The following is a 57671-nucleotide window of genomic DNA, read 5'->3' on the forward strand; positions in this document are numbered from 1 at the left end:
TGTCCCGGCTTTCGTCACCTTCATCGCCAACAAGCTCTCGAACAGCGCCACCGCGTTCTACCAGCGCGAGTTTGGCGTCAACGTCACGGAATGGCGGATCATGTCGCTGCTGGCGATCGAGCCCGGCATTCCCGCCTCGCGGATCTGCCACGTCATCGGTTTTGACAAGGGGCCGGTGAGCCGGACGCTCGCGGGGCTGGAGAAGCGCGGGCTGGTCTCGATTCGAACCGACCCGAATGACGGCCGCACCCATTCCATCGCGCTCACGGCCAGAGGCCGCGCCACCCATGACAAGGTGATCGTCGCGGCGTTCGATCGCGAGCGGCGGCTGTTGTCCTGCCTGAGCAAGGACGAGCGCGAGGTGCTGATCGATCTGCTGCGCCGGCTGCACGAAAATCTCGGCGCAGTGACCGGCAGCAGCACCAGTTGACGCGCGCGTGAAGCGCGCGGCATCGCCGCCTTCAGGCATACGCCGGCATTTGCCCGCGGCACCCTCTCTGCCGAGCATCGTTTCCTCCAGGATCAGGCGCAGCGGTTCCCCCGCCGTCATCCTTGTCTGGAACGGTTCGCACAAATTAGTTGCTTAAGCAACAAAAGAATCATGCAGGATATTGCGGCAGAATGGCTGGCGTATTTCGCGAGCTGCTCGACCCATCCCCGTCATTGCAAGCGCAGCGAAGCAATCCAGAGCCCCACCGGGGAAAGATTCTGGATTGCTTCGCTGCGCTCGCAATGACGATGTGGACAGAGCGTGGCCTCACTCCGACTTGATCTGCCAGTGGCTACAGACCGATCCACTCACCCGACGCATCATCATGCACGCGCGCCACCGCATCGGCACGCCGCGTCAGCACGGCGCGCTGGTTGATGTAACCCTTGTCGGTGATCTCTCCTCCGTCAACCGACGGCGGCTCGGCGAGCAGCAGCGCGCGCGTCGCGTGGCCGGAGGAGTTGGTGCCCTGCTGCTTCAGCTTCGCCAGGCCCTGCGCGATCGCAGCCCTGACCCTCTCATCGCCAAGCACATCGTTGACGCCTGCCGTCTCGGGCAAGCCGGCATGGGCACGGCACGCGGCCATGTTCGGGAAGACCAGGAAGCGCACCTCGTCGCCGCCATGGCCGACGACGACGATATCCTGCGCCAGCGGCGCGAGTGCCGCGATGCCGGCGACGCGCAGCGTGCCGACGCTGACCCAGGTGCCGGAATTGAGCTTGAAGTCTTCCGCAACACGACCATCGAAGAACAACCCGCGCTCCGGCCTGTTCGCATCGGCAAGCTTCACGGCATCGCCAATGAGATAAAAGCCCTCGTCGTCGAAAGCCTGCTTCGTCAGCTCCGGCGCCTTCCAGTAACCCGGCGTGACATTGGGGCCGCGCACGCGCACCTCCAGCTTGTCGCCCGACGTGACGAGCTTCAGCTCGGTTCCGGGAATGGGCACGCCGATATTGCCCGAGCGCTCTGCGAGGAAATGACAGTCGGTCGCGAGCGGTGACGTCTCGGTCGAGCCCCAGGCCGACACCATCGGCAGCGGACGACCAACCGTCGCCACCGAAAGCTGCTCGAGCGCGTCCCAGAGGTTCTGCGGCAATGCGGCGCCGGCATAGAAGGCGAATTTCACCTCGCCGAAGAAGCGGCGGCGCAGCTCCTCGTCGCCGCGCAGCGCTGCGATCAGCATGTCGAAGCCGCGCGGCACGTTGAAATAGACCGTCGGCATCACGCTTTTCAGATTGGCGAGTGACGTTGCGAAGAGACCGGGCGCGGGCTTGCCGCCGTCGATATAGAGCGACCCGCCGTTGCGCAGCACGAGATTGAAATTGTGGTTGGCGCCAAAGGTATGGCTCCAAGGCAGCCAGTCGAGGATCACGAGATCGCCGCGGCCCGGTTCGAGAAACGTCCAGGTTTGCGCCTTGGCCTGCTGGCTCGAGGTCAGCATGCGCTGCGTATTGATGACGGCTTTCGGCGTGCCGGTCGAGCCCGAGGTGAACAGGAATTTTGCGATCGTGTCCGGCGCCACCGCGGCGAAGGCTTTTGCGACGTTGCCCGTTTCGGGCGTCGCCGCAATGTCACGGAAGGCCAGCGCATCAGCATCGCCGGCATTTCCGCTGATGATCTGCGCGCTGTGCAGCGGCTTGATCGCGGCCAGCGCCGCGGCAAACGGCTTCGTCGCGGAGACATAGATCGCGCCGGGCTCCAGCAGCGCAATCATGCTCTTGAGCTTGTCGAAATCTTTCGACATCAGCGAATAGGCCGGCGAGATCGCGGCCGAGGGCACGCCGACATGCTGGGCCGCAAGGGCGAGTAGCGCATGGTCGATGCTGTTGTCGGAGAGGATGACGACGGGACGCTCGGCGCTGAGCTCTTGCGCCAAGATCCAGCTCGCTGCTGCGCGCACCCGCCGCAGGGCACCCGCGTAGGTCATGGTGGCCCAGGGCGTGTCGGCGCTGTCGCGCTCGGCGAGGAAGATCGCATCAGGCGTCTGCCGCGCCCATTGCTCCAGCCAGTCGCCGATGCAGCGCGCGCTGTCGCGCAAGGGGTCTGGCGAGCGCAGCACGATGCTGCCGTCGGCGCGATGCTCGGCGACGGTCTTGGGCGTTGCGAACAGGCTCGAAGCGTCACCGCGTGCGGCGGTTGTCATGGTTTCCTCCTCGCCCGTATCAGGGATCGGCTACAGCCTCGTTCCGGGCCGCTTTGACCATATTGTTTGGCACGACAATTGTTGTCGTCAACAACAATCTTCCACAGAGGCCTTCGAAGCGCTAAGGTTGCTCGGCAGGAGAGATCACGTGACAGCCAGCGCAGCCCGAACTGAGCCCCGCCCCTCCCCACGCAAACGTGCCGGCAACGGCGCGGCGCGGCCGAACGACGCGGACGAGATCGGCCTCGACGCGCTGGTCGGGCACGCCGGTTATGCGGTGCGGCGCTTCCAGATCTGGATCTTTCAGGACTTCATCAAGACGCTCGGCGAGGTCGATATCAAGCCGACGCAGTATTCCGTGCTGACGGTCATCGGCGCCAATCCGGGCCTGTCCCAGATGGCGGTGGCGAAGCGGCTCGGCATCGAGCGCGCCCGGCTGGTGCATCTGCTCGACAGCCTCGAACAGCGCAAGCTGGTGAAGCGGATCAAGTCGAAGGCGGACCGCCGCGCCCACGCGCTGCACCTCACCGCACCGGGGGAGACGGCGCTTGCCAAATTCAAGCGCCTCGCCGCCGAGCACGAGCGGCATGTCGTGGAGAAGATCGGCAAGGAGAACCGAGAGCGGCTGCTCCAGATCCTTGCCGGCTTCACCTGATCGAGACTGCCCAACATTTACGCAAATGCCCGTATCAGGGCGCTGGCACGACGGCCCATCAATCCTCGAAATATCCAACAAGCCACTGATCCCTCGACAATATCCGGGGCATTGCGCCTGCCCGGATTGTGTACACAATGGCACATCGCTTGCTTCAATCCGGGTAAGACCTGTTGCCGGAGTTTTGTCACCATGGGGGCTGAGCAGCCTGAAACGATCGCCGCGATTGTGGCCGCGCATCGCGCGGGCACGATCACGCCTGCGCAGACCGTCGCGCGAACCTATCAGCGCATCCGCGATCACAACGATCCCGCAATCTTCATCAGCCTGCGCGACGAGAAGGACGCGATCGCGGAGGCCGAGAAGCTTGCCGCAAGGGATGCCACCAGCCTGCCGCTCTACGGCGTGCCGATCGCGGTGAAGGACAATATCGACGCGCTGGGATTTCCGACCACCGCGGCCTGCCCGGCCTTCTCGTATACGCCGACGCATGATTCGACCGCGGTGGAGCGCCTGCGCGCGGCCGGCGCGATCATCATCGGCAAGACCAATCTCGACCAGTTCGCAACCGGCCTCGTCGGCGTGCGCTCGCCTTATGGCATCCCCAAAAATTCGATCCGCGAGGATCTCATTCCTGGAGGCTCGAGCTCTGGCTCGGCGGTCGCGGTGGGTGCCGGACTCGTGCCGCTGTCGCTGGGCACGGACACCGCCGGCAGCGGCCGGGTGCCGGCGATGCTCAACAACATCGTCGGGCTGAAGCCGAGCCTCGGCATGATCTCGACTGCTGGCCTGGTGGCGGCATGCCGCACGCTCGACTGCATCTCGGTATTCGCTTTGACCGTCGACGACGCCGCCCTCGCACTCTCCGTGATGGCGGGTCCAGACCAGGCCGACCCGTTCTCGCGCGACCGGCCGCTCGGCGCGATCACGCAGTTCCCCGCGAATTTGCGCCTCGGCGTACCGCGCAACGGACAACTGATCTTCTTCGGCGACAGGAAGGCAGAAGCCACTTACGGCGATGCGCTGAAGCGCTGGACCGCGCTCGGCGCTAAGCTGGTCGAGTTCGACCTCGAGCCGTTCTACGAGACGGCGCGGCTGCTCTATGAGGGGCCGTGGGTCGCCGAGCGTTATCTCGTGATCAAGGATCTGCTGGCATCCGCGCCTGATTCGATTCATCCGGTGACGCGCGAGATCACCGTCGCCGGCGCGCGGCTGACCGCTGCGGAAACCTTCTCTGCGCTCTACCGTTTGCAGGGCCTGCGCAAGATCGCCGAGCGCACCTTCGCCAATATCGACGCGCTGGTGCTGCCGACCGCGCCGACCGCGTATACGACCGCGCAGGTGCTGGCCAATCCGATCGAGCTCAACAGCCGGCTAGGCACCTACACCAATTTCGTCAATCTGCTCGACCTCTGTGGCCTCGCGGTACCGGCGTCGATGCGCACCGACGGCATTCCGTTCGGTATCACGCTGCTCGCGCCTGCGGGGCGCGATGCGCTGCTTGCGAGCATCGGCCGTGCATTCCATGCGGATACGAAACTGACCGTCGGCGCGAAGGGTGTGGCGCAGGCCCCGTTGGCGCCGCTTGCCGCAAGCAGCAGCGACGAGATTCCGATCGCAGTGGTCGGCGCTCACCTGTCCGGCATGGCGCTGAACGGCGAATTGAAGGCGCTCAACGGAAAGCTAATCGAAGCGACCAGGACCGCGCCCGACTACAAGCTCTACGCCCTCAAGACCACGCCCCCGAAGCCGGGCATGCTGCGCGTCGAGGCTGGCACGGGCGCGTCGATCGAGCTGGAGATCTGGTCGCTGTCGTCATCCGCGTTCGGCAGGTTCGTGAATGCAATTCCAGCGCCGATGGCAATCGGCACAATCAGGCTTGCGGACGACCGCAGCGTGAAGGGGTTTCTCGTCGAGCCGGAGGTGCTGGGCGAGGCGCGCGATATAACGGCGTATGGTGGCTGGCGGAAGTTCATGGCGGAAGCAGCGAAGACGTAGGTCTCGTAGGGTGGGCAAAGCGCAGCGTGCCCACCATCACCGCGCGTTGAGAAAGACGGTGGGCACGGCGCTTTGCGCCTTTGCCCACCCTACGGTACCGCGTTTGCCGCCCTACACCGACACCGCGTAAATCTCATACTCGCCGCGCACCAGCTCGATATGCGCGCGCATGGCGGCGGCGGCGCCCTGCTTGTCGCCGCGCATGATCGCGACGACGACGCGGTCGTGCTCGGCTTGCGACTTTGCCAATCGGCCGAGATTGCGGAACTGGGCGCGGCGGAACGGTTGCACGCGGACGCGCGTCGCCAGCGTGATCTCGGCGATGTAGCCATTCTGCGATCCCGCATAGATCGCGTTGTGGAAGCGCTCGTTGACCTCGTGGAAGCGATCGGGATTGCCGGCGTAGCTGAGCACGCGCAGCTCTTCGTGGATGGCTTCGAGACCGTGGCGCTCGGCAGCCGACATGCGCTCGGCGGCAAGGCCGGCGCAGAGCGCCTCGAGCTCCGCCATTGCCTCGAACATGCTTTTCAGCCGCTCGACCGAAGGCTGCGCCACCACCGCGCCGCGATGGGCGCGCGATTCGACGAGGCCGCTCGCCACCAGCTGGCGCAACGCCTCGCGGACCGGTGTGCGCGAGACGCTGAAGCGCCGCGCGATGTCGGTTTCATCAAGCGGCGCGCCGGGCGCCAGGGTTCCACGCACGATCTCGTCGGCGAGTTGAAGCCGCAGTTCCTCGGCGCGCGTGATCTTGTGCACGCTGGGCTGCGCCCGGTCGACGCGCGGCACCACCGGCTCGGCCGGCAATGTTCCGGGCGGAAGATCGTCAAGCGTCATACGATCAGGTCTCTTTCGACTCGTCGATGATGCTGACATGGGCGGCGGCGACGCGCCAGCCCTCCGGGAAGCGAATCCAGGTCTGCATCTGCCGGCCGACCTTGCCGGGAGCCGTGTCGCGGTAGAACAGAGTGGAGGCGACGGCCGTGTCACGGCCATAGCTGGTGATCACGGTTTTCGCGGTGCGGCGGTTCAGGCCGACCGGCGAGCGGCCAGCGCGGAAGCCGGAGATCGCCTCATAGCCGTAGAGGTTCTCGCCGATGCCGTAGCGCAGCGTGCGGGGATCGTTGCGGAAGAGCTCGCCGAGCACGGCGACGTCGTTGGTGATCAGGGCCTGCTCATAGCGCTCGAACGCGGCCTTCACTTCCGCGATCACCTCGGGGAGATCGATCTCCATTCTAAATTCCTCTCAAAGTCCCCTTGGCGACGGCGCGGATACCACGCCCATCTGCTCCAATGCGTGCGCGACGCGCAGCGCGATATCCTCGCGCCAGGGCGCGGCGATGATCTGGACGCCGATCGGCAGCGGCTCGAGCGGCACAGGCACGGCGACGACCGGCAACCCGATGAACGAGATCGGCTGGGTGTGGATGCCGATATTGGCGCGAACCGGCAACTCGACGCCGTCGAGCGTGAAATTCACCTGGCCAAGCTTCGGCGCGGTACAGGGCGTGGCCGGCGCAATCAGCACGTCGACGGATTTGAAGATCTCGGCGAGCTGCGCGCGATACCAGCGGCGGAATTTCTGCGCGCGGTCGACCAGCGGCGCCGGCACCATGGCGCCGGCGATCAGCCGGTCGCGCACGGCGGGATCGAAATCGTTCGGGCGCTTGCGCAGGCGATCGAGATGCAGCGAGGCGCCTTCGGTGGTGGTGATGACATAGGCGGCCGCGCGGGCGCGCGAGGCTTCAGGCACGTCAACGATCTTCGTCACCCCGAGCGCCTTGGCGACGCGGCTGACGGCTTCGACGGCCTCGGGAAACACGTTCTTCTGAAAGTGCCCGCCGGCAATCGCGATGCGCAGGTCCGAAATCGGATTGGCGAGCAGCGGCACCGTCGGTTCGAGGCCACGCGTGGTGCAGGCAGCATCATCCGCATCGGGTCCCTGCATCGCGTCATAGGCGAGCGCGAGGTCGGCGGCGGAGCGCGCGAACGGACCGAGATGATCGAGGCTCGCGACGAATGGGAACGAGCGCGCCCGCGACAGCCGGCCATAGGTCGGCTTCAAACCAAAGATGCCGCAGAAGGAGGACGGCACGCGGATCGAACCATTGGTGTCCGAGCCGAGCGCGATCGGCACCAGCGCGCCGCCAACTGCGCTCCCCGAACCACCGGACGAGCCGCCGGTCATCCGGGTCGTGTCATGCGGATTGCGCGAGGGACCGTCATGGACGTTCTCGCCGGTGAAGTCGTAGGCGTATTCGCCCATGTTGAGCGCGCCGACGAGCACGGCGCCGGCGGCTTCCATCCGCTCGATCAGCGTGGCATCGCGTTTCGCTGGCGCAAGGTCGCGGTTGATCTTCGAGCCGGCGCGTGTCGGCAGGCCTGCGACGTCAAACAGGTTCTTCACCGCGAAGGGAACGCCGGCAAGTGGGCCAACCTCCTTGCCCGCCGCGATGTCGGCGTCGATCGCACGCGCCTTCGCACGGGCGCGATCGGCGGTGAGGTCGGTGAAGGAATTGAGGACGCCATCGTGCTGCTTGATGCGCGCAAGCGCAGCTTCGGTGGCATCGCGTGCCGACATCTTGCCGCCGGCCACAGCCTTGGCGATGTCCGCAGCCGTCATCTCTGGCTTGGTGGTCATGGCGGGGTCAGACCGTGAAGATCGGCGCGGGCTCGGTCTCGTCCGGCAGCGCGAATTCGTCGACCAGTCGGCCAAGCCGGAGCGAGACTTCGAGATTGGCGCGCACCGCCGGCCTCCAGGCCTCCTCGACCGGCAGCGCCAGCGCTTTCGATACGGCGTCGATATACTCGTCCAGCGGCTCGGCCATCACGCTCCCAAACAATCTCTCAGTGCACTCTTAGTGGACCTGCAACGGCGGATGCGGGATCGCCGTCAGCAGCTCCTTGGTATAGTCGTCCTGCGGATCGCTGAGGACCTTTTCGGAAGGGCCCTCTTCGACGATTCGACCTGTCCGCATGACAATGACACGATCGCACAACAAGCGCACTACGTTCAAATCATGCGAGACGAACAGATAACTCATACCTAAGCGCGCTTTCAGGTCCTGAAGCAGATTGAGGACCACGGCCTGCACCGAGACGTCCAGCGCCGCGGTCGGCTCGTCCAGGATGACGAGTTTTGGATGCAGCGCGATGGCGCGCGCGATGCCGACGCGGGCCTTCTGGCCGCCGGAGAGCTGGTGCGGAAACCGATCCAGCAGATTGTGCGGCAGCCCGACCATGGTGGCGAGCTCCTCGCAGCGCGCTCGCAGTGCATCGCGGCCCCTGATGTCGCCGAGCTGCATGATGGGGTCGGCGATGGCGCGGGCGGCGGTGAAACGCGGGTTGAGGCTGTCGGTCGGGTCCTGGAACACCATCTGGATGCGGCTGCGCTGCGGCAGCCGGGCAAACGACGCCGGCTGGATGGCGCCGATGTCCTCGCCGTCGAACTGGATCAGGCCCGAGGTCTGGTCGAGCAGCCGCATCACCATCATCGACGTCGTCGATTTGCCGCAGCCGGACTCGCCGACCAGGCCGACGCTCTCGCCATGGCCGATGGAGAGGCTGATGCCGTCGACGGCGCGGAAGACGTCCGGCTCCACCGGCGGCTTGCGGCCGAACAGTTTTCCGAGCGTGGCGGTGGCGCCCTGGCGGGGATACTCTTTCACGAGCTTTTCGATGAGCAGGAGGGGCTTGGAGGTCTCACCTTGCGAAGGCTGATGGATGGCCGGGTCAGGCCCGGCCATGACGGCTGCGGATGAGGACGCGCCCTCCTCCTCGGCCAACAAATCCCGCAAGGACACGCCGAGCCGCGGCGTCGCGCGCATCAGCTTCTTGGTGTAGGGGTGCTGCGGGTTGGCGAAGATGTCGGCGGCTTTCGCGGTCTCGACCACGCGGCCCTTTTCCATCACCACGACGCGGTCGCAATAGGCTGCGGCCAAACCCAGATCATGCGTGATCAGGATGGTCGACATCGCACGCCGCTTGGTCAGCTCGACGATCAGGTCCATCACCGCCTTCTGGGTGGTAACGTCGAGGCCGGTGGTCGGCTCGTCCGCAATCAGGAGCTGCGGATTGCAGGCGAGCGCGAGCGCGATGACGACGCGCTGGCACATGCCGCCTGACAGCTCGAACGGATAGGCGTGGTAGCGCTCGCGCGGGCGGGCGATCTTGACCTGCTCCAGCGCCTCGATCGCCTTTTCTCCGTGGTCCGAAACCATCGCCTGCTGCACATGAGTACGCAGCACGTCCTCGATCTGGTCGCCGACTTTCCGGATCGGGTTGAGCGCGGCGCGCGGGTTCTGGAAGATCATCGAGACTTCGCGCCCGCGCAGGTCGCGCATCTGGCCTTCGGATGCCGCCTTCACGTCGATGCCCGAGAACATCACCGAGCCCTCGGCGATCCGCCCCGCCCGGTCGAGGATGCGCATCACCGCATAGGACGTCACCGACTTGCCGGAGCCGGACTCGCCGACGATGGCGAGCGTCTCGCCCTTGGCGACGGAAATGTTGACGTGCTGGACGGCTTTGACGATGCCGCGGCGGGTGGTGAATTCGACCGTGAGGTCCTGGACGTCGAGCAGGGGCTGGGCGGTCATGCGGACCTCCCGATCAAAAATGTCGAAAACAACCCCATGCACAGTAGAATGGGGTTGGAATCATTGGTGAATTTCGGCGGGAAATTTGCGTGTGAGGCGGGCACCGGCCTCTCATTCCCTCCCCCCTTGCTGGGGAGGGGCAGGGAGAGGGCTAGCCACGAGCTCAGACCTCGCCCGGGGCTACCCCTCTCCCATAGCCGAAGCTTCGCTTCGGCGTTGACTAAGAGGACGGCCGCCGAAGGCGGCCTGTGCCTCCCCCGCAAGGGGGGAGGGAGCGCATCGGCGTGCTTGGAAACAATCATCACGTCCTCCGCTGCGGGTCGACGATGTCGCGGAGGCCGTCGCCGAGGAGGTTGAAGCAGAACACGGCGATCATCAGAGCAAGGCCGGGGAATAGCGCGATCCACCATTCGCCCGACACCATGAAGCCCGCGCCTTCGGCGACCATGATGCCCCATTCGGCGGTCGGCGGGCGGACGCCGAGGCCGATGAAGGACAGCCCCGCGGCATTGAGGATGGCGTAGCCCATGGTCAGCGACATCTGCACGATCATGATCGGCATGATGTTCGGCAAGATGTGCACCAGCAGGATGCGGAATTCGCCGTTGCCCGACAGACGCGCGGCCTGCACGAAGCCGGCATTGCGGCGGACATTGGCCTCGGCGCGCGCGACGCGGGCATAGAGCGGAAAGTTCACGATGGCCGTGGCCAGAATGATGTTCTGCACGGTGTTGCCGAGGGCGGCGACGATGCCCATCGCCAGCACGAACAGCGGAAACGCCATGATGGTATCGGCGATACGGCCGACGATGCGATCGGTCCAGCCGCCGAAATAGCCGGCCGCGATGCCGGCGAGGCCGCCCATCAGGAACACCAGCACGACGGAGGCGACCGCGATGAACGTATCGAGCCGTGTCGCCACGACGACGCGGCTGAAGATGTCGCGGCCGAGCTGATCGGTGCCGAACCAATGCGCCATCGACGGCGGCTTCAGCGCCGCGGCGGTATCGGAAGCGAGTGGATCATACGGCACCACGTAGGGGCCGAAGATCGCCGCGATAAGGATCACGATCAGCAGCGCGAAGGCGAAACCCGTGACCTTGTTCTCGCCGAGAACGTAGCGGGTCTGTTCGAGGATCGCGACCAGCCCTGATGTCCGCGCGGGACCGACGGGTTCAACAGCAGGCGCAACGGAGCTCATGATCTAGCCCTCCAACCTGACACGCGGATCGATCACGCCGTAGAGAATGTCGATCACGAGATTGAGCAGCACGTACATGACCGCCATGGTCAGCACAAAACCTTGCACGGGCGCGAAGTCCGACGAGATCAGCGCCTCCACCGCGTAGGAGCCGATGCCGGGCCAGGCGAACACTTTTTCCACCAGCACGTTGGCCCCTAACAGAAACGAGAACACCATGCTGAGCGTGGTGATCACGGGGAGCATCGCATTGCGGAACGCGTAGGTGACGATGACCGTTGTCGGCGACAGGCCGCTGGCGCGTGCCGTGCGCACGAACTCCGACGACAATACCGCCAGCATCGAGGCGCGCGTCATGCGCGCGATCGGCGCCAGCGAGAAGATCGCAAGCGTCGTCGCCGGCAGGATGAGCTGGCTCAGCGCCGAGCGGAACGCCTCGAAGTCGCGCGCGATCAGGGTGTCGATCAGATAGAAGCCGGTCACCGTCGGCGGCGCGCTGTAGAACACATCGAGGCGGCCGAGCGGCGCGGGTGACCAGCCTAGCCTGAAGTAGAAGACATAGACCAGCACCAGGCCGGTGAAGAACACGGGTAACGACACGCCGGCCGTCGTCGTGACACGGCAGAGATGGTCGACCCATGATCCCGGCCGCGTCGCCGCCAGCACGCCGAGCGGGATCGCAATCACGACCGAAACGATGAGGCCGAGCAGCGTGAGCTCGGCGGAAGCCGGCAGGCGGTTGCGGATCTCGGCCGCGACCGGCTGCCCCGTGGTGAGCGAGTTGCCGAAATCGCCATGGGCGAGGTCGTTGGTGTAGCGGAAAAACTGCTCGATCAGCGGCCTGTCGAGCCCGAGCTTCTTGCGGATCTGCTCAACGGCTTCCTTGGTCGCGGCGGGACCGGCGAAGTATGCGGCGGGATCACCGGGCAACGCGCGCGTCAGCAGGAAGGTGACGATGACGACCCCGATCAGCGAGGGAATCGCGAACATCAGGCGCTTGCCGATCATGGTCAGCATGGGAGCGCTCTCCTTCTGCTTGGCAATTGTGAGCAGGCTGGCTCCGCTGCGTTCCCTCCCCCCTTGCGGGGGAGGGCTAGGGAGAGGGGTGGCCCCAGGAGAGGTCGGAGTTCGTGGCTACCCCTCTCCCCGACCCTCCCCCGCAAGGGGGGAGGGAGCGAGAGATTGGTGGCCATCTCACGCGATGACGAAACCGCATCGCGAGCAGAGAGACAAACACATGCCGATGCGTCGCCGACGATCAGCATGACGGCTCACCCCTTCACCAGCGCGCGGTAATCCAGCCTCCGGTGGAACCAGTATTGGTAGCCGCTGATGTTCTTCTGCATCGCGACGTTGACGAAGGGCTGGTACAGCGGGATGCGCGGGATGTCGGTGAAAGCGAGATCGACGAAGCCCTTCACGTCGGCATCGTAGGTCGCAGTGTCGCCGGTCGCCGCCGCCGTGCGGGCGCCGTCGATCAGCTTGTCCATCTCCGCCGACTTGTAGCTCATGGTGTTGAAGACGGAATTGTTGCCGTGATAGCACCAGTAGAAGAAGTACTCGGGGTAATCGAGCCAGCCCGAGAACACGTTGGTGAAGAGCGGCATCTCCTTCTTGTTCAGCTCGGTGCGCCAGTTGGCGCCGGGCACCTTGTTGATGGTCGTCTTGATGCCGATCTGCGCGAGAGATTCCTGCACCAGCACGCAGAGCGGCTCGTTGACGCCCGCGAAGTTGAGATCGAACGAGATCGTGGTCTCGAAGCCGTTGGCGAGGCCTGCCTCCGCCATCAGCGTTTTCGCCTTCTCAATGTCGGTGTTGTATTTGTGCGGCTGCGGCCAGGCGACTTCGGTCGGCTTGTCCTTGGGCGCGCCGAACATCGGGTTGGCGAGGCCGAACATCACCGCGTCCATGATCTTCTGATAGGGCAGCGCATAGGCAACCGCCTGGCGAACTTTTGGATTATCGAACGGCGGCTTGGTGACGTTCATGCCGATATACTGGATGCCGTTGGAGAACGGCAGCGACACGACGTTGAGCTTGCCGTTCGCCTTCATCTCCTGAAAGTCCTTGTTGGGCAGCTCGTAGGAGATGTCGGCGTCGCCGCGCTCCAGCAGCGCGCGGCGGTTGCCGGCCTGCGGCACCATGCGCCAGATCACGCGCTTGATCTTCGGCAAGGGACCGCAGACCCAATCCTCGTTGCGCTCCATGATGACTTCGGTGCCGGCGGTCCACTTCGTCACCTTGTAGGCGCCGGAGCCCGCGGTCTGCTGCTTGGTGAATTCGAGACCCCAGGGGTCCTTCTCACTGGCGTTCTTCTTCACCAGCTCGGAGTTGACGATGCAGGGCACGATGACCGCGAGATCGGGGATCGTGAGCTTGTCCTTTTTCAGGAAGTCGACGCGCACGGTGGTGTCGTCGATCACGACGAACTGCTCCGGCTTGGTCAGCGAGCCCGCGCTCATCTGGAAGGTCGGGAAACCGCCGACGCTGACGGCGCGGTCGAGCGACCACTTCACATCCTTGGCGGTGACGGGCGTGCCGTCGTGGAATTTGGCGTTCTTGCGCAGCTTGAAGGTGACCGACATGTCGTCGATCTTCATCTCCTCGGCGAGTTCGCCCTTGAACTTGTCGCGGTCGTAATAGGGCACGCCGCCGGGGCCGACCTTCATCTCGTGGCTGATCAGGCGGTCGTAGCAATTCCACGACACTTCATAGCCGGGCACGTTGGTGCCGACGCCGTGGATGTCGAGATTGTTCGGGCCGCCTTCCGAGACGATCAGCAGCGTCTCCGAACGCGCATCGGCATAGGCGGTGGAGACGACCTGTGGGATCGCCGGAAGCGCCGCGCCTGCGGCCAATCCGGACACGGACTTGAGGAAATCGCGGCGCTTCATGGAAAATGCTCCAACGCAAAAGTTTCTGGTTGGAACAGGGATTCGCAAGGTTCGTGCCAGCGCTTAATGGGTTCTTAATTTCCATATAAAGCGTTGATTCCAATCTATTTTTTGTGATTTCGGCGGCTGATCGCCTTTTGGGCAAGCCGGTCAATTGCATACAAAGATGCGATTCTGCTTCAAAAATAAGCTGAAAGATTGAGCGCTGCTGGATTGAGCAGGACGTCGCAGATGGCCTGGGCGGTTCAGCCCGCCCAGATCAGATCCTGCAACTCGACGAGATCGTTCGCCCTGTCCTGCCAGCCCTCGATACAGACGTGGCTGTTGAGGTCACTGGCGCGGTGCAGCAGCATCAGCGCCATCAGCCGGCGCTTGAGCGCATAGTCCGGCTTTGCATAGCCAAAGCCCTCGAGCAGACTGCGCACCCTCCCCGGCCGGCCGGCCGCCATGAAGGCGCCGGGGCCGAGCAGATCGTAGTCGCGCCATCCCGTCAGCACGTCGCCGAAGTCGAACAGGCCCGCGAGCGACCATTGATCGTCATGACAGGCGAGCAGGAAGTTCTGAGGGATATATTCGCCGACCAGGATCACCGGCGGCGCATCCATCGGGATCAGTTTTGCAGCGTCACGCAGGAGATCGTCGAGGCCTTCGAGGAATTTCGGCGCAAGGCCGAGGCGCATGTGCCGCGCCTTGCAGCCCTGCATCTGGGCGCGCATGAACGCATCCCAGCGCGGCTCGATCTCCGCCAGCGGTCCGAGCGGTGCGCGCTGCACGGCGGCGATGGTCTCGCCGATCTGGCGCAGCAGGCGCTCCTTCTGCGCTTCGGCCAATTGCGGCCACACCTCCGAGCCGAGCGTGCCGGCAAGACGCGTGATGACGAGATAGGGCCAGCCATCCGCTCACCCTCCGCGACGATCTCCGGGATCGGCAGATGAAGGCGGCCGGCAAGCTGCGCCAGCGACCCGCGTTCGGACACGAATTGCGCGCCGAGCTGCGGCGGGAAGATTTTCAGGATCAGCTTCTCACTGAGGCCGACGACGAGATTGGTGCCGGTCGCAAACACGTGCGGCGCGCTGATATCGAGACCGTGGCTGCGCGCGATGTCGAGCGCAATTCCCAGCCATTGCCGTGGATCAGAGCGAAAGGCGAGAAAGCTGTCCGCATCGGCGAAGTGAGGTAGTTTCATCGACATCGCGACCTTATGCATTTCAAAAACAGTTCCCCTCGCGGCCCATCCTTCGAGACGCCCCGCTTTGGCGGGGCTCCTCAGGATGAGGGCGGAGTGCGTGGCAGCGATTTTGGCAGGCACCGATGCCGCTTAGCCTCATCCTGAGGAGGCCGCGAAGCGGTCGTCTCGAAGGACGAGGCGCGCACTCACGCATACGCTACCGGTCCGGGCTGGCGCGCTCGAACTGGCGCAGCAGCTTGTTGCCGCGCTCGACCGCGGCATCGAGCGCGGCCTGCGCGCCCTTCTGGCCGGTAAAGGCCTGCTCCAGCTCGTCCTCGATTGCGCCGCGGATCAGCACGAAGGAGCCGAGCCGGATGCCCTTCGAGTTCTCCGTCGGCTGATGCAGCGTGATCTCCTCGAACGAGATCGCGGAGCCCGGATTGCGCTCGTAAAAACCCTGCGCGCGCGTCAGCTCGAAGGCGGCGCGGGTGATCGGCAGATAGCCGGTGTTCTGGTGCCAGGCGGCCTGCACGCCGGGCTGCGACAGATAGGCGAAGAACCGTGCCACGCCCTTGTATTCCGCGCGCGGGCGGTCGCGCAGCACCCACAGCGTGGCACCGCCGATAATCGAGTTCTGCGGCGCGTTCTTCACATCGGGCCAGTACGGCATCATGCCGTAGCCGATATCGAACTTCGAATTCGCCTTGATGTCGGCCCGCGTCGCCGAGGAGCCGATGAAGATGCCGCATTCGCCCTTCTGGAAGCGCGGCTCGGCCGACTGCCCGCGGCCGCCGTAATCGAACACCTTGTCCTTCTGCCACTCGGCGAGCTGGGCGATGTGTTGCACGACGACCGGGTTGTTGATGGTCAGCTCGGCATCCAGCCCCGCAAAGCCATTGGTCCGCGTCGCGAGCGGCAGATTGTGGAAGGCGGAGAAATTCTCGATGTGGATCCAGGACGGCCAGGAGGTGGTGAAGCCGCACACAGCGCCGCGCTCGCGCAGGCGTTTTGCGGCAAGCCCAAGCTCGGGCCATGTCTTCGGCGGCGTCTCCGGATCGAGGCCCGCGTCGCGGAACATGGTCTTGTTGTAATAGAGGATCGGCGTCGAGGAATTGAACGGGAAGGACAACAGATTGCCGGCCGCATCGGTGTAATAGCCGGAGACTGCGGGAAGGTAATCGCCCAGCGAGAACGGCTCGTTCATGTCCCGCATCATGGTGAACACGGGATAGATCGCGCCCTTGGCCGCGGTCATGGTGGCGGTCGCGACCTCGTTGACCTGGACGATCGCCGGTTGGCTGCGCGAGCGGAAGGCGAAGATCGCCGCCGTCACCGTCTCGGTGTAGTTGCCCTTGTAAGCAGGCACGATGCGGTAATCGGACTGCGAGGCGTTGAAGTCGGCGGCGAGCTTCTCGAGCTGCCGGCCAAGCTCGCCGGACATGGCGTGCCACAGCGCGATGTCGGTTGCGGCGCGCGCCTGAAGAGGCATTGCGAGGACGATGAAAGCGGCGAGGATCCGCAAAAGACTCGATGCTGAAATCACGATGGCTCTTCCCGTGTCGCGCGGCAAAGGCGACCGTACCTGCTTAAGGCGCGGCATTTCCTGTTTCAACCGGGAATGAACGGCGGCCGCGCCGCACAATCGCTCCGCCGGGTGCGGCGGGATGGCCTTCCCTCAACCATCTGCTAGATTGCATTGAACCTTTTTGCTTCGCCATAGACTCCACCACTGAGGGGTTGAGTGTGCCAGTGCTGAACCGTGCCGAACTCTCGCGGACCGGGTTGATCTTCGTCGCGCTTCTGCTCGCGGTCTGCGCGACGAGCGCAGCTGCGCGCGAATTCCGCGCCGCCGACACCCAGGCCGAGGATTACCCGACCGTCCAGGCGCTGCGCTACATGGGCGCGCTGATTGCCGAGCGCACCGGCGGCCGGCACGAGATCAAGGTGTTCCATTCCCGTCAGCTCGGCGAAGAGAAGGAGACCATCGAGCAGACCAGGGTCGGCGCGATCGACCTTAACCGGACCAATGTGGCGCTGATCGGCAACTTCGTCCCGGCGATGAACGTGCTCGCCATGCCGTTCCTGTTCCGGTCCATCGAGCACATGCAGAAGGTGCTGGACGGGCCGATCGGCAGCGAGATCCTCGGCAGTTTCGAGCCCTACGGCTTCGTCGGGCTCGCCTTCTACGATTCCGGCGCGCGGTCGATCTACAACGGCGTCCGTCCGATACGAAGTGTCGCCGACCTCAAGGGATTGCGGATCCGGGTGCAGCAGTCGGAGTTGATGAGCGAGATGATTCGCTCGCTCGGCGCCGAGCCGGTCGAGATGCCCTACGGGCAGGTGCTCACCGGGCTTGCCAACCATCTGATCGACGGTGCCGAAAACAACTGGCCATCTTTCGTGACGACAGACCATTACAAACATGCCGGCCACCTCGCGCTCACCGAGCACACGATGAGCCCGGAAGTGCTGGTGATCTCGCTGAAGGCCTGGAAGAGCCTGTCGGCCGACGACCAGCAGATATTCCGCGAAGCCGCGGCTCGCTCCAGCCGGTTCATGCGCGAGAAGTGGCGCGACCTCGAAGAGCAGTCGCAGCACAAGGCTGAAGCCGCCGGCATCACCGTCGCCAGGGATATCGACCGCAAGCCGTTCGAGGGCGCGATGGCTGCGATCTATGCCAAGGCGGGGCGCGATCCCGCCGCGGCCGCGCTGATCGAACGCATTCGCAAGGTGGAGTGAGCCGCTTGGCTGCGCCTGGACCCAGCGAGCACGCAGACAGGCCGCCCGGCCCGCTCGGGCGGCTGCGCGCACGTTTGGTCGGGATGCTCCGCGCGGTGCCGATCCGCTGGCGCATCCTGTCGATCGCGGCGCTGAACTCGGCCGTGGTCGTGGTGCTGGTGGGGCTGATCTGGAACGGCACGCAGGTGCTGGGCTCGGCCTGGGGCGACGTCCGCCAGGTGCGCGAGTCCGACCGCATCCTGGCGCTGCTCGAAAGCGAGACCGGGCGCCTGCACAATCTGATCCACCGCTACATCAACCAGCCGAGCCCGGACCTGTTCGCCGAGATCCTGCTGCTGCGCGAGGCGGTGCTGGGCACGCTGACCGACCGTGCCGCCAAGGACCCGATGCTGTCGGGCTCGGTCGAGGAGCTGGAGCGCACCACCGACCGCTTCCTCAACGGCTTCGGCGAGCTGCGCAGTGTGCAGGCGACCATCGCCAAGACCTATGAGGAGCAGGTGCAGGGCCCGGCCAGGGACATGGCCGGTCTCTATTCCATCATCGAGGGCGCCACCGGCCATCGCGACGCCCTGATCTGGCCCTCGCTCGGCAAGTCGCGCGAGGCCTTCACCGCGATGCTGGTGGCGGCCAACTCCTACTATCTGTCGCTCTCGCCCGGTGCCGCCGACGACGCGCGCCGCAACACCGAGACGATCGAGAAGACCATTCCGGTCATGATCGATCTCGCCGACAACGACCTGCAGCGCATGGCGCTGCAACGGCTCGGGACCCGCACCATGGCGCTGCGCGAGGGTTTCGCAAAGCTCTCCGAGCAGCTGACGAGCCGCACCGAATTGCTGCGCAACACCATCGACGCCAGCCAGGCCGAGGCGATCGGCGCCATCGACGACCTCTCCACGAAGATGCGCCAGCGCGAGCAGAAGGCGCAGGAGACGTTTGATCGTACCCTGGCCGATATCTCGCGGCGGGTGCTGTCGATCGCGGTGATCTTCCTCGGCATCATCCTCACCGCAGGCGTGCTGATCGCGCTGTCGATCCGCCTGCCGCTGCAGCAGATCATGACCGCGATGCGCGCGATTACGCTCGGCGACCTCGACCGCGAAGTGCAGGGCACCAAGGCACGCGACGAGGTCGGCGCCATGGCGCGCGCCGTCGAGGTGTTCCGCGAGAACGCGATCGCGAAACGCGAGACCGAGGACGAGCTGCGCGCGTCCAAGGAGAAGGCCGAGAGCGCGCTGCTCGAGCTCAACACCGCGCAGCAGAATTTGATCGACGCCGAACGGCTGGCGGCGCTCGGCGGCCTCGTCGCCGGCGTCGCGCACGAGGTCAACAACCCGATCGGCATCAGCCTGACCGTCGCTTCCAGCTTCGCCCGGCGCACCGAGATCTTCGAGGCCCAGCTCAAAGGCGACGGCGGCCTGCGCCGCTCGCAGCTGGAGGAGTTCGTGCAGTCCTCGCGCGACGCCTCGCAGCAGCTCGTCGCCAACCTCACCCGCGCCGGCGAGCTGATCCAGTCGTTCAAGCAGGTCGCGGTCGACCGCTCGCATGCCGAGCGGCGGCAGTTCTCACTCAGCGAAGCCACCGACCAGATCATCGCCAGCCTGCGTCCGGTCCTGAAGCGCTCGCCGATCACGCTCCAGGCCGACGTGCCCGAGGGGCTCCTGCTCGACGGCTATCCAGGCTCCTACGGCCAGATCCTGACCAACCTCTTCCTCAACGCCGCCAACCACGCCTTTGCCGACGGCCGCGCCGGCACGATCACGATCTCGGCGCGTCCGCGCGGGACCGACGACATCGAGATCATCTTCGCCGATGACGGGGCCGGCATGACCCCTGACGTGCAGCGCCAGGCCTTTGACCCATTCTTTACCACCCGGCGCAATGAAGGTGGTACGGGACTCGGCTTGCATATCGTCTATAACCTTGTCACCCAGCAGCTCGGCGGGCGCATGATGCTGGAATCCAAGCTGGGACAAGGCACTACTTTTCGCATTATCATGCCCCGGGTCGCCAAGGGCGGCGCGCAAAGCACAGAGACTGACGGGACTTCTCAATGGCCGAACAGGACGATGTCCTCCACCTGATCGACGATACCGGTACCGCACCGGAGGACCAGAACGCACGGAAGTGGAAGATCGCCGTCATCGACGACGATCCGGCCGTGCATGACGGCACCCGCTTCGCGCTGTCCGACTACAGCCTCAACGGCCAGGGGCTGGAGATCCTCTCCGCCCATTCCGCGGCGGAAGGTCGCAAGCTGATGGCCGCGCATGGCGACATCGCCGCCGTGCTGCTCGACGTCATCATGGAGACCGATGTCGCCGGCCTCGAGCTGGTCGAGTTCATCCGCAACGAGCTCAAGAACGAGACCGTACGTATCATCCTGCGCACGGGACAGCCCGGCCAGGCGCCGGAGCGGCGCGTGATCGTCCAGTACGACATCAACGACTACAAGGCCAAGACCGAGCTCACCGCCGACAAGCTGTTCACCTCGCTGACCGCGGCGCTGCGCTCCTATCAGCAGCTCGAGCGCATGGTGCAGACGCGGCGCGGGCTCGAGATCATCATCGACGCCGCCTCGACGCTATACGACTTCAAGTCGATGCAGCGGCTCGCCGAGGGCGTGCTGACCCAGCTCGCCTCGCTGCTCAATGTCGATTGCGCCGGCATATTGGTGCTGCGCGACAATGGCGGCGTGGACCCCGAGCTCTCCGTGCTCGCCGGCAGCGGCTGCTACAGCCGCTTCATCGGCACGACCTCGTCGAAGGCGCTCGACCCCGATCTGCGGACGATGGTGGAAGCCGCGTTCCAGGGCCGCAAGAACGAATTCGCCGACCACCGCAGCGTGATCTATCTGCGGACCGGCTCCGGCCGCGAGGTGGTGGTGCTGCTGCAGGCCGAGCGCGAGCTGTCCGAGACCGACCGCTCGCTGGTCGAGATCTTCTCCAGCCGGCTCTCGATCGCCTTCGACAACGTCATCCTCTACCAGCAGCTCCAGGACGCCAACACGCAGCTCGAGGACCGCGTCGCCCAGCGTACCCGCGCGCTGATGCAAGCCAACCGCCGCCTCTCGGCGCAATGGCTGCGACTGCAGCGCGCCAACGGCTTCAAGAACGAGATTTTGGGCACCGTCGCCCACGACCTCAAGAATCCGCTCGGCGTCATCCTCGGCCGCACCGAGATGCTGAAGGAGCTGATCTCGACCGGCGCCTCGTCCGACGGCGTGGTCGCCCAGGTCGATCACATCCGCGATGCCACGAAGCGCCTGACCACGATGGTCGATCATCTGATCTCGGACGCGATGGCCGATGCCTTCGACATCACCATCCGCCGCGAGCCGGTCGACGTCGCTGCGCTGGTGAAAGAGGTCGCCGATGCCAACCACCCGCTCGCGGTCAACAAGCAGCAGGCGATCAGCGTCACGGCGCCGCCCAACATCGTCACCATGTGCGACACCGACCGCATCCGCGAGGCGATCGACAATCTGATCAGCAACGCCATCAAATACTCACCGATCGGCGGCAAGATCATGGTCGCCGTCACCCATGAGGCCAGCGATACCGTCGTCCGCGTCAGCGACGAGGGCGCCGGCCTCTCGCCGGAGGATCTCGGCCGCCTGTTCGGCCGGTTCCAGCGGCTGTCGGCCAAACCGACCGCGGGCGAGAGCTCGACGGGGCTTGGGCTTTCCATCGTCAAGCGTATTATCGACATGCATGGCGGCGAGGTGACGGCCGAGAGCGACGGTCCCGGCAAGGGATCGACCTTCACCATCACCCTGCCCGCGACCGAGTTGCCGTGATTCGAGTACCGAGATCTGAGTGATATGACCCAAAGCCAGCACATCATGATCGTCGACGACGAGGCCCCGGCCCGGGAGATGGTCGGCGATTACCTCAAGATGCACGGCTTCACCGTGACGCTGTGCGACGGCGGCAAGAGCTTGCGCACCGCGATCGACGGCAGCATGCCCGACCTCGTTGTGCTCGACCTCAACATGCCCGAGGAAGACGGCCTCTCGATCATCCGCGACCTCAAGAGCCGCATCAACGTGCCCGTGATCATGCTGACGGCGACCGCGAGCCCGATCGACCGCGTCGTCGGTCTCGAGCTCGGCGCCGACGATTACGTGGCAAAGCCCTGCGAGCTGCGCGAGCTGATGGCGCGCATCCGCTCGGTGTTGCGGCGGAGCACGCCGGTGAAGGCGGCCGAGACCGCGCCCGCCAAATCGGACAAGGATCAATTGGTGCGCTTCGGCACCAAATGGCTCGACCTCGAAGCGCAGGCCTTGCGCGACGACGAAGGCAACGAGCACCCGCTCACCGCCTCCGAGTTCGGGCTGCTGAAAGTGTTCGCGGCCAATCCGAAGCGCGTGCTGTCGCGCGAGCGCCTGCTCGAACTGGCCAATGCGCGCGACGCCGAAGCCTTCGACCGCGCCGTGGATCTGCGCATCATGCGCATCCGCCGCAAGATCGAGCCCGACCCGACCAAGCCGGCCGTGATCCGCACCATCCGCGGCGGCGGCTATCTGTTCTCGCCCGCGGGCGAGAAGGCGTAGGGCGCGCGGCACCTACCGCTGTCGTCCCGGGCTCGCTTCGCGCCCCGGAATGACGGCATGGGTGGCGCGACCGAACGCAAAGCCCGGAATTTCGTTCCCGGCTGCCCCGGGCGCTCCCCAATCCCCACCCCCGTATTTTCCGTACATTGAAATTCCACGGCTTTTCGCCCCGAATGTTTCGTCGCGGCCTGTCCGACGAAACAATTTGGCGGCGCACGAAACCATTTTTCGCTTTTCGTGCAGACGTCCCGAAACGTTCGCTGATTAACACTTTGGTCCAAGGAAACGCCGCTCGGTTGCGGCGCTACGGGGAGCTAAGTCAATGCCGAACGTCATCGCCATCAACGCCCAAGCCAGCCAGAGCATCATTGCCGCTCAGGCGACCTCGGACGACATGCTCCTGGAGAGCATTGCGGACGGCAACCGGACGTCCATGCACATCCTCTATTGCCGGCACAATGTGCGGGTTTATCGCTTCATCTTGCGCATCGTGCGTGACGCGACCACAGCGGAAGACCTGGTCAGCCAGGTGTTCCTCGACGTGTGGCGCACGGCAGGCCAGTTCCAGGGCCGCTCGCAGGTTTCGACCTGGCTGCTCTCGATCGCACGCTTCAAAGCGCTGACCGCGATGCGCCAGCGCCGCTTCGAGGACATCGACCAGGACGACGTGCGCCAGATTCCTGACGATGCCGAGACGCCCGAGACCTCGCTCGACCGCAACGACACCAGCGCCATCCTGCGCGCCTGCGTGCAAAAACTGTCGCCCGCGCATCGCGAGATCATCAACCTCGTCTACTACCATGAGAAGTCGGTGGAGGAGGTCGGTCAGATCATCGGCATCCCGCAGAGCACGGTGAAGACCCGGATGTTCTATGCCCGCAAGCAACTGGCCGATTTGCTTAAGGGCGCCGGCGTCGACCGTTTCGCTGCCTAAGACCAAGGATTTCAATGGGATAGGACCGAGGTTTCGGCCCTGTCCCCTGACACGGAAGTGTTACCGCCGACGCAATAATTGAAACAAAGCACAACATCAGGCGGAAAAACTTCCCTCCTATAAAGCTCACATACGGTTTCGTTAAACCTCCCAAGACTTCCAACGACCCGGACGGGATGCCCCCCTCCGGGTCGTTTTGTATTTGGTGGTCGCCGAGGCCCATTCTCGCCACCCAGTGAGGCGGGCACCGCTCCATCATTCCCTCGAGGGGTACCGCATGGGGACTCCCTCGATTTGTCGTGCACGGCACGATCGCGGATGGATAGACCTTTCCCGGGGCCACCCCTCTCCCCCGTCCTCCCCCGCAAGGGGGGAGGGAGCGCGCCGGCGCTGTGGCCAACAGGGCTGCCTCGCAATGCCGCCCGGCACGCCCCACACCAGGCAGCCGCCCCTCACGAAGGCGTGACGCCACGTAACAACCCGCGCAGCCATCCCGAACTGCCCTCGTGACCTCCTTCACGAGTGCCCGATGCTCGAACTTGTCTTCGCCGTCCTTGCCGGCATCCTGACCATCGCCGCGCCCTGCACGCTGCCGATGCTGCCGATCCTGCTTGGCGCCTCGATCGGGCGGGCGGGCCACTTGCGGCCCGCGATGATCGCGCTCGGCTTCGTCGTCTCGTTCTCGGCGACCGCGCTGCTGTTGGGTGCGATCACGCGGCTGTTCGACTTCGATCCGAACGTGCTGCGCGAGGCCGCGTCGATCCTGCTGCTCGGCTTCGGCCTGTTGATGCTGTGGCCGGCGCCGTTCGAATGGCTGTCGATCCGGCTCAACGGCTGGCTCGATCTCGGCAATGCCGGCGCCGTACAGCGCGAGGGTGCGCTCGGCGGCCTCGTGCTCGGCACCACGCTCGGCCTGGTCTGGACGCCCTGCGCCGGTCCCGTGCTCGGCTCGATCCTGACGCTGGTCGCGACGTCGAAGAACGCCAGCTGGGCCGGCGTGCTGTTGATTGCCTATGCCATCGGCGCAGCGATCCCGATGCTCGCGATCGCCTATGGCGGACAGGCTGCGACCACGCGCGTGCGCAGCCTTGCGCGGATCTCGCCGCGGCTGCAGCAGGGCTTTGGTGTCGTCGTGATCGCTTTCGCGGTCGCCGCCTACTTCCAATACGACACGCTGATCGTGGCGTGGCTCACAGGATTCTATCCCACCGGCCAGATCGGCCTGTGATCATCCCTCATCTTCACCGGAGGACGCTTCCATGACTTTCAAACTGCTCGCCGTCTCCGCCGCACTGATCGGCATGGCCGTAACAGGCGCCGTCATCCCCGGCATCTGCGACGAGGCCGCGCGCGCCGCCCCTGTCGTCACCGCTGCCGCGAGCCAGCAGACCGCGCCCGACTTCACCGGCATCAACACCTGGTTCAACTCGAAACCGCTCAGCATCGCCGACCTCCGCGGCAAGGTCGTGCTGGTCGACTTCTGGACCTATGGCTGCGTCAACTGCGTCAACACGCTGCCGCACGTCACCGACCTCTACGCCAAGTACAAGGACAAGGGCCTCGTCGTGGTCGGCGTGCACACGCCGGAATTCCCGTTCGAGCGCTCCGCCGCCAATGTGCAGGCCGCGCTGAAGCGCCACGGCATCACCTATCCGGTGGCGCAGGACAATGATTCCAAGACCTGGAACGCCTACCAGAACCAGTATTGGCCGGCGCAATACATCATCGACCAGAACGGCAAGATCGTGTTCCAGCACGAGGGCGAGGGCCGCTACGACGAGATCGACCGCACCGTGGCAAAGCTGCTGAACGCCAACAGCTGAGGCCGGATCGCCGCTGCCGCCGTTGTTGCTTGACTCCACGGACCCGTCCGTGGAGTTTCCCGAGCGACGGAATCAGCGCCCGCAATGGACGACGCGACCACCAGCACCGACATTCGCCTTCGCGAAGGCGCCTCGATCGCGCAACGGCTGGTCATGTCCGGCTTTGCGGCCGCCGTGGCGCTGTGCTTCACGCCGGGCCTGTTCACGCACGACACGTTGGAAGTGATCGTCTCGGTGGCCGCGCTGCTCGTCGGAGCAGCGTTCGTCGTCGGCATCATGCTGGCGCCGGCGGTGGTGTGGATCATCACACCGAACGAGATCCTGATCGGGCAACAGCGTCCGTTCGGAAAGCTCCGGACCAGGGTCGTCGCGAAAGACGACATCAGGGGATTACAGGTTCCCGGCAGCAAGCGGGCGAAAGCCCGTTTCCAGCTGGCCTTCACGCTGGCCTCGGGGGAACGCCTGACGTCCCCGCCGATCTCCGACGTCACGCATGTTCGCGACACCGTGGCGCGGATCGCCGCACAGTTCGATGTCCCCGATGTCGAGTCACCCGTCAATCCGCTCGATGCCAGCAATCCCGAGATGCGTCTCGGCGACCCCCTCGAGGCGTTTTCCGCGCGGGACATAAGGATCGTCGCGCTGATCGCCGTCGCCTTGTCCGCCGTTCCCTACGCCTACAAGCTCTGGCGTGGATGGCCGCCCAGCCATGTCGATATCCTGCTGCTGCCGCTCGGCGCGATCGCCGCATTCGCGGTTTACCGATACGCCAACCTGGTGACCGGCGCGTTCTGGATCATCCGCGAGAGCGATATCCGCGTCGAACGCCTGTGGGGCGACGGCACGCCGCGCGCCGACCATATCGAGGGGCACGACGTGAAGACGATCACCGTCGACCGCCGCGGCCGGTCCGAGGACGAGCACTGCATCGTTACGATCCGGTTGCGCTCGGGGCGACGCTTTCGCAGCCCACGAATCGGGTCGCGGATCGAGGCCCGAGCGGTGGGTGCCGAAATCGTCCGACGGCTCGGGATCGCGGCGCAGAATAACAAGATTTAGCTCTCCCCCGCTTGCGGCGTCGCGATCGCATTTGAAGGCGATCTGACAGAGTCGCCTGCGGCCATCCTTCGAGACGCCCGCCTACGGCGGGCCCTCAGGATGAGGACGGAGTGCGCGGCGACAATTTCGACGGGCTCCGATGCGTCTTAGCCTCATCCTGAGGAGACCGCGAAGCGGTCGTCTCGAAGGACGAGGCGCGCGCTCAGACCGCCGCTAGGAACTCCTGTGCGATCGTCCTCCCCCGCAAGCGGGGGAGGGAGCGCACCACCATTGCCGCGACAATCTAGGCTTTTCGCGCCATCCCCTGTTTGTGGCATTGCCCGGCCTCGTCAAAAAACCAAAGCATTCTCGTGACATACCAGCCGGGCGTGCCATGAACTTGCCACGAAGCTGCCCCTGAGTTCAGATGGTCCGAATGATTTACGCTGTGGCAGCGGGGAGAGCTTGAAATGACGGATTATCGTCGCCTGACCGGGGCGTTCATCGCGGCGCTGGGCCTGGTCCTGACCACCTCGTACGCCTCCGCCCAGCAGCCTGACCGCGGCGACGAGCCGGGCCTGGTCGCCGACGACGCCTACCAGCTCGAGCCGGAATGGCAGAAGCAGGTCGTGTACTTCCGCACCACCGAGACGCCGGGCACCATCATCATCTCGACAGCCGAGCGCCACCTCTATCTGGTGCAGCCGGGCGGGCGCGCGATCCGCTACGGCATCGGCGTCGGCCGCGACGGCTTCCAATGGCAGGGGCTCGTGAACATCACCAACAAGAAGGAGTGGCCGGACTGGACGCCGCCGCCGGAGATGATCCAGCGCCAGCCCTATCTGCCGCGCTTCATGGCCGGCGGCCCCGGCAATCCGCTCGGTGCCCGCGCCATGTATCTCGGCACCACCGTCTACCGCATCCACGGCACCAACCGTCCTGATACGATCGGCACCAAGGTATCCTCGGGTTGCTTCCGTCTCGTCAACCATGACGTCGCCGATCTCTACGATCGCGTCCCGGTTGGCACCAAGGTGGTCATCCGACAGAAGCCCGAACTCTGATCTTCCTCGCCTTAGCGAATAGTCCTTTTCCCGATTATTTCGAGAGAGCAACATGATGCGCACTTTTCGAGGCGGCCTGCTGATCGGGCTCGCCGTTGCCGTACTGGTCGGCGCCCTGGCGGTGATCTATGAGTTCTACGATACCCGCACCCTGAAGCGCACCGTTCGCCGCGGCGAGGTGCTGTGCGGCGTCAACAAGGGCCTGCCGGGCTTCTCGATCCCCGATGACAAGGGCAACTGGACCGGATTCGACGTCGATTTCTGTCGCGCGGTGGCAGCCGCCATCTTCAACGATCCCGGCAAGGCCAAGTTCGTTCCACTCGACGCCAGCGAGCGCTTCAAGGAATTGCAGAGCCGCAAGGTGGACATCCTCTCGCGCAACTCGACCTGGAGCATGGCGCGCGAGCTCGACTACGACCTCTATTTCCCGGCGGTGGCCTATTACGACGGCGCCGGCTTCATGCTGCCGCGTTCACGCAACAAGGAGACTTCGCTGGACCTGACCGGCAGCAAGGTCTGCGTGCAGGCTGGCACGACAACGCTGCTCAACGTCGCCGACTACTTCCGTGCCAACAACATGAAGTATGAAGAGGTGAAGTTCGACAAGCTGGATGACGTGGTGAAGGCCTACGACTCCGGCAAGTGCGACACGCTGAGCGCCGACGTCTCGCAGCTCTACGCGCTGCGGCTCAATCTCTCCAAGCCCGGCGACCATATGATCCTGCCGGACATGATCTCCAAGGAGCCGCTCGCACCCGTGGTGCGCCAGCGCGACGACGACTGGATGATGATCGTGAAGTGGACGCTCTACGCGATGATCAACGCCGAGGAGCTCGGCGTGAGCTCGGAGAACATCGACGAGGCGCTGAAGTCGAAGAAGCCGGAAGTGATGCGCCTGGTCGGCACCGAGGGCAATTACGGCGAGCAGCTCGGCCTCACCAAGGACTGGGTCGTCCGCATCATCCGCAACGTCGGCAATTACGGCGAGATGTACGAGCGCAACATCGGCGAGAAGTCCAAGCTGAAGATCCCGCGCGGCATGAACCAGCTGTGGAATGCCGGCGGCGTGCAGTACGCGCCGCCGATGCGGTAATAGACTTCGGTTGCAGCCACGCTCTCAATCGTCATGCCCGGGCTAGTCCCGGGCATCTACGTTTTTGAGGCACCGCAAGAACGTGGATGGCCGGGACTAGCCCGGCCATGACGGAGCTTGGGGCAGGCGCTCTCCACACTCTCAACTGTCATCGCCCGGCTTGACCGGGCGATCCAGTATTCCGAGACGTCAATCGTATGCGGACAGGCCGCGGCGTACTGGGTCGCCCGGTCAAGCCGGGCGACGACACCGCGTGTGAGGCACGTCCTCGCGCCTCACATCCACTCGCCTCAATACCCCCGCGCCCTTGCCAGCTGCTCGGTGTGGTAGTTCGCGTCGCCGAACAGCTCCTCGCACACCCTGGCGCGCTTCATGAAGAAGCCGATGTCGAACTGGTCGGTCATGCCCATGCCGCCATGCATCTGCACGCCTTCCTGCACCGCGCGCGTGGCGGTGGTGCCGGCGCGGGCCTTGGCCACGGCGACGCTTGATGCGGCCTTGGCGACGTCGGCATCGAGCGCCTGCAGCGCCTTCATCGTGGCGGCGCGGGTGATCTCGATGTCGACATAGAGTTCGGCGGCACGGTGTTGGAGTGCCTGGAATTCGCCGATCAGCTTGCCGAACTGCTTTCTGTTCTTGAGGTACTCGACGGTGCGGTTGAAGACTTCTTCGCTCAAGCCCACCATTTCGGCGGCGACCGCGCCGCGGCCGATGTCGAGCACGCCGTCGAGCAGCGCTGCGCCCTGATCGACCTCGCCGAGCACGCTATCGGCGTTGACCTCGACATTGGCAAGCTCGATCCGTGCCGCGTTGTGCGCATCGACCATGATGGTGCGCTCGATCGCAACGCCCTTGGCCTTGGGATTGACCAGGAACAGCGTCAGCCCTTCACGCTCGCCGGCGGCGCCAGCGGTGCGCGCCGCGACGATGAAGAGGTCCGCGACGTGGCCGTCGACGACCAGCGCCTTGGCGCCGGAGAGCTTGAAGCCGTTGCCGGCGCGCACCGCCTGGAGGCTGGTCTGAAGCGGGCGATGCTTGGCGCCTTCGTCGATCGCGAGCGTCGCGAGCAGCGAGCCGTTGGAAATTTTCGGCAAAAATTCCGACTTCTGCGCAGCATTGCCGCCGCGATTCAGCGCCGAAGCCGCCACCACGCTGGTGGCAAGGAACGGCGACGGCATCAAGGTGCGGCCGATCTCTTCCATCACGACACCGGCCTCCATGAAGCCGAGGCCGCTGCCGCCGAACTCTTCCGGCACCAGGAGGCCGGCAAAGCCCATCTCGGCGAAGGAATGCCACAGCTCCTTGGAGAAGCCGGTCGGGTCCTTGTTGTCGCGCAGGGATCGCAGGTGCGACACCGGCGCCTTGTCGCTGATCAGCCCGCGCGCTGAGTCGCGGAGCATCGATTGTTCTTCGGTGAGGACGAGGGCCATGTGCGTGTTTCCGATTCGAAATCTATTTTTGGTCCGTCATTCCGGGATGGCCCGAAGGGCCAGGCCCGGAATCCATAACCACGATCGGGAGTATGGATTCCGGGCTCGCGCTTCCGCCTTCGCTCTTCGAGCTTCGGCGGACAAGTCGCGCGCCCCGGAATGACGGGTGGTGAGAGCGTGCCTCACGCTCCCGGCAAATCCAGGATGCGCTTGGCGACGATGCCGAGCATCACCTCCGTCGTGCCGCCCTCGATCGAGTTGGCCTTGGTGCGCAGCCAGGCGCGCGGGCGGGCGCCCTGCCTGGAGCGCTCGCTCTCCCATTCCAGCGCGTTGACGCCGCCGGCCGACATCAGGATCTCGTGGCGGCGCTTGTTGAGCTCGGTGCCGTAATATTTCATCGCGGACGAGAACGCCGGATGCGCCTGGCCGGCCTTGGCGAGATCGACCGCGCGTTCGGCGCAAGCGGCGAGCGCGGCCTCATCGACGTCGAAGCTCGCGATCCGGCCGCGCAGCATGGAATCGTCGAGCTTGCCTTGTGCATCGGTGCCGACGGAATCCGCCGCGATCTGGCCGAGCGGCCGGCCGACGCCGCGCTCGCCCATGCCTGATATCATCGCGCGCTCATGCTGGAGCAGATATTTTGCGACGTCCCAACCGCGGTTGACCGTGCCGACCACGTGCGATTTCGGCACGCGAACACCGTCGAAGAAGGTTTCGCAGAACGGCGAATAGCCCGAGATCAGCAGGATCGGCTTGGTCGTCACGCCCTTCGAGGCCATGTCGAACAGGATGAAGCTGATGCCGTCGTGCTTCTTCGCGGCGGGATCGGTGCGCACCAGGCAGAAGATCCAGTCGGCGTAGTTGGCGTAGGAGGTCCAGATCTTCGAGCCGGTGATGACGAAATCGTCGCCATCGCTTTCGGCGCGGGTCTGGAGCGAGGCGAGATCGGAGCCGGCGTTCGGCTCGGAATAGCCCTGGCACCAGCGGATCAGGCCCGCCGCGATGTCAGGCAGGTGCTCCCTCTTCTGCGCCTCGTTGCCGTATTTGAGCAGCGCCGGCCCCAGCATCCAGATGCCGAAGCTCGACAGCGGCGGACGCGCGCCCATCCTGGCCATCTCGGCGCGCAGCACCTTGTGCTCGGCGGCGCTCAGGCCACCGCCGCCATATTCCCTAGGCCAGTCAGGCACGGTCCAGCCCTTGTCGCGCATGCGCTCGAACCAGAGGCGCTGCGGCTCTGACGCGAATTTCGTATTGCGTCCGCCCCAGAACACGTCGCTGTCTGAGGTCACCGGCTTGCGCATCTCCGGCGGGCAGTTGGCTTCCAGCCAGGCGCGCGTCTCGCTGCGGAATTTCTCAAGATCGGCGGGTTCAGATTCACTCATGGTCGTTTCCATCAATCAAAAAGACTTGTTGGGCGCGACTCTGAGCCATCGCACCGTGGAATTCAACCACTTCCGTGGCGCTGCATTCGGCTATAGTCGCCGCCACGGCGAGCTTGAAAACAAAGAGGAAATAACAATGCGCCTGAAACTACTTTCGCCTGGCGAAATGAACGAGAGCCAGCGGCAGACCTATGACGAGTCGATTGCCGGCAAGCGCGGCAAGCCGCCGGCGCCGATGATGGCCTGGCTCAACAGCCCCGACATGGCCCGTCACGCCACGCGGCTCGGCGAAGTGCTGCGCTACGACACGATATTCCCCGCCAAGCTTTCGGAGATCGCGATCCTGGTGACGGCGCGGCACTGGACTGCGCATTACGAATGGTATGCGCATAAGCGCCTGGCGCTCCAGGGCGGCATGGATCCTGAGATCATCGACGCGATCCGCGATCGCCGCACGCCTGTCTTCGACGATCCCAAGGGAAAGATGATCTACGACGTCGCGAAGTCGCTGCATGAAGGCCATGGCGTCGAGAAGGGCCTCTACGATGCAGCGGTGAAGGTCCTCAGCGAGCGCGGCGTGGTCGAGGTGATCGGGCTGTGCGGCTATTACACAATGGTGTCGATGACGCTGAACACGTTCGAGTTCGAGCTGCCGGAGGGCGAGGTGCCGGAGCTCTCATAGTTTCGTATCTGGAAACGATGGGTTTCGGGATAGGCAGGTAGCACTGTCCCGGAGCCGGCCTTATCTGGAGTTGGTCAACGGAGCAGCACCATGTCGCAAAGCCCAGCCGTCAATGCCGGCACAAGGATCGGCCACGTTCACCTCAAGGTCGCCGATCTCGATCGCGCGCTCGGCTTCTATTGCGGCGTGCTCGGCTTCGAGCTGATGCAGCGCATGGGCTCGGGCGCGGCGTTCATCTCGGCCGGCGGCTATCATCACCACATCGGGCTCAACACCTGGGAGAGCAAGGGCGGCTCGCCGCCGCCGCCGGGCACGACCGGTCTCTTCCACACCGCGATCCTCTATCCGACGCGGCCCGCACTGGCGGATGCGCTGCATCGCGTGCTGTCGGCCGGCATTGCGCTCGATGGCGCGAGCGACCACGGCGTCAGCGAGGCGCTGTATCTGCGCGATCCCGACGAGAACGGCGTGGAGCTGTATTGGGACAAGCCGAAAGACCAATGGCCGCTCGGGCCGGACGGCAAGCTTGCGATGTTCACGAAGCGGCTGGATGTCGAGGGGTTGCTGAAGCAGCGCGAGGCTTAAATACCGCTCTCTCCTCGTCATTGCGAGGAGCGAAGCGACGAAGCAATCCAGAATCTTTCCGCAGTGGCAGCCTGGATTGCTTCGCTGCGCTCGCAATGACGGAGTGTGTTAAGGCGCCGTCGCGCCTCTATGCCGTTTTCGCTTTTGGCTTCCCCCGCACCATGATCAGCGCCGCGGCCGCCACCTCCAGCGCGATACACAGATAGAACGGCAGCGCGTAACCGCCCGAGAAATCTCGCAGGAAGCCGACGACGCCCGGGCCGAACGCATAGGTCACCTGGTTGATCGCGGTGTTGAGGCTGATCAGCACGCCGAACGAGGCGGAGTCGAATTCCTGCTGCACGATCAGCGACGGCAGCGTGATGAGATTGCCGACCGAGAAGCCGAACACCGCGCAGGCCGCGATCAGCACATAGTCGTTGTGCAAATTGATGACGACGCAAAGCGCCGCCGCCTGGCTCAGGAACGACAGTGCTGCAGCCAGCCGCTGGTTGAGGCGGTCGATCACCATCGAGAACAGCACGCGGCCGATCACCGCCATCGCGGTCAGCACCGCGACCGCCACCGCCGCGCGCTCGCGGCCGATCACGGGATCGAGGAACGAGATCAGGTGCACGATAAAGCCGACCTGCGCGAACAGCACCAGCGCGAACGCAATGGTCACCGTGAGGAAGCCGACGTCGCGCAACGCCCATGCGCGGATCTCCGTCGACGATTGCGGCCTGGCCTTCGCCGTCGCGTGCCAGCCGTGAAGATCGGGCGGCCGGCCGACGAGAAGCAGGATCACCGGCAGCAGCAACACCAGCATGGCGCCGGCGGCCGCGTACATCGCGCTGGCGAAGCCGATGTGGCCGATCAGGGTCACCAGCAGCGGCACGCCGACGATGCCGCCGAAGCTGGCGCCGTTGAGCGCAAGGCTGATCGCCATGCCGCGCTTCTGGTCGAACCACAGACTGATCGTGTTGGTGATCATGGCGAGACTCGTGCCGGCCCAGCCGAAGGCGAGCACGGCATCGGCGAGATAGAGCTGCCAGGGCTCGCGCACCGCGCCGATCGCGACCGCGGCCGCCGCCATCGCCAGCGTGCCGGCGATAAGGCAGAGCCGCGGGCCATATTTTCTGACGGCCTCGCCAACGAAGACGACGAGCAGCGCACCGAACAGATAGAAGAACGTCGTGCCCGAGGAGATCAGCGAGGCCGGCCAGCCCCGCGCGCGCTGGAGCTCGGCGACATAGACGCTCTGGCCGTAGAAACCGAGCCCCCAGCCGAAGGTCGCGAGCAGGAAGCAGACCGCGACGATGCGCCAGCCTTCGTAGCGGAGCGCGGATTCGTCGATTCGGGGCTGTTGAGGATTGTCGAGCATTTGCCGCCTACTCCGTCATGCCCGGGCTTGTCCCGGGCATCCACGTTCTTTCTTCGACGTCCCGAGACGTGGATGGCCGGGACAAGCCCGGCCATGACGCAGCATCTATTATCTCACCTCAGAAAATCACTTCGACCTGGATCGAACTATCAACGCTGCTGACAGCCTCCTGCCAACTCAGATCGCATCCGGGAATTCGCCCATCGCTGCGTCCAGCCGCGCCTTGCGGCGGCGGGCCCAGGACGCCAGCGAGAGCACGGCGAGGCCGAGCACCACCGGCGGGAAAACCACCATGTTCACCGCCGACCAGCCGTAATTCGCCAGCAGCTGGCCGGAGGAGAACGAGCCGATCGCCATCATGCCGAACACCAGGAAATCGTTGAAGGCCTGCACCTTGTTGCGCTCCTGCGGACGGTGCGTCTCGAGCACCAGCGCGGAGGCGCCGATGAAGGAGAAATTCCAGCCGACGCCGAGCACGATCAGCGTGGCCCAGAAATGCATCGCGGTGAGGCCGGAGAGACCGATGCCGGCGGCCACGGCCTCCAGCAGCAGGCCGGCGGCGACGATCTTGGGCGCGCCGAATCGGGCGATCAGCGCGCCCGTGAAGAAGCTCGGGCCGTACATGGCGACGATGTGCCATTGAATGCCGAAATTGGAATCGCTGACACTGAGGCCGCACATCTTCATGGCGAGCGGCGCCGAGGTCATCACCAGGTTCATCATGGGATAGGAGATGACGCCGCACAAAGCGGCCGCGATGAAGCGCGGCTGGGTCACGATGTCGAGCAGCGGCCGGCCGCCGTGCAGATCTGCCGGTGCCGGCTTCGGCATGTCGACGCCGGCGACGATGCCCATCGCGACCAGCGCGACCGCAGCCTGCACCAGGAAGCTGAAGGCGAACAGATAGGGCGACCAGACGTCCATGGTCCATTGCACGAGCTGTGGACCGAGCACGCCGGCGAACACGCCGCCGGCCATCACCCAGGACACAGCTTTCGGCCGGTAGGCCGCGCTCGCGCCGTCGGCGGCGGCGAAGCGATAGGATTGCGCCACCGCGCCGTAGAGGCCGCCGAGGAAGGTCGCGACGCAGAACAACGCGAACGAGGCATGCAGGATCGCGAACGAGCCGAGCACGCCGGTGAGGACGCCGCAGCCGGTGCCGATGACGAAAGCCCAGCGGCGGCCGAAACGGCGCGAGATCGCGCCGGTCGGCAGCGTGCCGGCGGCAAGCCCGACGACGTACATCGACAGCGGCACCGTCGCGAGCGACATGTCGGGCGCGAGCGTCGCGCCGACGATCGAGCCGGTGGCGAAGATCACCGCCGAGTTGGCGCCGGTCAGCGCTTGCGCCGCGGCAAGGCGCACCACATTGGCACGCACGCGGGCGTCGGCAGCGATTTCGTGGGCTGTAGTCACGTCTAACATCGGCATTTCCGCCCGAGAGGACTTGTTGATTCCCGGCACTATGGAGGGGCGCGGGAGGGCGGGCAACCGGCGCAAACGGGCGCAGGCCATGCCTCTGACGCAATCGGGCGGATGATACCGGGCCTGCGCGCTTGACGGCTTGCGCTCGATCAAATCCTATCCGCCGCGATCCTTGGGAGTTTCGTTCATGTCTGTCGACGACCGACCCACGCTCAGCGCTCCCGACGACGATCCCTGGCTCTGGCTGGAGGAGATCGAAGGCAAGCAGGCGCTCGATTTCGTCGCGCGGCAGAATCAGCTGACGCTCGCCGCGTTCGGGGGCGCGGCCTTCGAGCGCGACCGCGATGTCCTCGCGGCGATCTACGATCGTCCCGACAACATCCCCTATGTCAGCCGGCGCGGCAGCGATCTACACAATCTCTGGAAGGATGCCGCCAACCCGCGCGGCCTGTGGCGGCAAACCACGCTGGCGGAATTTCGCAAACCGCATCCGGCGTGGGAGATCATGCTGGACATCGACCAGCTCGCGGCGAGCGAAGGCGAGGACTGGCTGCTGAGCGGGATCGCCACGATGCCGGGACACTCGCGGGCGATTCTGAGCCTGTCGCGCGGCGGCAGCGACGCCGTCACCTTGCGGGAATTCGACCTCGACACGAAGAGCTTCGTTGCGGACGGATTTACGCTGCCGGAGGCCAAGGGCGGCGTGGACTGGATAGATGCCGATACGCTGGTGCTGTCGAGCGCCCACGGCGAGGGCATGGCGACGACTTCCGGATATTCGCGGACCGTTCGCGTGTGGCGGCGCGGCGAGCCCGTCGATCAGGCCCAGGTAATCCTCGAGACCACGGCCGATCACATGGCGATGTCAGGCATGGCCGACGACACGGGACCGGCGCCGCGGGTCTGGATCGTCGACCAGATCGATTTCTTCAATCATGCGATCTGGCTGCGCGATGCGGCTGGTGCGACGACGAAGCTCGATCTGCCGACCGGCATCTGGCTGCAGGCGCATGGCGACTGGTTCGCGATGAAGCTGCGCAAGGACTGGACGGTCGAGGGGCGGACCTACGCCACCGACACGGTGCTCGGCATCTCGCTCTCCGCGTTCCTTTCAGGCCACCGCGATTTCATCGTCCTGTTCGAACCCGGGCCGCGGCAGGCCCTGCAAGGTCTGTTCTGGGCGGCGGGAAAGTTGGTGCTGTCGATCCTCGACGAGCTGCAGCCGCGCTTCGAGATCTTCACACCATCCGCCGGCGGCTGGAGCCGCGAGACGCTTCCCGGACTCCCGCAAATCGGCGTCGTCGACATCTGGCCGCTCGATCGCCATCCGTCCGAGAGCAATGGAGACCTGCTCGCCAATGTGCAGGACCCGCTCACGCCGCCGTCGCTGCTGTTGCTGGAGCGCGGCGTCGCAAGCCCGACCGTGCTGAAGCAGGCGCCGAAGACGTTCACCGCCGACGGCCTCGTGGTCACACAGCACGAGGCGATCTCGATCGACGGCGAGCGCATTCCCTATGTGCAAACGGGTCCGGCCAGCGAGACCGGCGATGCGCCCGTCTATATGAGCGCCTATGGCGGCTTCGCCCATGCGGTGAAGCCGTACTACAACCCCTCGCTCGGCAAGCTGTGGCTCGAGCGCGGCGGCACCATCGTGCAGGCGAATCTGCGCGGCGGTGGCGAGTTCGGCACCCGCTGGCACGACGCCGGCCGGCTCGCCGGCAAGAAACTCTCGCACGACGATTTCGCGGCCGTTGCCGCCGATCTCGTGCGACGCGGCGTGACCAAAGCAAAGCGGATCGCGGCGCAAGGCGGGTCGAACGGTGGCATCCTCATCACCAACATGCTGGTGCGCTACCCCGAGCGCTTCGGCGCGTTGTTCTGCACCATTCCGCTGATCGACATGCGCCGCTACACCAAGCTGCTCGCGGGCGCGAGCTGGATCGCGGAATATGGCGACCCTGATAAGCCCGAAGAGTGGGAGTGGCTGAAGACCTACTCGGCCTATCACAACGTGAAGGCCGGCCAGTCCTATCCGCCGATCCTGATCGCCACGACACGGCGCGACGACCGCGTTCATCCCGGCCACGCGCGCAAGATGGCCGCAAAGCTGCAGGCGATGGGCTACGAGGCCTGGTTCTACGAGCCGGAAGCCGGCGGCCACGGCTACGGCAAGGACAACAAGGAGCGCGCCGGCTTCGAGGTGATCGGCTTCCGGTTCTTGAAGGACAGGATCGGGTGGAAGGACGGGGAGGCGTAGGCGCGCAGCCCCTCGTGGACTTTGATCGCATCACGACGTGAGGCGGCCACTGCTCTCTCATTCCCTCCCCCCTTGCGGGGGAGGGAGCGCACCGCCTTCGTGGCTTAGCGCGAAAACACCAGCGTCAGATTGTTCGCCGGCATCTCGATCGTATCGACGAGGCTCAGCCCCGCTCCGCGGGCGAGCGTCTCGACGTCGCTGATATCACGCACGCCCCATTCGGGATTGCCTTCGCGCAAGGAGGTGTCGAACACGGCGTTGCTGAGCGCGGTGTGCTTGCCGTCGCGCTTGAACGGACCGTAGAGGAACAGCTTGCCGTCGGCCCGCAAGTAACGGCCGGCACCGGCGAACAGGCCCTCGGCCACGCTCCATGGTGCGATGTGGATCACGTTGGCGCAGAACAATGCGGCCAGGCTCGTCGGGCCCTGCCCGCTTCGCATCTCCGGACACCAGTCGGGGTCGGTGAGATCGATCCGCAGCGGCGAGCGGATGTTTTGCAGGCCCGAATGAACGCGCCAGGCCTCGATGCTCTTGAGGTGGCGCTGGTTGAGGTCGCTCGGCCACCAGATCAGGCCGGGCGTGTGCTGCGCGAAATGGACCACGTGCTGGCCGGTTCCGCTGCCGAGCTCGACGACATTGCCGGTCAGGCCTGCGAGATGCTTTTCCAGCGCCGCCCAGAGCGGCTCGTGATTGCGATGAAATGCCGGTGCATCGAGCCGCCCATCCGACTCCACCCGTCCGCCGTCCCTGCCAAATTCGACGACATATTCAGCCAATTGAGGTCCCCTTGAAAAAACGAGAACGGGAAAAAAACACGATGGGCGCCCAAACGCCCCGAAAACAGCCGGCCAGCACCCCTGGCCCGAATCCGCCGGACAAATAAGCTCTTTAGTTGCAATGCGGAAGATATTAACTCCATTTTGCCGCGCGCATAGTCTTGATTGTCAGCCGATGCCCTTTGTGCTTTGGAACACTATATTTCCGCGAACGAGATCATCGACATAACGCCTCGGAATGACGCCTTGACCGCCTTTCCACGGACGCCCGTCCTTTACGTCCTGCTGGCGATCGCCGCCGGGCTTGCCGCAGGCCCCGCGCGGGCGCAATCCGCCGTGGCCGATGGCCAGAAGCTCGCCTTCGACCGCGGCAAGGGCAATTGCCTGACCTGCCACGTCATCAAGGGCGGCGACCTGCCGGGCACGATCGGACCGGAGCTCAAGGACATCAAGTCAAAATACCCTGATCGCAACGAGCTGGTCGCGATCATCTTCGACGAGACCAAGCGCAATCCGCAGACCATGATGCCGCCGTTCGGCCGGAACCGGATTTTGACCGAGCAGGAGATCAGCGCGATCGTTGATTTCCTCCAGACCCTGTGACCGCCGGCACGCCAAGAGAATGTCCAGGAGATTCGAGATGACCATCACCACCGGCCCTCATCCGACGCGGCGCCTGATCCTTCAGGGCGCAGCCGGCGTCGCGCTGCTCGGCCTCGGCAACCTGCCGTTCGCGCCCGCGCGTGCGGCGGCCAACGACAAATACCCGGAAGAAGCGTTCAAGCAGAAGAGCGAGGCGGACGCGATCAAGGCGCTCTACGGCAAGACCGCCGAGCCGTCCGACAAGGTCAAGCTCGACGCGCCCGAGATCGCCGAGAACGGCGGCGTGGTGCCGATCTCGGTGACGACGACGCTCGACAAGGTCACCTCGATCTCGTTCTTCGTGGCCGAGAATCCGAGCGCGCTCGCGGCGAGCTACAAGATTCCCGATGGCACGATCCCTGCTGTCGCCAACCGCCTGAAGATGGCCAAGACCACCAACGTGACAGCGATCGTGGAAGCCGACGGCAAGCTCTACAGCGCGACGAAGGAAGTCAAAGTCACAGTCGGCGGCTGCGGCGGTTAGGAGAATTTAGATGGCATCCAGCATTCGCGTCCGCGCCACCGCCAACGGCGACATCACCGAGGTGCAGGTACTGATCCAGCACCCCATGGACACCGGCCTGGTCAAGGACTCCAAGGGCGAGGTGATTCCGGCGCACTTCATCCAGCGACTGAAGTTCGAATGTAACGGCAAGGATGTCTTCGTCGCCGATTGGGGCACCGCGGTCTCGAAGGACCCCTACGTCAAGTTCAGCTTCAAGGGCGCCAAGAAGGGCGACGACCTCAAGGTCTCCTGGACCGACAACAAGGGCGGGTCGGACACGACCACCGCGAAGATTTCGTGATGAATGTCCGCTTCTATCTCCTGCTTGGTTCGTTGAGCGCCGCGCTGGTCGCGTTCGCCCTCACCTCTCCGCGCGTGATCGCGGCCGACAAGGTCGATCCCGTTGCCGATGCGAAAGCGTTCCAGAACTTCTTCTTCCAGAAGTTTCCGACCGTGAAGCACGACGATTTCGTCAACGGTCCTTATTCGATGAACGAGGACATGAAGCGGCAGTGGCAGGAGAAGGAGGAATTTGCGCCCTACGAGTTCGCGCTCGACGCCGGCAAGGAGATGTTCGCGACCCCGTTCAAGAACGGCAAGACCTATGCCGACTGCTTCCCGAACGGCGGCATCGGCATCCGCCAGAACTATCCTTACTTCGACACTGGGGAAGGCAAGGTCGTCACGCTGGAGCTCGCGCTCAACCGCTGCCGCGAGGCCAATGGCGAGGCGCCCTACTCCTACGTCAAGGACGAGATGGCTTCGCTCACCGCCTACATGGCGTTCACCTCGCGCGGCAAGCCGATGGACATCAAGATTCCCGACGACCCGCGCGCGCTCGCCGCGTACGAGAACGGCAAGCGCTACTTCTACACGCGCCGCGGCCAGATGAATTTCTCCTGCGCGAGCTGCCATGTGCAGAGCCCGGGCGAGCGCATCCGCGCCGAGATCCTGGCGCCGGCACTCGGCATTCTGAACGCGATGCCGATCTACCGCTCCGAATGGAGCGGCATGGGTACCACCAGCCGCCGCTTCGTCACCTGCAACAGCCAGACCCGCGCGGTTCCGCTGGAGCCGCAGGCCGATGAATATCGCGACGTCGAATATTTCCTGTCCTACGTCGCCAACGGCCTGCCGATTTCAGGGCCGGGAGCGCGGCCATGAAGCTGTCACTTCCTCTCGCCATGTTGCTCGCATTGAGCCTCGCGCCAGCAGCGCGCGCGGCAGACGAGGCAGACTACAAGGCGGCCTATGCCGCTGCGGAGGCCGCCTCCAAGGAGGCAGCCGGCATGCGCAACCAGTGGACCGTGACCGTATCAGCGCTGGCGGCAGCCAAGAAGGCGGCCGACGGCGGCGATTTCGACCGCGCGGTTGCCGCTTCGAAGGAGGCCGAGGCGCTGGCGAAGGCCTCGATCTTCCAGGCGACGTCAGAAAAAGAGGCGTGGAAGGCGATGGAAATCCGCTAGACTAAAAATCTCGTGGAACCGTCGAATTGCCGTTGAGAGGCGCGGAGAATTTCTGGATGGCCATCCGCCGCCGCGATTTCCTGAAGAGCACCGCTGCTGTCGCCACATCGCTCAGCCTGCCGCGGCTCGCGCGCGGCGCCGAGACCGCGAGCATTTACGACCTTGAGCGGTTCGGCAATGCGCGCATCCTACACACCACCGACACGCATGCGCAGCTCAACCCGGTCTATGTCCGCGAGCCCAGCGTCAATATCGGCATCGGGGAGATGGCAGGACGGCCGCCGCATCTGGTTGGCCGCGCTTTCCTCGAACGGTTCGGGATCCGCTCCGACAGCGCCGATGCCTATGCTTTCAGCTGCTTCGAGTTCGAGAAGTCCGCAGGCCGCTTCGGCAAGCTCGGCGGCTTCGCGCATCTGAAGACACTGATCGATCGCTTGCGCGGCGATGCCGGCGAAAAGCACTCCGTGCTCGTCGACGGCGGCGACCTCTGGCAGGGCACGGGTCTTGCCAACATCATGCAGGGCCGCGACATGGTCGAGGTCGCCAATCTGCTCGGCATCGAGGCGATGACCGGGCACTGGGAATTCACCTATGGCGAGCAGGCGCTGCGCGACAATCTCGAGCGCTTCAAGGGCGAGTTTCTGGCGCAGAACGTCTTCCTGACCGAGGAGGCCGCGTTCAACGACGCCCCCGCCTTCGACAAGGCGAGCGGGCGCGTGTTCAAGCCTTCGATGATCAAGGAGCTCGGCGGCCATCGTGTTGCGATCATCGGCCAGGCCTTCCCCTATGTGCCGATCGCGCATCCCAAGCGGTTCACGCCGGACTGGACTTTTGGCATCCGCGAGGAGGAGTTGCAGAAGCATGTCGATGCCTTGCGCGGCACCGAGAAGGTCGATGCGGTCGTCCTGCTGTCGCACAACGGCATGGACGTCGATCTCAAGCTCGCGAGCCGCATCACCGGCATCGACGTCATCCTCGGCGGCCATACCCATGATGCGATCCCGCAGCCCATCGCGGTGAAGAACGCGAGCGGCACGACGCTCGTCACCAATGCCGGCTCCAACGGAAAATTTCTGGGCGTCCTCGATCTCGCGCTCGACAAGGGCAAGGTCGGCGATGTCAGGTACCATCTGCTGCCGGTCTATTCCGAGCTGCTGAAGCCCGACCCCGGCATGGCCGAGCTGATCGGCCGGGTGCGTGCGCCGCATGTGACCGACTGGTCGGAGAAGATCGCAACGCCCGACCGCCTGCTCTATCGCCGCGACAATTTCGCCGGCCCCGTCGACGAGCTGATCTGCACCGCGCTGCGCAGCGAACTCGATGCCGAGATCGCGCTGTCGCCGGGCTTCCGCTGGGGCGTCACCGCACTGTCCGGCCAGCCGCTGACCATGGAGGATGTGCTCGCGGAAACCGCGATCACCTATCCCGAGACCTATGTGCAGGAGATGACCGGCGCCCAGATCAAGGAAGTGCTGGAAGACATCTGCGACAACCTCTTCAACCCCGATCCCTATTACCAGCAGGGCGGCGACATGGTGCGCGCCGGCGGGCTCAGCTACACCTGCACGCCGACAGCTGCGATCGGCAGCCGCATCTCCGAACTGAAGCTCAATGGCGGCAAGGCGCTCAGCGCGAGCAACCGCTACAAGGTCGCGGGCTGGGCCTCGGTCAACGGCCAGCAGGGCGCACCGGTGTGGGATGTCGTCGCCAAATATCTGCGCTCGGGCCGGATGTTTCAGGAGCGGCTCGGCTCCGGCGTGACGCTGAAGGGCGTCGAGGGCAATCCAGGCATTGCAGGACAGGGATGATGCGATCGCAAATCTGCTGCGCGATGCTGCTGGCGGCGCTCGCCTTCGCCACGCCATGGGCCTCGGCACAGCAAGTGCCGCTCCAGGACAAGCCGTTCGCCGAGCACAAGATCGTGCTTCAGCTCTCCGACGGCGATGCGAAGAAGCACGCGCTGGTGCTGAGCGTCGCCAACAATCTCCTGAAGGCCTACGATCCGGACAAGGTCGCGATCGAGGTGGTGGCGTTCGGTCCCGGCATTGATCTCCTGTTCACCGGCAGCGAGCGCCGCAAGCAGGTCGAAAGCCTGATCGTGCAGGGCGTGCGCTTCGATATCTGCCTCAACACGGTCGACACGATCGAGCGGGAGACCGGAAGACGGCCGGAGTTCATTCCGACTGCGACGCCGGTGCAGGTGGGCGTCGGGCAGATCCTGTTCCTGGCGGAGAATGGGTACACGGTGGTGCGGCCCTGACCTTTTTGTCGGGGCACGGCGCCGCGCCACCCTCGGTGTCATTCCCCGCGAAAGCGGGGAATCCAGTACGCCGCGGGCCCTCCGTATCCCACCACGGCTTCTGGAATACTGGATCGCCCGCCTTCGCGGGCGATGACAGCGGTGGTGGGGCAAGGACCTACGGCAAAACCGCCCCCCACCCCATCACGCAGAATAATAATTTTCTAAATTTCACTCTCTATACAGTGAATTGCTTCTCTTTCCAGCCTCTGGCGTAGTAGAATCCTCGAAACCAGTTCCACGCCGGGTCTTGCCATGATCTTTCGCCAGCTCTTCGACAGCGTTTCGGGCACCTACAGCTATGTCCTCGCCAGCCGCCCCGGCGGCGAGGCGTTGATCCTCGATCCCGTGCTTGAGAAGGTCGATCGCTACTGCCGGCTGCTGCGCGAGCTCGACCTCAAGCTGGTGAAAGCCGTCGACACCCATCTGCATGCCGATCACGTCACCGGCCTCGGCGAACTGCGCGACCGCACCCATTGCATGACCGTGATGGGCGACCAGACCAAGGCCGACGTTGTGGCGATGCGGGTCGCCGACGGCGACAAGGTGACGATCGAGGGCCTGTCGCTCGACGTGATGTATACGCCCGGCCACACCGACGATTCCTACTCCTATCTGATGGGCGACCGCGTCTTCACCGGCGACACGCTTCTGATCCGCGGCACCGGCCGCACCGATTTTCAGAACGGCTCGTCGCGCGCGCAATACGATTCGATCTTCAATCGCCTGCTCAAGCTGCCGGACGAGACGATGGTGTTCCCGGCGCATGACTACAAGGGCGACACCGTCTCCACCATCGGCGAGGAGAAGCGCTACAATCCGCGGCTCCAGGTGCGTTCGGTCGACGAATATATCGAGTTGATGGCGAACCTGAAGCTGCCCAATCCGAAGATGATGGACGTCGCGGTGCCCGCCAACATGCATGTCGGCCTGCATCAGGAGGAGCTGGAGAAAGAGGGCCGCGCGGTCAGCGCCGTCGAGGCGATCCGCTCGCTTGGCCGTCCCGATATCCTGCTGGTCGATCTGCGCGAGACCAATGAGCGGATGAAGCACGGCATGCTCGAAGGCGCGCTGCATACGCCCTACCCGTCCGTTGAAGACAGCCTGAAGCCCGGCGGCATGCTGCGCGAGGTCGCGGCCGCCACCGGCCGCCGCGTCGTGTTCTTCTGCGCCTTCGGCGAACGCTCGGCGATGGCTGTCGCCGCCGCCAAGGAAGCCGGCCTTTCCAACACTGCCCACATCGCCGGCGGCATCGATGCCTGGAAGAAGGCGGGCGGGCCTGTGGTGCACTGACGCCCCTTTCTTGCGGTAAGTCAGGAACCGCACATATTTTTGGGGTAGAAGCGGATGACGCATCACCATCCGGGATCACCCATGGCCAAGACCGCCAAGCCGCGCAAGCCGCCCAAAGTCGTTGATAACAAGCAAGCGGACGACAGGGCGAAGAAGCCCTCGCCTCCGCTCGACGACGACGATTACGACGACGGCGACATCGCGACGCCGAAACGCGACCGCTACGGTTCGGATGACGAGCCGTTGTGAGGGCGGCCGCGGATTTTGATCGCGTGCTAGCGCTGCCCACACCCCGCTGTCGTCCCTGCGAACGCAGGGACCCATACCGCGTGATATCTCGACTGTGACAGGTCACAGTACAGAGCAGCGATCCTCCGCCAAACTGCTCCCTGGGTTATGGGTGCGTGGAGGCGCCCTAACGCCCCTCACTTCCCCCACCCGCGCTACCTGCCATGCGCCCGCGTTCATGGACAAATAACGGCTCTGCCCGATAGTTTGCGCGTCCGCTTAAGGACGTGAAACGGAACTGCAATGGTCGACGTTCTCGCCGCACCGCAACAAGGCAAGGCGGACAGCGCGCTGCGCACGCTGACCGGGATTTCGATCGCGCATTGGGTCAGCCATTTCCATCTGCTGGTCCTGCCGATGCTGTTTCCGTTCCTGAAGAGCCAGCTCGGCGTCGGCTATATCGAGCTCGGCTTCGCGCTCACCGTCTCGGCGGTCGTATCCGGCCTGACGCAGGCGCCGACCGGCTATCTCGTCGACCATTTTGGCGCGCGCAAGATTCTGCTGGGCGGGCTCGCGCTCGGCGGCTTCACGCTGATCCTGCTCGGCCTGCACCTCAGCTATGCCTCGCTGATTGCCTGCGCGGTACTGCTGGGTCTTGCCAACAGCGTCTACCACCCCGCTGACTACGCCATCCTGGCCGAGCATATGGATGAGGCGCGGATGGGCCGTGCCTTCTCGGTCCACACCTTTGCCGGCTATCTCGGCGGCGCCGTGGCGCCGGCGATCGTCGCGGCGCTCGTCACCGTCTCCGGCGGCACGGGTGCGCTGATCGCGTCGGGCGCGATCGCCGTGCTGGTGGCCCTGCTGCTGATCGTCATGAACATTCCCGATGCCGGCGCGCACAAGACCAAGCCGGGCAACGCGAACCTGCCCAAGCAGGCCGTCATCACGCCGGCGCTGATCACGCTCACCGCGCTGTTCATGCTGCTCAGCCTGTCGGTCGCCGGCATCAACAATTTCGGCGTGGTGGCGCTGATGAGCGGCTACGGCGCGTCCTACTCCGCCGCCAACGTCGCGCTGACGGCGTTTCTCGGCTCCAGCGCTGTGGGCGTGCTCGCGGGCGGCTTCCTCGCTGATTACACCGAGCGCCATGGCTATGTCGCAGCCGCCTGCTTTGCCGCAAATGCGCTGATCGTGCTGCTGATCGCGCTGGTGACACTGCCGGGCTGGGCTTTGACCGTCACGATGGCGACTGCGGGCTTCCTCTCCGGCGTGATCGCGCCGTCGCGGGACATGCTAGTGCGCAACGCCGCGCCTCCTGGCGCCGCGGGTCGCGCCTTCGGCATCGTCTCCACCGGCTTTAATCTCGGCGGCATCGTCAGCCCGCTGCTGTTCGGCTGGATCATGGACCAGAGCGCGCCGCACTGGGTGTTCGGGGCGTCCGTGATCTTCATGGTCGCAACCGTGGTGCTGTCGCCGTTCACGGAGCGGAAGCCGCAAGCCAAGGCTTAAGCCACAAATTCAACTGTCGTCCCTGTGAACGCAGAGACCCATAACCCCAGGGAGACATTGCGGCAAGAGACTGGTCACTCCGAGTCTTCGCAACACTGCTCCCTGTGGTTATGGATCCCGGATCTGCGCTTCGCTTGTCCGGGACGACGAATAGAAAAACGTAAAACAACAAAACGGGAAGAAACATCATGAGCACCCCTGATCTCGTGATCCGCGGCGGCACCGTCGCGGATGGAAGCGGCGGCGAATTGTTCGAGGCGGATGTCGCCATCACTGCCGGCAAGATCACCGAGGTCGGGAAGATCTCCGCGAAGGGACAGGAAGAGATCGACGCGCGCGGCAAGCTCGTCACGCCGGGCTTCGTCGACGTGCACACTCATTATGACGGCCAGGTCACCTGGAGCCAGGACATCACGCCGTCGTCGCAGAACGGCGTCACCACCGCGATCATGGGCAATTGCGGTGTCGGCTTCGCGCCGTGCAAGCCCGCCGACCACACCCGTCTGATCCAGCTCATGGAGGGGGTCGAGGATATTCCCGAGCCGGTGCTGAGCGCCGGCATTCCCTGGGCGTGGGAGAGCTTTCCGGACTACATGAACTGGCTGTCGAAGCGCGATTTCGACATCGATGTCGGCGCGCAGCTGCCGCATGCCGCGCTGCGCGTCTACGTCATGGGCGAACGCGGCGCGCGCCGCGATCCCTCAACGGCCGAGGACAATGCGGCGATGGCGAAGCTCGCGGGCGAGGCGGTGCGCTCGGGCGCGCTGGGCTTCTCGACCTCGCGCACGCTCAACCACCGCACCTCGACCGGCGATTTCACGCCGACGCTCAAGGCCGGCGAGGACGAGCTCACCGCGATTGCCGGCGCGATGCACAGCCAGGGCCGCAGCGTGCTGCAATTCGTGCTCGACCTCTCCACCCTCCACGAGGATCTGCCGATGATGCTGCGGGTGGCGGATGCCACCAAATGCCCGATCTCGTTCTCGATCACGCAGAACGACAAGGCGCCAAACCGCTGGCGCCAGACGCTGGACGAGATCAATGCGGCCGCACAACGCGGCCTTTCCATCACCGCGCAGATCGCGGCGCGCCCGGTCGGCCTGCTGCTTGGGCTGGAGCTGTCGCGCAATCCATTTCAGACCCATCCGAGCTACAAGGCGATCGCGCATCTGCCGCTCAGGGAGCGCCTGGCGCGGCTGCATCAGCCGGACGTACGCAACGCGATCCTGAGCGAGACGGCGACCGCGACCGACGATCCGCTGTTCTTCCGGCCCAACTACGACAAGATGTTCCTGCTCGGCGATCCCCCCGATTACGAGCAGCCGCCGGAGAACGCGCTGGGCCCGCAGGCGCGCAAGCAGGGCCGCCAGCCGGAAGAGCTCGCCTACGATGCGATGCTGTCGGATGAGGGCAAGGGCATGCTCTACGTGCCCTTCCTCAACTATGCCGACGGCAATCTCGACGCGACACGCGAGATGCTGATCGATCCGCAATCGGTGCCGGGCCTCTCCGACGGCGGCGCGCATTGCGGCATCATCTGCGACGCGAGCTTCCCGACCTATCTGCTGACGCACTGGACCCGCGACCGCACGCGCGGCGAGAAGCTTACGATCCCCTTCGTGGTCGCCGCGCAGTCACGCAAGACCGCGCTCTCGGTCGGCCTCACCGATCGCGGGCTCATTGCTCCCGGCTATAAGGCCGATGTCAATGTGATCGACTACGACCGGCTGCATCTGCATCCGCCGAAGGTGCATTACGATCTGCCGGTCGGCGGGCGGCGACTGTTGCAGGATGTCGACGGCTATGACGCGACGATCGTGTCGGGCGTGGTGACGCGGCGGCACGGTGAGGCCACCGGCAGGCGACCGGGGAAGTTGATCCGGGGTGCGCAGGGGGTGAATTAAGCGAGCTTGCCGCTTACCCTCCCCTGGAGGGGGAGGGTCGCTACGCATGTAGCGAAGCGGAATGTGTAGCGGGGTGGGGTGACAGTCTCTCCACATCCAATAGTGCCCGAGCGGAGGGATCACCCCACCCCGCTCGCGCTGCGCGCGATCGACCCTCCCCCTCCAGGGGAGGGTAAGAAAGCGCGCCCCTTACGTCGGCGACACCGCGCCCTTCAGCGCCGCGGCCTGCGGGGCCGCACCGCGGGTCAGCCTGGCCTTTTCCGTGTTCGGCCAGAGCAGCATCAGACCGATGACGCCGGAGCCGACCATGACCACCGCGTTGATGGTGAAGCCGGTCAGGTAGCCGTCAACCATGTTGCCGGCGCGCTGGATCACGGTGCCCATCACGTTCGGCGCGATGATGCCCGACAGCGTGTACAGCGCGCCGTAGATCGCGATGACCGCGCCGCGCTGCGAGGCCGGGGTGAACTCGCCGAGCATCGGCGGGCAGACGACGTAGATCGCCCCGCACAAGCCGGAGCCGACGACGAGCAGCGCGATCTGCAGGCCAGCACCCTGCACATGCGCCATCATCGCCAGGATCAGGCCGCCGATGATCAGCGGCACCGAGCCGAGCACGCCGCGCGAGATGCGCGTCGTGTAGCCGCGCGCCATCATCACCTGCGAGACCCACCCCGTGAGGATGACGACGGTCGCGCCGAACACCCAGGGCAGGATCGAGACGTAGCCGGCCTGGCTCTGCGAGAAGCCCAGGCCCTTGACGATGAAGGGCGTGAACCAGGTGAGGCCGAGCGACAGCGCCCAATAGGCCCCGAAGGTCGCGATCACGCAGCCGAGGAAGGTGCGCGAGGTCAGCAGCTGCACATAAGGGATTTTCGGCTCGGTGACGGCGAGAACCTGCGTATCCTCGAGCGGGCCTTCCTTGCCGAACGTCAGCCAGGCGCAGACCCAGAGCAGGCCGACGACGCCAAGCGCGCCGAAGGCGTAGTGCCAGGAGTGATTGACGATGACCCAGTTCAACGCCGGCACGGCCAGGATGACGCCGAAGGCCGAGCCTTGCGACAGGATCGCGGTCGGCAACGTGCGCTTCTCGTCGGGGAACCATTTGTAGATGGCGTGGGCTGCGACCGAGAAGGCAGGTCCTTCGCCAGCGCCCAGCACGATGCGGCAGATCAGGAGCGTGGTGAACGAGACGGTGCCCACCATCGGGAACTGCGCCAGCGCCCAGATCACCGCCAGCGTCAGCAGCACCCAGCGCGTCGGCACCTTGTTGACGATGAAGCCGACCACGATGGCCGAGATCGAGAACAGGAAGAAGAACGAGGAGCCGAGCAGGCCGAATTGCTCGGCATCGAGCTTCAGGTCGGTCATGATCGGCACGCCGGCGAGACCGACGACGATCTTGTCCGCGAAGTTCACCACCATGAAGAGAAAGAGGAGAAAAGTGACGGTCCAGGCGCCCTTCGGCGTTGCCTTGGTTTCCCCTGCCGTCCTGCCCGCAACGTCGGGCGTTCCCTGAGCGCTCATCAATCTCCCCGTATGTCTTTTTGTCGGCACGTTTTTGATTTGGCCGTTTTGGGAGCTAACAACGGCTTCAAGGCCAACGCAACCCCGGCATTTCCACGGCAAGTGTGCTACGCAGCATTGAGTTAATTCCGTCCGGCGCATTGACCTTGCTGAGCATCCGAAACCTCTCAAAGACCTTCTCCTCGGCCGGCGAGCCGGTCCATGTGCTGCGTGGCGTCGACCTCGACCTCAAGGCCGGCGAGCGCGTCGCGCTGACCGGCGAGTCCGGCAGCGGCAAGAGCACGCTGTTGCACTTGATCGCGGGTCTGGATGCCGCCGACGACGGCACAATTCGCCTGGAGGACACCGAGGTCACCAAGCTCTCGGACGCGGGCCGGGCCGAGCTGCGGCGCGACCGGATCGGCCTGGTTTTTCAGCAGTACAATCTGATCCCGAGCCTGTCGGTCGCCGACAATCTCGCCTTCCAGGCGCGGATCGCCGGCCGTCACGATGCGGCATGGTCAAAGGAGCTGATCGAGCGGCTCGGGCTCGGCAATCTGCTCAAGCGTTATCCAGAGCAATTATCAGGCGGCCAGCAGCAGCGGGTCGCGATCGGCCGGGCGCTGGCGACAAAGCCCTCACTGCTGCTCGCGGACGAGCCGACCGGCAATCTCGACGAGGATACCGCCGACGACGTGCTGGCGCTGACGCGCGATCTCGTCACCCGCACCGGCTGCGGCTTCCTGATGGTGACACACAGCCTGCATCTCGCCGGCACGCTTGACCGCCACGTCACCTTGCATGCGGGGCGGATCGCATGAGGCGCGCGCTGTGGGTCCTCGCGGTGCTGCTGAGCCACTGGCGACGGCACAAGATGCAGTTCGCGACGCTCCTGATCGGGCTGATCGCGGCGACCGCACTGTGGAGCGGCGTGCAGGCGATCAACCAGCAGGCCCGCAATGCCTATGACCGCGCGGCGGCGACGTTCGGCGGCGTGCGCACGGCGATGCTGGTGGCGCCTGATGCCGCGACCTTCTCGCAAGAGCTGTTCATAAAACTTCGCCGCGCGGGCTGGCCGGTCTCGCCGGTGCTGGAAGGCCGCGTCCAGGTCAACGGGCGCTCGGTGCGGCTGCTCGGCATCGAGCCGGTCACGATGCCGGCCGACGTCGGCAATGCGCCACGCCTCGGCGCCTCGGATTTGAGCAGTTTTGTTGCGCCGCCCGGCCAGACATTGGTGGCGCGGGAGACGCTGAGCGATCTGCAGGAACAGGAAGGCGCGGCACCGCCGATCAGCAACGGCGCAAAATTGCCGCCGCTGCGCGTGCTGCCGCAGCTCGTGTCCGGCGTACTCGTCGTCGACATCGGCGTCGCGCAGCGGCTCCTGAACAAGCCGGGCCAGGTGTCGTGGCTTTTGATCGGCAAGCCGAGGGGCAAGCCGGCGCCGCTGGCCAGTATCGTCGGCGAGAAGTTGCAGCGGGTCGAGCCGAATGCGGAGACGGAGCTGGAGCGCCTCACCGACAGCTTTCATCTCAACCTGACCGCCTTCGGCCTGCTGTCGTTCTTCGTCGGCCTCTTCATCGTCAACTCCGCCGTCGGCCTCGCCTTCGAGCAGCGGCTGCCGATGCTGCGCACGTTGCGGGCCTGCGGTGCCTCGGCGCGGCTGGTCAACACGGTGCTGGTGGTCGAGCTGGTGGCGCTGGCGCTGGTCGCAGGATTGATCGGGCTCGTCTGCGGCTATTTCATCGCGGCTGCGCTGTTGCCCGACGTCGCGGCGTCGCTGCGCGGGCTGTATGGCGCGCAGATCCCGGGACAGCTCACACTGCGCTCCGAATGGTGGCTCGCCGGTATCGGCATCAGCATCGCGGGTGCACTCGTGGCCGCCGCGACCAGCCTGATCAAGGCGGTCAGGATGCCGGTGCTGGCGACTGCGCAGCCGTACGCCTGGCAGCAGCGGCAGCGCCGCTGGCTGATCCTGCAGAGCGGCGCGGCCTGCGCCGTGTTTGCGGTCGCGCTGTTGCTGCTGCACTACGGGCAATCGCTGATTGCGGGATTCGGCGTGCTGGCCGCATTGATGTTCGGCGCGGCGCTGATCCTGCCGGCATTCCTCGAGATCATCCTGCTCGTGGGCCAGCGCTGGGCGAAGGGGCCGCTGGCCCTGTGGTTCTGGGCGGACAGCCGGCAACAGCTCTCCGGCTTGTCGCTGGCCCTGATGGCGCTGCTGCTCGCGCTGGCCGTCAATGTCGGGGTGTCCACCATGGTGGAGACCTTCAGCCGCACCTTCGTCGGCTGGCTCAACGGGCGGCTTGCCGCCGACGTCTACATCAGCGCCTCCGACAATGCGCAAGGCGTCGCGATCCGGAGCTGGCTGAAGGAGCGCAGCGACGTGCAGGCGATCCTGTCGGGCGGACGCGCCGATACGCAGGTTCAGGGGCAGCCGGTCGAGCTGCTCGGCCTGCCCGATCATGCGCTCTATCGCGAACGTTGGCCACTGCTGGAGACCGCGCCGCGCGCCTGGACCCAGCTCGTGCCCGGCAATGCCGCCTTCATCAGCGAGCAGCTGAGCCGCCGCCTCAACGTCCGCGTCGGCGATGTCATCGAGGTGCCGGCGCCCGGCGGCACCTGGGAGCTCGACATCGCCGGCATCTATGCCGATTACGGCAACCCCAAGGGGCAGCTCGCCGTCAACGTCGCGGCGCTGATCCGGCACTTCCCGCAGACGCCGCAGACGCGGATCGGCCTGATCGTCGCGAAGGAAAATATCCCCGGCCTGATCGCGGCGTTGCAGAAGCAATTCGCGCTCGACGACCGCAGCGTCGCGGATCAGGCAACAGTGAAGGCGGAATCGATCCGGATCTTCAACCGCACCTTTGCGGTGACGTCGGCGCTGAATGCCTTCACGCTCGGCGTGGCCGGCATTGCGCTCTTGACCAGCCTGCTGACACTGGCGAATTCCCGCCTGCCGCAGCTCGCGCCGCTGTGGGCGATCGGCATCACCCGGCCGCGCCTTGCCGCGATCGAACTGACCAAGACATTGTCGGTTGCGCTGTTCACCTCCCTGCTGGCCGTGCCGCTCGGATTGCTGGTGGCTTGGTGTCTGATCGCGATCGTCAATGTGAAGGCGTTCGGCTGGCGGCTGCCGTTCCACGTGTTTCCGCTGCAGCTGGTGGAGCTGGTCGCGGTCGCGCTGATCGCTTCGCTGCTTGCCGCGCTGCTGCCGATGATACGACTGGCGCGGATGCAGCCGGCGAGCCTCGTCAAGGTGTTTGCCAATGAGCGCTGACAAGATTTCGCGGCGCGCCTTCGCCGGCGGCATCGCCGCCCTCGCGGCGGCCCGCCGTGCTGGCGCGCAAGGCTATGCCGGGCTCGGCGAGACCGCCGACGGCTTTGCGAAGGTGACGCCGGGAAAGACGTTCAGCTTCCCGGCCGATCACGGCCCGCATCCGGAGTTTCGCATCGAATGGTGGTATCTCACCGCGAACCTCGTCGATAGCAGCGGAGCGGCTTGCGGCCTGCAATTTACGCTGTTCCGCCAGGCGGCGCGGCCAGGGCCGCAAGGAGAGGGCTGGGCCAATCAGCAGATCTGGATGGCGCATGCGGCGGTGACGCGCGCCGACACCCACCGCTTCAACGAGGTGTTTTCGCGCGGCGGCATTGGACAGGCCGGCGTCACTGCAAAGCCATTTGCGGCGTGGATCGACGATTGGGAGATGAAAGAATCCGAGCGCACCGACGATCGCACGTTGGCGCCGCTGACGCTGAAGGCTTCGGGCACCGACTTCAGTTATTCGGTCACACTGGAGGCCGATCGTCCCGTGGTGCTGCAGGGCGATCACGGCTACAGCCGCAAGTCCGAACGCGGGCAGGCGTCCTACTATTACAGCCAGCCGTTCTACCGCGCCCGCGGCAGCCTCACGATCGACGACAAATCCGTCGATGTCTCGGGCCAGGCCTGGATGGACCGCGAGTGGAGCAGCCAGCCGCTCGATGCCGACCAGACCGGCTGGGACTGGCTGTCGCTACATCTCGCATCCGGCGACAAGCTGATGCTGTACCGGCTGCGCCAGAAGGACGGCAAGGACTATCCGTTCGGCAACTGGATCAGCGCCGCGGGTGACACACAGATGATTTCGGGTGACGATATCCAGATGAGTCCGAAAGCGACCGCCGAGATCGCGGGGCGCAAGTTGCCGGTGGAATGGCAGATCGCGATCCCCTCACGATCATTCTCGATTGGCTGCAGGCCGCTTAACCCAAAAGCCTGGATGGGGACCGGCTTCTCCTATTGGGAAGGGCCGATCAGCTTTGCCGGCACGCATGACGGCGTTGGCTATCTCGAGCTGACCGGCTATTGAAGCGCGACCTCCTCAAAAGGATCTGCGATGTATCATCTCACCGCCCTCGTCACGCTGCTGGCGATCGCATTTTACATGTTCACCTGCATCAACGTCTCGCGCGCGCGCACCAAGACCGGGGTCAAGGTGCCGGCGATGTCGGGCCATCCGGATTTCGAGCGCGCCTTCCGCATCCAGGCGAACACGCTGGAATGGATGCCGGTCTTCCTGCCGGCGCTCTGGCTGTTCGCGATCTATATCGGCGACGCTATTGCAGCGGGAATCGGCGCGGTCTGGATCATCGGCCGCATCGTCTACTTCATCGGTTATTCGCAGGCGGCGGCAAAGCGCGGCCCGGGCTTTGCGATCCAGGGCATTGCGGCGATTGCGCTGTGGGCGGGGGCATTGGGGGCGGTGGTGTTGCGGATGGTGTGAGGCGCGGCATCACGCGCGCCCGTCTCCAGGGCGCGGTGCAGCGTGTAACGCCGCGCCGCTGAACCGGGACCCAATCTGGTCTCGCCCCATGGAGAAATGTGGGTTCCGGCTCTGCGCAGCAGCGTTTCACGCTGCAGCGCGTCCGGGACACGAGAGCCTCACTTCGTCAGCGGGCAGCCGCTGTCCTTGGCGGCGAAGAACGCCTTGTCGCCGGGGACGGTTGCGAGCAGCTTGTAATAGTCCCACGGCTTCTTCGATTCCGACGGCTTCTTGACCTCGAACAGATACATGTCGTGGACCATGCGGCCGTTCTCGAGCACCTTGCCGCCCTGCGCAAAGTCGTCGTCGACCGGCAGCTCCTTCAGCTTCTTGGCGACCGCGTCGGGGTCCTTGGTGCCGGCGGCCTTGACCGCCTTGAGATAGCTCAGCGTCGCCGAATAGGTGCCGGCCTGAATCATGTTCGGCATCCGGCTGGTGCGCTTGAAGAAGCGTTCGCCGAAATGGCGGGTGCGGTCGTTGAGGTCCCAGTAATAGCCCTCGGTCAGCACCAGGCCTTGCGCGGCCTGCAGGCCGAGACCGTTCACCTCGGCGAGCGTCATCAGGAGGCCGGCGAGCTTCTGACCGCCGGAGACGATGCCGAACTCGGCGGCCTGCTTGATCGAGTTGGTGGTGTCGAGGCCGGCATTGGCGAGGCCGACGATCTTCGCCTTCGAGCTCTGCGCCTGGAGCAGGAAGGAGGAGAAGTCCGACGAGTTGAGCGGCACGCGGACCGAGCCGGCCACCTTGCCGCCATTGGCGGTGACGATCTCGCTGGTGTCCTTTTCCAGCGCATAGCCGAAGGCATAGTCGGCAGTGAGGAAGAACCAGGTGTCGCCGCCCGCTTTCGTCAGCGCGCCGCCGGTGCCGACGCCGAGCGCACGGGTGTCATAGGCCCAGTGGAAGCCGTAGGGCTGGCAGGCATCGCCGGTGAGGCGCGAGGTCGCGGCGCCGACGACGATGTCGATCTTCTTCTTTTCCTTGGAGAGCTCGTGGATCGCGAGCGCGACCGAGGAGGTCGTCAGCTCCGTGATCATGTCCACGTTCTCGACGTCGTACCAGCGCCGCGCGATCGACGTGGCGAGATCCGGCTTGTTCTGGTGATCGGCGGTGACCATCTCGATCTTCTGGCCAAGCACTTCACCGCCGAAATCCTCGATCGCCATCTTGGCGGCTTCGACCGAGTATTTGCCGCCGTAGTCGGCATAGACGCCGGACTGATCGTTGAGAATGCCGATCTTTACGCCTTGCGCGAAGGCCGGCGCAGCCAGCAACAGAGCAGACGTCGCGACAGCGGCCAAAAGTGCTGATTTCATATGTTGGCTCCCAGCAGTTTTCTGTTTTGAAATCGCGCGGATACTAGTGAAGAACCCCGCGCCTGCCCATCCATTTCGGCGTAGGCCGTTAGTATGGGATTCTGCGCGCCAACCACCGCTGTCGTCCCGGGGCGCGCGTAGCGCGAGCCCGGGACCCATAACCACAGGGAGAAGCTTTGCGAAGGCTCGGAGTTACCTGTCTCGCGCCGCAATTTCCCCCTGGGGGTATGGGTCCCCGCTTACGCGGGGACGACAGCGAGGGTGTGGATACGCCAGTGGCCACCCGCAACAACTAAGAAGCCACCACCTCCGGCTTCTTCCCCTCGTTCCGCCCTTCCGCCAGGTTCCGCACCACCACATAGAAGATCGGGGTGAACAGCAGGCCGAACAGGGTGACGCCGATCATGCCGAAGAACACGGCAACGCCGACCGCCTGCCGCATCTCCGAGCCGGAGCCGGACGATATCACCAGCGGCAGCACGCCGAGGATGAAGGCGAAGGAGGTCATCAGGATCGGCCGCAGGCGCAGGCGGCAGGCGTCGATCACCGCCTCCAGCCGCGGCTTGCCTTCTTTCTCGATGTCGCGCGCGAACTCGACGATCAGGATCGCGTTCTTTGCAGCTAACCCCACCAGAACGACGAATCCGATCTGGGTGAGGATGTTGACGTCCTGCCCCATGATGCGCACGCCGATCGTGGCGGCCAACAGGCACATCGGTACGATCAGGATCACCGCGAACGGCAGCGTCCAGCTGCCATATTGCGCGGCGAGCACGAGATAGACGAACAGCACGCAGATCGGGAACACGAGCAGGCCCGCATTGCCGCCGGTGACCTGCTGGTAGGAGAGATCGGTCCATTCGAAGGTGAAGCCGCTCGGCAAGATGTCGTCCGCGAGCTTCTTGATGGTGTTGAGCGCGGTGGTCGAGCTGGTGCCCGGCGCCGGCTCGCCTTGGAGCTCGGACGCAGCATAGAGATTGTAGCGCGCGACGCGGTCGGGGCCGGAGACGTCCTTGAACTCGACCACGCTGCCCAGCATCACCATGTCGCCGGAGGCGTTACGCGTGCGCAGGCGCGAGAGGTCGCTGGGCTCTTTTCGGAACGGGAAGTCAGCCTGCGCGGTGACGTGATAGGTGCGGCCGAACAGGTTGAAGTCGTTGACGTAGGTCGATCCGAAGTAGGTCTGGATCGTGTCGTTGATGCTGGCGATGGGCACGCCGAGCTTCTGCGCCTTGGTGCGGTCGATGTCGACGAAGAGCTGCGGCGTGTTGGCCGAGAACGGCGAGAAAACCGTGGGGCCGAGCAGCAACGGCGATTTGCGCGCCGCGGCGACAAGCTCGTCGGTGGCCGCGGCGAGCAGCTCAGGTCCTCGGCCCTGGCGGTCCTGGACGCGGATGGTGAAGCCGCCGCCGGTGCCGATGCCGGGCACGGCCGGCGGCGGAATCACGATGATGAAGGCGCCCTGGATTGCGGCCAGGCGCTTGCGCAGTTCGACCGTGATGGCGTTCGCAGACAATCCCTTCTTCATCCGCGCCTCGGGCTCGTCGAACACCGGGAACAGCGCCGCAGCATTGCCCGCCTGCGTGCGGGTGGCGCCCGAGAAGCCGGCGAAGGCGGCGACGCGAACGATGCCGGGCGTGTCCAGCGAGATCCGCTCGATCTCGCGCACGACTTCGGTGGTGCGCGCCAGCGACGCCGCGCCCGGCAATTGCACGGAGATGATGACGTAGCCGCGATCCTGCGCGGGAATGAAGCCCTGCGGCGTGGTCGCGATCAGCCAGCCGGCGCTGCCGATCAGCACGACATAGATCAGGATCATCACCACCGAATGGCGGATCACGAAATTGGCGAGGCCGGCATAACCATGCGAGAGCCGGTCGAACACGCGGTTGAAGACGCCGGTGAACG

At 65.1% G+C, this 57671-nt stretch carries 49 protein-coding genes and 1 pseudogene (2 of these 50 only partly in view); 31 read left to right on the top strand and 19 right to left on the bottom strand.

The window, feature by feature from the left end:
• Positions 1-430, top strand: partial view of a MarR family winged helix-turn-helix transcriptional regulator gene (locus tag AB7Z56_RS41420; protein WP_063979940.1) — the 3' portion only. It extends 77 nt beyond the left edge of the window; the window shows 430 of its 507 coding nt (coding positions 78-507); its start codon lies off the left edge, out of view; the stop codon is at positions 428-430.
• 352 nt (positions 431-782) lie between these two features.
• Here AB7Z56_RS41420 and AB7Z56_RS41425 read toward each other — a convergent pair whose 3' ends face one another.
• A complete protein-coding gene (locus tag AB7Z56_RS41425) occupies positions 783-2633 on the bottom strand; it encodes a feruloyl-CoA synthase (RefSeq protein ID WP_063979941.1) in 1851 nt (616 codons plus the stop codon).
• Between the two features lie 148 nt (positions 2634-2781).
• On the opposite strand from AB7Z56_RS41425, the gene AB7Z56_RS41430 reads away from it, so the two are divergent.
• Positions 2782-3288, top strand: coding sequence for a MarR family winged helix-turn-helix transcriptional regulator (locus AB7Z56_RS41430; RefSeq protein WP_063979942.1), 507 nt, complete (start codon positions 2782-2784; stop codon positions 3286-3288).
• Between the two features lie 192 nt (positions 3289-3480).
• Positions 3481-5286, top strand: a complete 1806-nt coding sequence (gene atzF / locus AB7Z56_RS41435) for an allophanate hydrolase (protein ID WP_063979943.1) — start codon at positions 3481-3483, stop codon at positions 5284-5286.
• A gap of 111 nt (positions 5287-5397) precedes the next feature.
• Here the strand turns inward: atzF and AB7Z56_RS41440 are convergent, their stop codons facing one another.
• From AB7Z56_RS41440 to ugpB, 10 genes and pseudogenes are all read right to left on the bottom strand, one after another.
• Entirely contained in the window at positions 5398-6120 is a 723-nt protein-coding gene (locus AB7Z56_RS41440) for a GntR family transcriptional regulator (protein WP_014491242.1), read from the bottom strand.
• Positions 6121-6124: 4 nt separating this feature from the next.
• Positions 6125-6517 (bottom strand): oxalurate catabolism protein HpxZ, encoded by a 393-nt coding sequence (gene hpxZ / locus AB7Z56_RS41445; protein WP_063979944.1) that lies wholly within the window; start codon positions 6515-6517, stop codon positions 6125-6127.
• Positions 6518-6529: 12 nt separating this feature from the next.
• Positions 6530-7924, bottom strand: a complete 1395-nt coding sequence (locus AB7Z56_RS41450; protein ID WP_063979945.1) for an AtzE family amidohydrolase — start codon at positions 7922-7924, stop codon at positions 6530-6532.
• Positions 7925-7931: 7 nt separating this feature from the next.
• The gene (locus AB7Z56_RS41455; RefSeq protein ID WP_063979946.1) at positions 7932-8111 is read right to left on the bottom strand and encodes a DUF4089 domain-containing protein; all 180 of its coding nucleotides are present in this window, start codon (positions 8109-8111) and stop codon (positions 7932-7934) included.
• A gap of 30 nt (positions 8112-8141) precedes the next feature.
• A complete protein-coding gene (locus AB7Z56_RS41460; RefSeq protein WP_063979947.1) occupies positions 8142-9881 on the bottom strand; it encodes a dipeptide ABC transporter ATP-binding protein in 1740 nt (579 codons plus the stop codon).
• Positions 9882-10182: 301 nt separating this feature from the next.
• Complete coding sequence (locus AB7Z56_RS41465; protein ID WP_063979948.1) at positions 10183-11082, bottom strand: ABC transporter permease; 900 nt, start codon at positions 11080-11082, stop codon at positions 10183-10185.
• Positions 11083-11085: 3 nt separating this feature from the next.
• The gene (locus tag AB7Z56_RS41470; protein WP_063979949.1) at positions 11086-12099 is read right to left on the bottom strand and encodes an ABC transporter permease; all 1014 of its coding nucleotides are present in this window, start codon (positions 12097-12099) and stop codon (positions 11086-11088) included.
• Positions 12100-12353: 254 nt separating this feature from the next.
• Complete coding sequence (locus AB7Z56_RS41475; protein ID WP_283017824.1) at positions 12354-13976, bottom strand: ABC transporter substrate-binding protein; 1623 nt, start codon at positions 13974-13976, stop codon at positions 12354-12356.
• A 245-nt stretch (positions 13977-14221) separates the two neighbouring features.
• Positions 14222-15168, bottom strand: a pseudogene (locus AB7Z56_RS41480) (aminoglycoside phosphotransferase family protein).
• 193 nt (positions 15169-15361) lie between these two features.
• The gene (ugpB, locus tag AB7Z56_RS41485) at positions 15362-16744 is read right to left on the bottom strand and encodes a sn-glycerol-3-phosphate ABC transporter substrate-binding protein UgpB (RefSeq protein ID WP_063979951.1); all 1383 of its coding nucleotides are present in this window, start codon (positions 16742-16744) and stop codon (positions 15362-15364) included.
• A gap of 143 nt (positions 16745-16887) precedes the next feature.
• Here ugpB and AB7Z56_RS41490 point away from each other — a divergent pair, with 143 nt between their 5' ends.
• The 10 genes from AB7Z56_RS41490 (at position 16888) to AB7Z56_RS41535 (ending at position 28390) form a co-directional block, all read left to right on the top strand.
• Positions 16888-17883 (top strand): TRAP transporter substrate-binding protein, encoded by a 996-nt coding sequence (locus tag AB7Z56_RS41490; RefSeq protein ID WP_063985935.1) that lies wholly within the window; start codon positions 16888-16890, stop codon positions 17881-17883.
• Between the two features lie 83 nt (positions 17884-17966).
• Positions 17967-19967, top strand: coding sequence for a sensor histidine kinase (locus AB7Z56_RS41495; protein WP_223154137.1), 2001 nt, complete (start codon positions 17967-17969; stop codon positions 19965-19967).
• Positions 19937-21682: an ATP-binding response regulator gene (locus AB7Z56_RS41500; RefSeq protein WP_441256815.1), complete on the top strand. Its 1746-nt coding sequence runs from the start codon at positions 19937-19939 to the stop codon at positions 21680-21682. Before AB7Z56_RS41495 ends, AB7Z56_RS41500 begins: the two co-directional genes overlap by 31 nt.
• 24 nt (positions 21683-21706) lie before the next feature.
• Positions 21707-22438 carry a response regulator gene (locus tag AB7Z56_RS41505; RefSeq protein WP_028151984.1) on the top strand — a complete coding sequence of 244 codons (732 nt, stop codon included), beginning with the start codon at positions 21707-21709 and terminating at the stop codon, positions 22436-22438.
• A 322-nt stretch (positions 22439-22760) separates the two neighbouring features.
• On the top strand, positions 22761-23372 hold the full coding sequence (locus tag AB7Z56_RS41510) for a sigma-70 family RNA polymerase sigma factor (RefSeq protein WP_028151983.1): 612 nt from the start codon (positions 22761-22763) through the stop codon (positions 23370-23372).
• A 529-nt stretch (positions 23373-23901) separates the two neighbouring features.
• The gene (locus AB7Z56_RS41515; RefSeq protein WP_063979953.1) at positions 23902-24600 is read left to right on the top strand and encodes a cytochrome c biogenesis CcdA family protein; all 699 of its coding nucleotides are present in this window, start codon (positions 23902-23904) and stop codon (positions 24598-24600) included.
• A gap of 31 nt (positions 24601-24631) precedes the next feature.
• Entirely contained in the window at positions 24632-25195 is a 564-nt protein-coding gene (locus AB7Z56_RS41520) for a thioredoxin family protein (RefSeq protein ID WP_283017826.1), read from the top strand.
• Between the two features lie 84 nt (positions 25196-25279).
• On the top strand, positions 25280-26254 hold the full coding sequence (locus tag AB7Z56_RS41525; protein WP_063979955.1) for a hypothetical protein: 975 nt from the start codon (positions 25280-25282) through the stop codon (positions 26252-26254).
• Positions 26255-26703: 449 nt separating this feature from the next.
• Positions 26704-27297: a L,D-transpeptidase gene (locus AB7Z56_RS41530; RefSeq protein ID WP_028151979.1), complete on the top strand. Its 594-nt coding sequence runs from the start codon at positions 26704-26706 to the stop codon at positions 27295-27297.
• A gap of 55 nt (positions 27298-27352) precedes the next feature.
• Positions 27353-28390 (top strand): amino acid ABC transporter substrate-binding protein, encoded by a 1038-nt coding sequence (locus AB7Z56_RS41535; RefSeq protein WP_063985936.1) that lies wholly within the window; start codon positions 27353-27355, stop codon positions 28388-28390.
• Between the two features lie 290 nt (positions 28391-28680).
• Here the strand turns inward: AB7Z56_RS41535 and AB7Z56_RS41540 are convergent, their stop codons facing one another.
• Positions 28681-29820 carry an acyl-CoA dehydrogenase family protein gene (locus AB7Z56_RS41540; protein WP_063979956.1) on the bottom strand — a complete coding sequence of 380 codons (1140 nt, stop codon included), beginning with the start codon at positions 29818-29820 and terminating at the stop codon, positions 28681-28683.
• 182 nt (positions 29821-30002) lie between these two features.
• Positions 30003-31202, bottom strand: coding sequence for an acyl-CoA dehydrogenase family protein (locus AB7Z56_RS41545; protein ID WP_063979958.1), 1200 nt, complete (start codon positions 31200-31202; stop codon positions 30003-30005).
• A 136-nt stretch (positions 31203-31338) separates the two neighbouring features.
• Between AB7Z56_RS41545 and AB7Z56_RS41550 the strand changes: the two genes are divergently transcribed.
• Positions 31339-31884: a carboxymuconolactone decarboxylase family protein gene (locus AB7Z56_RS41550; protein WP_063985937.1), complete on the top strand. Its 546-nt coding sequence runs from the start codon at positions 31339-31341 to the stop codon at positions 31882-31884.
• A 90-nt stretch (positions 31885-31974) separates the two neighbouring features.
• Positions 31975-32469, top strand: a complete 495-nt coding sequence (locus AB7Z56_RS41555; RefSeq protein WP_063979959.1) for a VOC family protein — start codon at positions 31975-31977, stop codon at positions 32467-32469.
• Positions 32470-32596: 127 nt separating this feature from the next.
• Here AB7Z56_RS41555 and AB7Z56_RS41560 read toward each other — a convergent pair whose 3' ends face one another.
• Together AB7Z56_RS41560 and AB7Z56_RS41565 are read right to left on the bottom strand one after the other, a co-directional pair.
• Complete coding sequence (locus AB7Z56_RS41560) at positions 32597-33832, bottom strand: MFS transporter (protein ID WP_063979960.1); 1236 nt, start codon at positions 33830-33832, stop codon at positions 32597-32599.
• Positions 33833-34009: 177 nt separating this feature from the next.
• Entirely contained in the window at positions 34010-35257 is a 1248-nt protein-coding gene (locus AB7Z56_RS41565) for an MFS transporter (protein WP_063985939.1), read from the bottom strand.
• Between the two features lie 187 nt (positions 35258-35444).
• On the opposite strand from AB7Z56_RS41565, the gene AB7Z56_RS41570 reads away from it, so the two are divergent.
• Entirely contained in the window at positions 35445-37514 is a 2070-nt protein-coding gene (locus AB7Z56_RS41570; protein ID WP_063985940.1) for a prolyl oligopeptidase family serine peptidase, read from the top strand.
• A gap of 104 nt (positions 37515-37618) precedes the next feature.
• Here the strand turns inward: AB7Z56_RS41570 and AB7Z56_RS41575 are convergent, their stop codons facing one another.
• On the bottom strand, positions 37619-38290 hold the full coding sequence (locus tag AB7Z56_RS41575; RefSeq protein WP_063979961.1) for a DUF938 domain-containing protein: 672 nt from the start codon (positions 38288-38290) through the stop codon (positions 37619-37621).
• 246 nt (positions 38291-38536) lie between these two features.
• Between AB7Z56_RS41575 and soxX the strand changes: the two genes are divergently transcribed.
• The 11 genes from soxX to AB7Z56_RS41630 all read left to right on the top strand — a co-directional run bounded on the left by soxX (position 38537) and on the right by AB7Z56_RS41630 (position 48139).
• Positions 38537-38893, top strand: a complete 357-nt coding sequence (gene soxX, locus AB7Z56_RS41580) for a sulfur oxidation c-type cytochrome SoxX (RefSeq protein WP_028151969.1) — start codon at positions 38537-38539, stop codon at positions 38891-38893.
• A 37-nt stretch (positions 38894-38930) separates the two neighbouring features.
• Positions 38931-39416 (top strand): thiosulfate oxidation carrier protein SoxY, encoded by a 486-nt coding sequence (gene soxY, locus AB7Z56_RS41585; RefSeq protein WP_063985941.1) that lies wholly within the window; start codon positions 38931-38933, stop codon positions 39414-39416.
• A gap of 10 nt (positions 39417-39426) precedes the next feature.
• Positions 39427-39738, top strand: a complete 312-nt coding sequence (gene soxZ / locus AB7Z56_RS41590) for a thiosulfate oxidation carrier complex protein SoxZ (protein ID WP_063979962.1) — start codon at positions 39427-39429, stop codon at positions 39736-39738.
• The gene (soxA, locus tag AB7Z56_RS41595) at positions 39738-40601 is read left to right on the top strand and encodes a sulfur oxidation c-type cytochrome SoxA (RefSeq protein ID WP_063979963.1); all 864 of its coding nucleotides are present in this window, start codon (positions 39738-39740) and stop codon (positions 40599-40601) included. Before soxZ ends, soxA begins: the two co-directional genes overlap by 1 nt.
• A complete protein-coding gene (locus tag AB7Z56_RS41600) occupies positions 40598-40903 on the top strand; it encodes a hypothetical protein (protein WP_063979964.1) in 306 nt (101 codons plus the stop codon). The genes soxA and AB7Z56_RS41600 overlap by 4 nt, the downstream gene beginning before the upstream one ends.
• Positions 40904-40959: 56 nt before the next feature.
• Positions 40960-42711 carry a thiosulfohydrolase SoxB gene (gene soxB, locus AB7Z56_RS41605; protein WP_063979965.1) on the top strand — a complete coding sequence of 584 codons (1752 nt, stop codon included), beginning with the start codon at positions 40960-40962 and terminating at the stop codon, positions 42709-42711.
• A complete protein-coding gene (locus AB7Z56_RS41610; protein ID WP_063979966.1) occupies positions 42708-43163 on the top strand; it encodes a DsrE family protein in 456 nt (151 codons plus the stop codon). The genes soxB and AB7Z56_RS41610 overlap by 4 nt, the downstream gene beginning before the upstream one ends.
• Before the next feature lie 294 nt (positions 43164-43457).
• A complete protein-coding gene (locus tag AB7Z56_RS41615) occupies positions 43458-44495 on the top strand; it encodes an MBL fold metallo-hydrolase (RefSeq protein WP_063979967.1) in 1038 nt (345 codons plus the stop codon).
• Between the two features lie 81 nt (positions 44496-44576).
• Entirely contained in the window at positions 44577-44744 is a 168-nt protein-coding gene (locus tag AB7Z56_RS41620) for a hypothetical protein (protein ID WP_187387843.1), read from the top strand.
• Positions 44745-45026: 282 nt separating this feature from the next.
• Positions 45027-46235, top strand: coding sequence for an MFS transporter (locus tag AB7Z56_RS41625; RefSeq protein WP_063979968.1), 1209 nt, complete (start codon positions 45027-45029; stop codon positions 46233-46235).
• A gap of 188 nt (positions 46236-46423) precedes the next feature.
• Positions 46424-48139 carry an N-acyl-D-amino-acid deacylase family protein gene (locus tag AB7Z56_RS41630; protein WP_231143707.1) on the top strand — a complete coding sequence of 572 codons (1716 nt, stop codon included), beginning with the start codon at positions 46424-46426 and terminating at the stop codon, positions 48137-48139.
• A 189-nt stretch (positions 48140-48328) separates the two neighbouring features.
• Here the strand turns inward: AB7Z56_RS41630 and AB7Z56_RS41635 are convergent, their stop codons facing one another.
• The gene (locus AB7Z56_RS41635; protein WP_063979969.1) at positions 48329-49666 is read right to left on the bottom strand and encodes an MFS transporter; all 1338 of its coding nucleotides are present in this window, start codon (positions 49664-49666) and stop codon (positions 48329-48331) included.
• Positions 49667-49812: 146 nt separating this feature from the next.
• Between AB7Z56_RS41635 and AB7Z56_RS41640 the strand changes: the two genes are divergently transcribed.
• Genes AB7Z56_RS41640 through AB7Z56_RS41655 form a run of 4 tightly spaced genes read left to right on the top strand, consistent with a single transcriptional unit; the run spans position 49813 to position 54411 of the window.
• Positions 49813-50466 carry an ABC transporter ATP-binding protein gene (locus tag AB7Z56_RS41640; protein WP_231143709.1) on the top strand — a complete coding sequence of 218 codons (654 nt, stop codon included), beginning with the start codon at positions 49813-49815 and terminating at the stop codon, positions 50464-50466.
• Positions 50463-52925, top strand: a complete 2463-nt coding sequence (locus AB7Z56_RS41645; protein WP_063979970.1) for an FtsX-like permease family protein — start codon at positions 50463-50465, stop codon at positions 52923-52925. Before AB7Z56_RS41640 ends, AB7Z56_RS41645 begins: the two co-directional genes overlap by 4 nt.
• Entirely contained in the window at positions 52915-53997 is a 1083-nt protein-coding gene (locus tag AB7Z56_RS41650) for a lipocalin-like domain-containing protein (RefSeq protein WP_063979971.1), read from the top strand. The genes AB7Z56_RS41645 and AB7Z56_RS41650 overlap by 11 nt, the downstream gene beginning before the upstream one ends.
• Positions 53998-54024: 27 nt before the next feature.
• On the top strand, positions 54025-54411 hold the full coding sequence (locus tag AB7Z56_RS41655; RefSeq protein WP_063979972.1) for an MAPEG family protein: 387 nt from the start codon (positions 54025-54027) through the stop codon (positions 54409-54411).
• A 158-nt stretch (positions 54412-54569) separates the two neighbouring features.
• On the opposite strand, the gene AB7Z56_RS41660 is transcribed toward AB7Z56_RS41655, so the two are convergent.
• Together AB7Z56_RS41660 and AB7Z56_RS41665 are read right to left on the bottom strand one after the other, a co-directional pair.
• Positions 54570-55763, bottom strand: coding sequence for an ABC transporter substrate-binding protein (locus tag AB7Z56_RS41660; protein WP_063979973.1), 1194 nt, complete (start codon positions 55761-55763; stop codon positions 54570-54572).
• A gap of 292 nt (positions 55764-56055) precedes the next feature.
• A protein-coding gene (locus AB7Z56_RS41665; protein WP_063979974.1) for an efflux RND transporter permease subunit crosses the window boundary here: on the bottom strand, positions 56056-57671 show its 3' portion. The gene runs 1555 nt beyond the window's last position; 1616 of the gene's 3171 nt are visible here — the last part of the coding sequence; the start codon falls outside the window, past its right edge — the gene reads right to left on this strand; the stop codon is at positions 56056-56058.

This window comes from Bradyrhizobium sp. 482_C4_N1_8, from assembly GCF_052075965.1.
Taxonomy (GTDB): Bacteria; Pseudomonadota; Alphaproteobacteria; order Rhizobiales; family Xanthobacteraceae; genus Bradyrhizobium; species Bradyrhizobium barranii.

What these genes read in the sequence shown, in the direction of transcription:
- AB7Z56_RS41425 (WP_063979941.1), bottom strand. Translation starts at nt 2,633, where the DNA reads ATGACAACCGCCGCACGCGGTGACGCTTCGAGCCTGTTCGCAACGCCC.
- atzF (WP_063979943.1), top strand. Translation starts at nt 3,481, where the DNA reads ATGGGGGCTGAGCAGCCTGAAACGATCGCCGCGATTGTGGCCGCGCAT.
- AB7Z56_RS41440 (WP_014491242.1), bottom strand. Translation starts at nt 6,120, where the DNA reads ATGACGCTTGACGATCTTCCGCCCGGAACATTGCCGGCCGAGCCGGTG.
- hpxZ (WP_063979944.1), bottom strand. Translation starts at nt 6,517, where the DNA reads ATGGAGATCGATCTCCCCGAGGTGATCGCGGAAGTGAAGGCCGCGTTC.
- AB7Z56_RS41450 (WP_063979945.1), bottom strand. Translation starts at nt 7,924, where the DNA reads ATGACCACCAAGCCAGAGATGACGGCTGCGGACATCGCCAAGGCTGTG.
- AB7Z56_RS41455 (WP_063979946.1), bottom strand. Translation starts at nt 8,111, where the DNA reads ATGGCCGAGCCGCTGGACGAGTATATCGACGCCGTATCGAAAGCGCTG.
- AB7Z56_RS41460 (WP_063979947.1), bottom strand. Translation starts at nt 9,881, where the DNA reads ATGACCGCCCAGCCCCTGCTCGACGTCCAGGACCTCACGGTCGAATTC.
- AB7Z56_RS41465 (WP_063979948.1), bottom strand. Translation starts at nt 11,082, where the DNA reads ATGAGCTCCGTTGCGCCTGCTGTTGAACCCGTCGGTCCCGCGCGGACA.
- AB7Z56_RS41470 (WP_063979949.1), bottom strand. Translation starts at nt 12,099, where the DNA reads ATGCTGACCATGATCGGCAAGCGCCTGATGTTCGCGATTCCCTCGCTG.
- AB7Z56_RS41475 (WP_283017824.1), bottom strand. Translation starts at nt 13,976, where the DNA reads ATGAAGCGCCGCGATTTCCTCAAGTCCGTGTCCGGATTGGCCGCAGGC.
- ugpB (WP_063979951.1), bottom strand. Translation starts at nt 16,744, where the DNA reads ATGCCGCGCCTTAAGCAGGTACGGTCGCCTTTGCCGCGCGACACGGGA.
- AB7Z56_RS41495 (WP_223154137.1), top strand. Translation starts at nt 17,967, where the DNA reads ATGCTCCGCGCGGTGCCGATCCGCTGGCGCATCCTGTCGATCGCGGCG.
- AB7Z56_RS41500 (WP_441256815.1), top strand. Translation starts at nt 19,937, where the DNA reads ATGGCCGAACAGGACGATGTCCTCCACCTGATCGACGATACCGGTACC.
- AB7Z56_RS41505 (WP_028151984.1), top strand. Translation starts at nt 21,707, where the DNA reads ATGACCCAAAGCCAGCACATCATGATCGTCGACGACGAGGCCCCGGCC.
- AB7Z56_RS41510 (WP_028151983.1), top strand. Translation starts at nt 22,761, where the DNA reads ATGCCGAACGTCATCGCCATCAACGCCCAAGCCAGCCAGAGCATCATT.
- AB7Z56_RS41515 (WP_063979953.1), top strand. Translation starts at nt 23,902, where the DNA reads ATGCTCGAACTTGTCTTCGCCGTCCTTGCCGGCATCCTGACCATCGCC.
- AB7Z56_RS41520 (WP_283017826.1), top strand. Translation starts at nt 24,632, where the DNA reads ATGACTTTCAAACTGCTCGCCGTCTCCGCCGCACTGATCGGCATGGCC.
- AB7Z56_RS41525 (WP_063979955.1), top strand. Translation starts at nt 25,280, where the DNA reads ATGGACGACGCGACCACCAGCACCGACATTCGCCTTCGCGAAGGCGCC.
- AB7Z56_RS41530 (WP_028151979.1), top strand. Translation starts at nt 26,704, where the DNA reads ATGACGGATTATCGTCGCCTGACCGGGGCGTTCATCGCGGCGCTGGGC.
- AB7Z56_RS41535 (WP_063985936.1), top strand. Translation starts at nt 27,353, where the DNA reads ATGCGCACTTTTCGAGGCGGCCTGCTGATCGGGCTCGCCGTTGCCGTA.
- AB7Z56_RS41540 (WP_063979956.1), bottom strand. Translation starts at nt 29,820, where the DNA reads ATGGCCCTCGTCCTCACCGAAGAACAATCGATGCTCCGCGACTCAGCG.
- AB7Z56_RS41545 (WP_063979958.1), bottom strand. Translation starts at nt 31,202, where the DNA reads ATGAGTGAATCTGAACCCGCCGATCTTGAGAAATTCCGCAGCGAGACG.
- AB7Z56_RS41550 (WP_063985937.1), top strand. Translation starts at nt 31,339, where the DNA reads ATGCGCCTGAAACTACTTTCGCCTGGCGAAATGAACGAGAGCCAGCGG.
- AB7Z56_RS41555 (WP_063979959.1), top strand. Translation starts at nt 31,975, where the DNA reads ATGTCGCAAAGCCCAGCCGTCAATGCCGGCACAAGGATCGGCCACGTT.
- AB7Z56_RS41560 (WP_063979960.1), bottom strand. Translation starts at nt 33,832, where the DNA reads ATGCTCGACAATCCTCAACAGCCCCGAATCGACGAATCCGCGCTCCGC.
- AB7Z56_RS41565 (WP_063985939.1), bottom strand. Translation starts at nt 35,257, where the DNA reads ATGTTAGACGTGACTACAGCCCACGAAATCGCTGCCGACGCCCGCGTG.
- AB7Z56_RS41570 (WP_063985940.1), top strand. Translation starts at nt 35,445, where the DNA reads ATGTCTGTCGACGACCGACCCACGCTCAGCGCTCCCGACGACGATCCC.
- soxY (WP_063985941.1), top strand. Translation starts at nt 38,931, where the DNA reads ATGACCATCACCACCGGCCCTCATCCGACGCGGCGCCTGATCCTTCAG.
- soxZ (WP_063979962.1), top strand. Translation starts at nt 39,427, where the DNA reads ATGGCATCCAGCATTCGCGTCCGCGCCACCGCCAACGGCGACATCACC.
- soxA (WP_063979963.1), top strand. Translation starts at nt 39,738, where the DNA reads ATGAATGTCCGCTTCTATCTCCTGCTTGGTTCGTTGAGCGCCGCGCTG.
- AB7Z56_RS41600 (WP_063979964.1), top strand. Translation starts at nt 40,598, where the DNA reads ATGAAGCTGTCACTTCCTCTCGCCATGTTGCTCGCATTGAGCCTCGCG.
- soxB (WP_063979965.1), top strand. Translation starts at nt 40,960, where the DNA reads ATGGCCATCCGCCGCCGCGATTTCCTGAAGAGCACCGCTGCTGTCGCC.
- AB7Z56_RS41610 (WP_063979966.1), top strand. Translation starts at nt 42,708, where the DNA reads ATGATGCGATCGCAAATCTGCTGCGCGATGCTGCTGGCGGCGCTCGCC.
- AB7Z56_RS41615 (WP_063979967.1), top strand. Translation starts at nt 43,458, where the DNA reads ATGATCTTTCGCCAGCTCTTCGACAGCGTTTCGGGCACCTACAGCTAT.
- AB7Z56_RS41620 (WP_187387843.1), top strand. Translation starts at nt 44,577, where the DNA reads ATGGCCAAGACCGCCAAGCCGCGCAAGCCGCCCAAAGTCGTTGATAAC.
- AB7Z56_RS41625 (WP_063979968.1), top strand. Translation starts at nt 45,027, where the DNA reads ATGGTCGACGTTCTCGCCGCACCGCAACAAGGCAAGGCGGACAGCGCG.
- AB7Z56_RS41630 (WP_231143707.1), top strand. Translation starts at nt 46,424, where the DNA reads ATGAGCACCCCTGATCTCGTGATCCGCGGCGGCACCGTCGCGGATGGA.
- AB7Z56_RS41635 (WP_063979969.1), bottom strand. Translation starts at nt 49,666, where the DNA reads ATGAGCGCTCAGGGAACGCCCGACGTTGCGGGCAGGACGGCAGGGGAA.
- AB7Z56_RS41645 (WP_063979970.1), top strand. Translation starts at nt 50,463, where the DNA reads ATGAGGCGCGCGCTGTGGGTCCTCGCGGTGCTGCTGAGCCACTGGCGA.
- AB7Z56_RS41650 (WP_063979971.1), top strand. Translation starts at nt 52,915, where the DNA reads ATGAGCGCTGACAAGATTTCGCGGCGCGCCTTCGCCGGCGGCATCGCC.
- AB7Z56_RS41655 (WP_063979972.1), top strand. Translation starts at nt 54,025, where the DNA reads ATGTATCATCTCACCGCCCTCGTCACGCTGCTGGCGATCGCATTTTAC.
- AB7Z56_RS41660 (WP_063979973.1), bottom strand. Translation starts at nt 55,763, where the DNA reads ATGAAATCAGCACTTTTGGCCGCTGTCGCGACGTCTGCTCTGTTGCTG.